The organism is Paenibacillus sp. J22R67 (assembly GCF_059692175.1).
In genome coordinates, this window is sequence record NZ_JCAUAX010000023.1 from 1 (window position 1) to 43410 (window position 43410).

At 48.9% G+C, this 43410-nt stretch carries 35 protein-coding genes, 1 pseudogene and 2 riboswitches; of the genes and pseudogenes, 9 read left to right on the plus strand and 27 right to left on the minus strand.

Going from position 1 to position 43410, the window contains the following annotated elements; translation table 11 throughout:
- Positions 1–295: 295 nt before the first annotated feature.
- The 4 genes from atzF to AC58VC_RS36865 are packed head-to-tail and all read right to left on the minus strand — an operon-like array spanning position 296 to position 7180.
- Entirely contained in the window at positions 296–2128 is a 1833-nt protein-coding gene (gene atzF / locus AC58VC_RS36850) for an allophanate hydrolase (RefSeq protein ID WP_497376435.1), read from the minus strand.
- Between the two features lie 16 nt (positions 2129–2144).
- Positions 2145–5765 carry an urea carboxylase gene (gene uca, locus AC58VC_RS36855; RefSeq protein WP_497376436.1) on the minus strand — a complete coding sequence of 1207 codons (3621 nt, stop codon included), beginning with the start codon at positions 5763–5765 and terminating at the stop codon, positions 2145–2147.
- A gap of 23 nt (positions 5766–5788) precedes the next feature.
- Positions 5789–6439, minus strand: a complete 651-nt coding sequence (locus tag AC58VC_RS36860; protein ID WP_497376437.1) for an urea amidolyase associated protein UAAP2 — start codon at positions 6437–6439, stop codon at positions 5789–5791.
- A gap of 24 nt (positions 6440–6463) precedes the next feature.
- Positions 6464–7180: an urea amidolyase associated protein UAAP1 gene (locus AC58VC_RS36865; protein ID WP_497376438.1), complete on the minus strand. Its 717-nt coding sequence runs from the start codon at positions 7178–7180 to the stop codon at positions 6464–6466.
- Between the two features lie 72 nt (positions 7181–7252).
- Positions 7253–7354, minus strand: a riboswitch (guanidine-I (ykkC/yxkD leader).
- Between the two features lie 191 nt (positions 7355–7545).
- A riboswitch (guanidine-I (ykkC/yxkD leader) is annotated at positions 7546–7648 on the plus strand.
- An 88-nt stretch (positions 7649–7736) separates the two neighbouring features.
- On the opposite strand from AC58VC_RS36865, the gene AC58VC_RS36870 reads away from it, so the two are divergent.
- On the plus strand, positions 7737–9095 hold the full coding sequence (locus AC58VC_RS36870) for an APC family permease (RefSeq protein WP_497376439.1): 1359 nt from the start codon (positions 7737–7739) through the stop codon (positions 9093–9095).
- A 53-nt stretch (positions 9096–9148) separates the two neighbouring features.
- Here AC58VC_RS36870 and AC58VC_RS36875 read toward each other — a convergent pair whose 3' ends face one another.
- The 3 genes from AC58VC_RS36875 to nadX all read right to left on the minus strand — a co-directional run bounded on the left by AC58VC_RS36875 (position 9149) and on the right by nadX (position 12874).
- On the minus strand, positions 9149–10135 hold the full coding sequence (locus AC58VC_RS36875; RefSeq protein WP_497376440.1) for a Gfo/Idh/MocA family protein: 987 nt from the start codon (positions 10133–10135) through the stop codon (positions 9149–9151).
- Between the two features lie 500 nt (positions 10136–10635).
- Positions 10636–12042 (minus strand): NAD-dependent malic enzyme, encoded by a 1407-nt coding sequence (locus tag AC58VC_RS36880; RefSeq protein ID WP_497376441.1) that lies wholly within the window; start codon positions 12040–12042, stop codon positions 10636–10638.
- A gap of 25 nt (positions 12043–12067) precedes the next feature.
- Positions 12068–12874 carry an aspartate dehydrogenase gene (gene nadX, locus AC58VC_RS36885; RefSeq protein ID WP_497376442.1) on the minus strand — a complete coding sequence of 269 codons (807 nt, stop codon included), beginning with the start codon at positions 12872–12874 and terminating at the stop codon, positions 12068–12070.
- A 136-nt stretch (positions 12875–13010) separates the two neighbouring features.
- Between nadX and AC58VC_RS36890 the strand changes: the two genes are divergently transcribed.
- The gene (locus AC58VC_RS36890; RefSeq protein WP_497376443.1) at positions 13011–13346 is read left to right on the plus strand and encodes a 2Fe-2S iron-sulfur cluster-binding protein; all 336 of its coding nucleotides are present in this window, start codon (positions 13011–13013) and stop codon (positions 13344–13346) included.
- 538 nt (positions 13347–13884) lie between these two features.
- Here AC58VC_RS36890 and AC58VC_RS36895 read toward each other — a convergent pair.
- The 11 genes from AC58VC_RS36895 to AC58VC_RS36945 all read right to left on the minus strand — a co-directional run bounded on the left by AC58VC_RS36895 (position 13885) and on the right by AC58VC_RS36945 (position 22092).
- Complete coding sequence (locus AC58VC_RS36895) at positions 13885–14184, minus strand: hypothetical protein (RefSeq protein WP_127456893.1); 300 nt, start codon at positions 14182–14184, stop codon at positions 13885–13887.
- 30 nt (positions 14185–14214) lie between these two features.
- Positions 14215–14685 (minus strand): RidA family protein, encoded by a 471-nt coding sequence (locus AC58VC_RS36900; protein ID WP_497376444.1) that lies wholly within the window; start codon positions 14683–14685, stop codon positions 14215–14217.
- A 37-nt stretch (positions 14686–14722) separates the two neighbouring features.
- Positions 14723–15007, minus strand: coding sequence for a 2Fe-2S iron-sulfur cluster-binding protein (locus AC58VC_RS36905; RefSeq protein ID WP_497376445.1), 285 nt, complete (start codon positions 15005–15007; stop codon positions 14723–14725).
- Positions 15008–15052: 45 nt separating this feature from the next.
- Positions 15053–15730, minus strand: a complete 678-nt coding sequence (locus AC58VC_RS36910; RefSeq protein ID WP_497376446.1) for a GntR family transcriptional regulator — start codon at positions 15728–15730, stop codon at positions 15053–15055.
- A gap of 88 nt (positions 15731–15818) precedes the next feature.
- Positions 15819–16349, minus strand: coding sequence for a chromate transporter (locus AC58VC_RS36915; protein WP_497376447.1), 531 nt, complete (start codon positions 16347–16349; stop codon positions 15819–15821).
- A complete protein-coding gene (locus AC58VC_RS36920; protein ID WP_497376448.1) occupies positions 16346–16939 on the minus strand; it encodes a chromate transporter in 594 nt (197 codons plus the stop codon). The genes AC58VC_RS36915 and AC58VC_RS36920 overlap by 4 nt, the downstream gene beginning before the upstream one ends.
- Positions 16940–16990: 51 nt before the next feature.
- On the minus strand, positions 16991–17464 hold the full coding sequence (locus AC58VC_RS36925; protein WP_497376449.1) for a GlcG/HbpS family heme-binding protein: 474 nt from the start codon (positions 17462–17464) through the stop codon (positions 16991–16993).
- A 28-nt stretch (positions 17465–17492) separates the two neighbouring features.
- A complete protein-coding gene (locus tag AC58VC_RS36930) occupies positions 17493–18962 on the minus strand; it encodes an aldehyde dehydrogenase family protein (RefSeq protein WP_497376450.1) in 1470 nt (489 codons plus the stop codon).
- A 139-nt stretch (positions 18963–19101) separates the two neighbouring features.
- Positions 19102–19812: an iron-containing redox enzyme family protein gene (locus tag AC58VC_RS36935; RefSeq protein ID WP_127456901.1), complete on the minus strand. Its 711-nt coding sequence runs from the start codon at positions 19810–19812 to the stop codon at positions 19102–19104.
- A 125-nt stretch (positions 19813–19937) separates the two neighbouring features.
- On the minus strand, positions 19938–21341 hold the full coding sequence (locus AC58VC_RS36940) for a hypothetical protein (RefSeq protein WP_497376451.1): 1404 nt from the start codon (positions 21339–21341) through the stop codon (positions 19938–19940).
- A 4-nt stretch (positions 21342–21345) separates the two neighbouring features.
- Positions 21346–22092 carry a creatininase family protein gene (locus AC58VC_RS36945; RefSeq protein WP_497376452.1) on the minus strand — a complete coding sequence of 249 codons (747 nt, stop codon included), beginning with the start codon at positions 22090–22092 and terminating at the stop codon, positions 21346–21348.
- Positions 22093–22183: 91 nt separating this feature from the next.
- On the opposite strand from AC58VC_RS36945, the gene yyaC reads away from it, so the two are divergent.
- Complete coding sequence (yyaC, locus tag AC58VC_RS36950; protein WP_497376453.1) at positions 22184–22855, plus strand: spore protease YyaC; 672 nt, start codon at positions 22184–22186, stop codon at positions 22853–22855.
- Positions 22856–22877: 22 nt separating this feature from the next.
- Here the strand turns inward: yyaC and AC58VC_RS36955 are convergent, their stop codons facing one another.
- Positions 22878–24341 (minus strand): hypothetical protein, encoded by a 1464-nt coding sequence (locus tag AC58VC_RS36955; protein ID WP_497376454.1) that lies wholly within the window; start codon positions 24339–24341, stop codon positions 22878–22880.
- 555 nt (positions 24342–24896) lie between these two features.
- Here AC58VC_RS36955 and AC58VC_RS36960 point away from each other — a divergent pair.
- From AC58VC_RS36960 to AC58VC_RS36980, 5 genes and pseudogenes are all read left to right on the plus strand, one after another.
- Positions 24897–25874 carry an aldo/keto reductase gene (locus tag AC58VC_RS36960; protein ID WP_497376455.1) on the plus strand — a complete coding sequence of 326 codons (978 nt, stop codon included), beginning with the start codon at positions 24897–24899 and terminating at the stop codon, positions 25872–25874.
- 454 nt (positions 25875–26328) lie between these two features.
- Positions 26329–26709, plus strand: coding sequence for a hypothetical protein (locus AC58VC_RS36965; protein WP_497376456.1), 381 nt, complete (start codon positions 26329–26331; stop codon positions 26707–26709).
- Between the two features lie 30 nt (positions 26710–26739).
- Positions 26740–27162 (plus strand): SRPBCC family protein, encoded by a 423-nt coding sequence (locus AC58VC_RS36970; protein ID WP_497376457.1) that lies wholly within the window; start codon positions 26740–26742, stop codon positions 27160–27162.
- A gap of 1 nt (position 27163) precedes the next feature.
- Positions 27164–27544, plus strand: coding sequence for an ArsR/SmtB family transcription factor (locus AC58VC_RS36975; protein WP_497376467.1), 381 nt, complete (start codon positions 27164–27166; stop codon positions 27542–27544).
- 238 nt (positions 27545–27782) lie between these two features.
- Positions 27783–28352 (plus strand): annotated as a pseudogene (locus tag AC58VC_RS36980) (DODA-type extradiol aromatic ring-opening family dioxygenase); the annotation flags it as partial.
- A 165-nt stretch (positions 28353–28517) separates the two neighbouring features.
- Here AC58VC_RS36980 and AC58VC_RS36985 read toward each other — a convergent pair.
- From AC58VC_RS36985 to AC58VC_RS37020, 8 genes are all read right to left on the minus strand, one after another.
- On the minus strand, positions 28518–29429 hold the full coding sequence (locus AC58VC_RS36985) for a GyrI-like domain-containing protein (protein ID WP_497376458.1): 912 nt from the start codon (positions 29427–29429) through the stop codon (positions 28518–28520).
- Between the two features lie 140 nt (positions 29430–29569).
- On the minus strand, positions 29570–30280 hold the full coding sequence (locus AC58VC_RS36990) for a metallophosphoesterase family protein (RefSeq protein ID WP_497376459.1): 711 nt from the start codon (positions 30278–30280) through the stop codon (positions 29570–29572).
- A 673-nt stretch (positions 30281–30953) separates the two neighbouring features.
- On the minus strand, positions 30954–36107 hold the full coding sequence (locus AC58VC_RS36995) for a right-handed parallel beta-helix repeat-containing protein (protein ID WP_497376460.1): 5154 nt from the start codon (positions 36105–36107) through the stop codon (positions 30954–30956).
- 114 nt (positions 36108–36221) lie between these two features.
- Entirely contained in the window at positions 36222–37325 is a 1104-nt protein-coding gene (locus AC58VC_RS37000; RefSeq protein ID WP_497376461.1) for a glycoside hydrolase family 88/105 protein, read from the minus strand.
- 31 nt (positions 37326–37356) lie between these two features.
- The gene (locus AC58VC_RS37005; protein WP_497376462.1) at positions 37357–38433 is read right to left on the minus strand and encodes a hypothetical protein; all 1077 of its coding nucleotides are present in this window, start codon (positions 38431–38433) and stop codon (positions 37357–37359) included.
- 22 nt (positions 38434–38455) lie between these two features.
- Positions 38456–39331, minus strand: a complete 876-nt coding sequence (locus AC58VC_RS37010; protein WP_497376463.1) for a carbohydrate ABC transporter permease — start codon at positions 39329–39331, stop codon at positions 38456–38458.
- 21 nt (positions 39332–39352) lie between these two features.
- Positions 39353–40303, minus strand: coding sequence for an ABC transporter permease (locus tag AC58VC_RS37015; protein ID WP_497376464.1), 951 nt, complete (start codon positions 40301–40303; stop codon positions 39353–39355).
- A 108-nt stretch (positions 40304–40411) separates the two neighbouring features.
- Positions 40412–41947: an extracellular solute-binding protein gene (locus AC58VC_RS37020; RefSeq protein ID WP_497376465.1), complete on the minus strand. Its 1536-nt coding sequence runs from the start codon at positions 41945–41947 to the stop codon at positions 40412–40414.
- 655 nt (positions 41948–42602) lie between these two features.
- Between AC58VC_RS37020 and AC58VC_RS37025 the strand changes: the two genes are divergently transcribed.
- Entirely contained in the window at positions 42603–42758 is a 156-nt protein-coding gene (locus AC58VC_RS37025; protein WP_497376466.1) for a hypothetical protein, read from the plus strand.
- Positions 42759–43410: the final 652 nt, after the last annotated feature.

Sequence of the window (43410 nt, forward strand, 5' to 3'; positions counted from 1 at the left end):
TTTTCATCGCTAACGTATGCTGAATGAGCCTAAAGACTGCTGTAACGTTGTAAAACACGCTTATCTAGCGCGGAATTCACCCGCACGCGCCGGTCCCGCCGCTGTAACGATTTTTTTCATCGCTAACGTATGCTGAATGAGCCTAAAGACTGCTGTAACGTTGTAAAACACGCTTATCTAGCGCGGAATTCACCCGCACGCGCCGGTCCCGCCGCTGTAACGATGTTTTTCATCGCTAACGTATGCTGAATGAGCCTAAAGACTGCTGTAACGTTGTAAAACACGCTTATCGTCCTTACAGCGGCACCACTTGGCGCCAGCCGCCAAGCGCCGTCACATCTTCCGCGCCTGCGGCCGCGTAAGCCTCACAAACAAAGCCCGGGACCTCCGTGCCATCCCGGAGCTCAACCTTACCGATCCCCAGCGGAGCCGGGATCGCCGCCGCAAAGCCGCCGAATGCCTCCAGCGGCATCTCCCAAACCTCCAGGGCGATCGCTGCGCCGCCCTGCTCCTGCTTCACGAGCCCCGGCTTCGCCGGCGTGGTCGGCAGCTTCACGAGGCTGTACTTCGCTGCGGTCTCATCCTCACGGATGAACCGCGCTCCACAGCCTAGCATCTGCTTCTCCAGCGGGTAGCCACGCATGTGTAAGCCGCAGACCGCGACGAGCGTCGTCGCTTGCGCTGCCACTGCACTTGCTCCGCTATCTGCGGACACCGATGCGCCTTCGCTCGCGCTAGCAGCCTCGCTTGCCGCGCTCGCCCCCGCCAGGATCAGCTCGGCTGCGCCGCAGATCAAGCTCTCCTCTTCGGCAATTCCGAAGAGGGTAATGCCAAAAGGCGTACGCGGAGCCGCATCGCCCGCCGGCACGGCAACCGCACACCAATCCAGCAAATTGCAATGATTGGTGTAGCGGCCCATCTCCCGATTCGTCTGAATCGGGTCAGCGAGCACCTGCTCGCGGGTCCATGTGCCCCCGCAGGTTGGCATGACAAGAACCGCGCCTTGCAGCAGCTTGCGGGCTTCCAACTTGAAGCGCTGCAGCTTATGCATCGCTTGGAACACCGATGCAGCGTCGTACTCCGCCGCAGAGCCGGAGCGGAGGATTTTTTCTGTCACGGGGTAAGCAATCCCCGGATTGGCTTCAATAAAACCACCTAAAGCAGCCCAGCGCTCAGCCACCCACGGCCCTTCATATAGAATTGCCGCGGCTTGGGAGAACATTGCAACATCTACGTAGGCGATAGGCAGATTCAGCTCTTTTAATTGCTCCACGGCTCTTTCCCATGCCGCTTCATATTCAGTGGCATAAGGCCCGTAGAACCCAAGCGGACCGTCCGGCAGCAACAACGTCTGCGGAAGCTGGGAAGCACCTCGACTCACGTTGCGCGACCACGGGTCTTCCGCGTGAAGACCACGCGCGGCGCTGTCTACAGCGAGCACGTCATCCAAACTGTGCGCAAAGACGGTTACACAGTCTAAACTCGCACAGGCGGGTACTACCCCTTTGGTTGGCCAGGCGCCGAGACTCGGCTTATAGCCAACCAGCCTGTTCAGCGCAGCCGGCACACGGCCTGAGCCCGCAGTGTCTGTGCCAAGCGAGAAAGCCGCTTGGCCGCGAGCCACGGCGACGGCGGAGCCTGAGCTCGAGCCGCCGCTGATTAGTTCCGGACGCAGCGCGTTGTGCGCGTCACCGTAAGGGCTTCTCGCGCCGACGAGTCCTGTCGCGAACTGATCCAAATTCGTTTTGCCGACCGGAATCGCTCCTGCGGCAATCAATCTTTCCACGACGCCTGCGTGCTCCGAAGGCGTATAGGCATACTCCTCGCAGCCTGCTGTCGTCGGAACCCCTACCAGATCAATGTTATCCTTGATCGCAAAGGGAACCCCCCACAGCGGCGCATCCGCCGGATTCAAAGCAGTCAACGCGTCCAAATAGGGCTGAATGAGCGCCATTGAAGGCGGCGTAATCCATAGATTCATATCCGCGTCGTCCGCTGCGCGCTGCACAATAGCCGCGATGACCTCTTGCGGCGTTAATTCTTTATTACCGTATTTATCCTGCAACCAAGAAATCGTAAGTTCTAGAGGAAGCTCCCTATCAACGCCATTCTCCCTAATCTTTGTCATCTACAAACACCTCTCCTTAAGCAGATTGGGCAATTCCAAGAATGAGCTGCCCTGCATGAACTTGATCCCCTGGCTTCACTTGAATCATTGAAACATAACCGTCGCAAGGAGCGTGCTGCGGAAATTCCATTTTCATACTTTCGAGAATCGCTAATTGATCACCTTTCTTCACTTGCTCACCTGGTGAAACAAGCACTTTCCACACGCTTCCTGGCATAATTCCGCGCACAGCGACTGTACCTGCCGGCAGTTCATCCTCGGGTTGTTCACTTGCAATTTCTTGTTCCGATACGTACTCTGCTAAACCTTTCGCCTTCCAGCTCTCCCGCTCTTCATTGAACGCGATTTGCTGCTGGTTGCGGAACGTTGCTGCGCTTTCTTCTATAGAACCTAGGAATTGCAGGTATTCGCCTAAATCAAAGGTTGTCTCCTGAATATCCGCTTCATAACGGCCTCGCGGGAAGTCTTCACGGAGCTGAAGCAATTCCTCAGCACTCACTTCATAAAACTGAATTTGGTCAAAAAATCTCAGCAACCACGGCTTACCCGCCTTGAAGCTTTCCGTTGAACGCAGTCGGTTCCACATCTGAATCGTCCGCCCGACGAATTGATAGCCTCCTGGACCTTCCATCCCATACACACACATGTAGGCTCCGCCAATGCCTACGGCATTTTCCGGTGTCCACGTGCGTGCCGGATTATATTTCGTCGTCACTAAGCGGTGACGCGGGTCAACCGGTGTAGCGACAGGGGCACCCAAATACACGTCACCTAAGCCAAGCACCAAGTAATTGGCATCAAAAACAATCTTTTTCACATCATCAATCGAATCTAATCCATTAATACGCTGGATGAATTCTAGGTTGCTCGGGCACCATGGAGCATCGGGCCGAACGCCTTGTTGATAGCGCTGAATGGCCAGTTGAGTCGCCGGATCATCCCATGAAAGCGGCAATCGCACAATGCGCGACGGTACACGGAATTCTTCAAGTGGAGGCAGAGCTGCGTCGATTTCTACAACTTTTGCACACGCCTCACGCACGGTGATTCGGGTCGGGTCAATATGGATTTGCAAGGAACGAATGCCGGGCGTTAGATCCAGTACTGGTATCGAGCCGCTCTCCACAATCGCTTGCATCAAAGCCTGCACCTGGAAGCGCAGCAGCAAATCCAGTTCAAGCTCGCCATACTCCACGAGCAGGTTCTGATCACCGCAGCAGCGGATTGTGATCGGGAATCTTCGACCGTCTACTTCATGAAATAGACGCGGGTATTCTGGCGTGATCTCCTTATTAACAGCAGGCAATGCCGTACGAGTAAGCCGCTCAAAATCTCCCTCGCCAATTGCATGCAAATTGCTCTCTTGCAGCTCACGCAAACCCTCCGCTTCCGGAAGTGTCAGCAGGTGGAACCGGATCGAATCACCAGGATGCAGCTGACCCAGCTTCCAGAACTCCGCCGAAGCCGTTGTTACCGGGCAAACGAACCCGCCGAGACTCGGACCATCCGGACCAAGCAAGATCGGCATATCCCCTGTTAAATCCAAAGTCCCTATCGCATAGGCGTTATCGTGAATATTGGAAGGATGAAGCCCCGCTTCGCCTCCATCTTCACGCGTCCATAGCGGAGCTGGCCCTTTCAAACGAACACCAGTTCTCGACGAGTTAAAATGTACTTCCCAGCTCGTTTCCGTCAATTGCTCCAAGTACTCCGCTCGCAGGAATTCTCCTGTACAATGCGGGCCAGGAATGACGCCAATCGTCCATTCCCGTGTCATTTGCGGACGGTGCTGCACAGCAAGCTCTGCCGCTTCTTGCACAGGGCTGCCGCCTGCGTTCACACCAAGCACATCACCTGTACGCAGCGCGCGACCACCGTGTCCGCCGAAGCCTCCCAGCGTGAAGGTCGAGGAGCTGCCGAGAATTTTCGGCATATCGAAACCGCCACTGACCAATAGATAAGCCCGCATCCCTTCTTTGGCCTCGCCGAAGCTTAGCACTTGCCCGCGAGCCGCAAATACCGGTTTATAGAGCACGACGGTTTCCCCATCCAGTTCCGCCTGCATATCTGCGCCGGTGAGGCAGAACCACAAATCACTGCGAAACTTGTAGGAACCTCCACGCAGCGTCATTTCAAGTCCGGGAGCGTCATCCGCATTACCGAGCAGCTTATTGCCAATTCGGAACGAGAATGGGTCCATCGGCCCGCAAGGCGGCACGCCCACATCCCAGTGGCTGATCCGCCCAGGGAAGTCCTGCACCGTAGTTTGGATGCCGCCATCTACGACTTCCAGCGCCCGTTCAACGGGCTCGAAGGTATTTAGCAACTGCGTGAAGACGTTGCCATCTACGCAATCTCCCTCTCGCAGAAGAGCCTGCAAATACTGCAGGTTCGTAGTAATTCCGTACATACGTGTCTCAGACAGCGCCTCAATCAGTTTCTGGATGGCGTCCATACGGTCTGTGCCGTGGACGATGATTTTCGCCAGCATCGGATCGTATAAGGTGGTAACCGTTAAGCCGTCCCTCACCCATGTTTCATTCCGTGCACCAGCCGAAAATACAGCTCGATCCAACTGCCCCGCGCTCGGACGGAACTGCTGCAGGCAATCCTCCGCGTAAATCCGCGCTTGCATGCTGTGACCGATCGGCTTACGAATGAGCGCTTGGATGTCCGTCAACTCGTTTGCCGCTTCACGCACCATCCACTCGACAAGATCAACCCCCAGCACTTCCTCCGTAACGCCATGTTCTACCTGAAGTCTCGTGTTCACTTCCAGGAAGTAAAACTCGCACGTTTCCGGATCATACAAGTATTCCACCGTACCTGCGCTGCGATAGCCGACTTCAGCTGCCAAACGCTTAGCCGAAGCGAACATCGCCTCACGCACATCGTCCGATAGATTCGGAGCCGGACTCTCCTCAATGACCTTCTGGTTGCGACGTTGGATGGAACAGTCGCGCTCGCCGAGCGTAACGACCTCCCCGAAGTTGTTGCCGAAAATTTGCACCTCGACATGGCGTGCTCTGGCGATATATTTTTCAAGAAACATGCCGCCGTTTTTGAAATTCGTCTCCGCCAAATGGCGCACACCGTCATAAGCGGCCAATAAGGCCGCCTCGTCCGCACAGACGCGCATACCAATGCCGCCGCCTCCTGCTGTGCTTTTGAGAATAACCGGATAACCAATCCGCGCCGCTTCTGTAAGCGCAGTTTCAAGCTCAGTGATAAGCGGAGTTCCCGGCAGCATAGGCACACCAGCTCTTTCCGCTATTTCGCGTGCCGAGTGTTTGAGTCCGAACATTTCCATTTGCTCCGGGGTAGGTCCGATGAACACAATACCCTGATCGCGACAAGCACGGGCGAAATCAGCATTTTCACTCAGAAAGCCATAGCCGGGATGTATCGCCTCAGCACCGGTTTCCAGCGCTGTTTTCAGAATCAATTCCGTATTCAAATAGCTTTCCTTCGCCGGCCCCTCGCCGATCAGAACAGCTTCATCCGCGCCATCCACATGCAGGCTATCTTGATCTGCTCCTGTATAAACTGCAACCGATGCCACCCCGAGTTTGCGCAGTGTGCGCTCAATGCGTACAGCGATGGCACCACGATTAGCGATAAGTACTTTCGTAAACATCGTATCCACACCCCTTTGAATTTCTATTTATCCCAAATTAGCACCTGAATCGGCGTTGGATTGTATGCATTACAAGGATTGTTAAGCTGCGGGCAGTTACTGATTAGCACCATGGAGCTGCCCAGCGATTGAACTTCCACGTAACAGCCCGGTCCGGAGACACCATCATCGAACTTCAAACCACCATCTTCTGTAACCGGTACATTCATAAAAAAGTTGATATTCGGCGCCAAATCCCGCTTCGTATACCCCCCATCGTGCTGTGCAAGCTGCAGCATGAAAGTGTCTCGGCAGTTGTGCATCGACAGCTTGTCGTGCGAGTATCGGACTGTATTGCTTTGCGCCGAACAGGAACCACCAACGGTATCATGCCGCCCGCAAGTATCCGCTACGATTCGGAGCAGCTCCTTGCCGGACTCAGCACGCAATACCGAGCCTGTGCTCAAATAAATATTGCCTTGACCAGCAATCGTCGCCACAGCGCTGTAGTGATCCTCTGGATTCTCAGCATCGTAAAACAAGGTATCCGCCGCTTGATTCCCCTCCAGATCGACAATGCGCAGCACTTGACCTGGCTTCAGCACGCGCATCCAACCGTCCCCCGCTTGAATGACTTCGCTATATATGGCCTCCTCGGCTTTGCGAGGGCTTTCCACACGATTAAATACCGCCATATCCGTTCCTCCTCCGTGTTTTTATTAACTAAGCAGTGCCTGGTATTCCCATGTATTTTCAAAAGCCCGGCGATTCTCCGAACGATAATTAACGCAAAAGTCATCCATGCCTACAGGGTCAGCCTGCAGCACCTCGATGTTAACAGGCACCGATGGATAAGTGGTTCTAGGATCAAGAGGATTAGGTGTATTGGAAAGAACGAGCAGTGTATCTAACTCTGTCCGAAGCGTCACTGTTGCACCTGCGGGGCAATGCGTTAAACTGAAGTGCATATCGCCCTGCTCATCGCAAAACACTTTCGAGAATAAGTTTAGGACAGGCATCATATCCCGCATGCTGAGCCCGTTACGCACAAGCTCCACAGCAAAGTTCTCCTGCCCGCTTCGCAGCCACTCATTACGCAGCTCCTGATAATGGGTGGCGCCATATTTGGCGTCCGTCGCTGAACGGCTTGTGTACCCGCTCAGAGGATCATGCCAGCCTATGCTGTCTTCCACGATGCTTGCGAGCACTCTACCATTGTCACTCATCAGCACATGTCCACGCGTCAGATGAGCGGTGTACTGCGCCTTCAGCGTATCCGGCATATTGTAGCGCTCCGTCAAGTCCCTCGCGTGGAACAATTGGATGGATACATTCGCCCCCGCCTCCAGAGCTGTAAATCGGATCAATTTCCCTTTACCAATTACGCCAGACCACTTGCCACCCGGGCCTATTGTCTTGTTCCACACGTTTGCCATCGTATCCATCTCCTCCTGAAATCTTGTTAAACAAAAAGGGAGACATCACAAGACGTAGATCGTCTTGGTGATATCTCCCAGGTTTTTATCCTTCCGTGTCGCTCCTCATACTAGAAGCGGTTTACTCTCGGACCAGCCCGGTGGTGTGCCGGCGGAACCCTAGTAAACAATCGTATTCATTTGTGTTATTAAACATAACATAGACCGATGGATGTGTCAATAACTTCTAGTGATTTTACCTTTTTCATGTAAAATACTTCTCATGCGCTTTACAATGTGTTATATTAACTTACACAAAAGACATATAGTTAACATTGAAGAAGCGTTCCGGTTACTTTTCAACTTATAAGTAATGATTCATGACATACAAAGTTTTCTAGGGTTCCGCGATGGCTTGAACTTCGGTCTGGTCCAAGAGAAAACGCACAGCTCACCCTGTGTTCACGGAGGGACAAAAGCCCGGGAGGATATCTGTTCATTAGATATCTCCTTGGCTTTTTTGCATACCAGCCCCAGACGGTCGACCACAGCACCAACGATAAGGGAGTGTATCATCATGACAAAAGAAGTCCAACTACGGAAATCCTTAAGCTTGTATCAAGTCGTCTACATGGGTCTTGCTTGGATGACGCCTATGATTTATTTCTCCATCTATGGGATAGCTTACGAGAATGCTCATGGCATGCTGACACAGGCGTATCTGCTTGCCTTCATCGCGATCTTCTTCACAGCTTACAGCTATGGCGTCATGTCCAAATCGTTCCCCACATCAGGCTCTGCCTACACCTATACGAAAAAAAGCATCCATCCCTACCTGGGTTTCCTCGTTGGTTGGGCACTTCTGCTGGACTATTTCTTCTCCCCAATCATCGCTTGTCTCACCTTCGGCATCTATCTGCATGCACAATTTCCGTCCATCCCGGCTTATGTCTGGATCATCGGGCTGAATATCATCCTTGGTATCGTCAATATGATCGGCATTAAATTTTCCGCGAATATCAGCAAATTGTTCGTTTGGATCCAAATCTTATTTATTGGCGTGTTCTGTTTCTTCCTTTTCCGCAATTTGACGGGAGACGTTCATCCGATGGGATTATTCCTTCAAACAGACGTGCCATTTTCCACGATCCTAGCCGGCGCTTCGATTATTTGTTTCTCCTTCCTGGGCTTTGACACCGTCACAACCATGTCGGAAGAAACCGTAAATTCCGAGAAAACGATCCCTCGGGCCATCATGATTATCATCCTTACAGCGAGCGTTCTTTACTTAGTGCCATCTGTTTTGACTCAGCTGATTTATCCACACCTAACCTTCGTAAATGTAGATTCGGCTGGCTTCGAGATCGTCAAGCTTGTTGGTGGGGCCGCACTCAGCTCCGTGTTCATCACCGTGCTCATACTCGCTATTTTTACACAAGGCCTATCGTCTGTAACGAGCGTCTCCCGCCTTCTCTATGTCATGGGGCGCGATTCCATCTTGCCTAAACGGGTATTTGCCTACCTTCATCCGAAGTTCAATACACCGGTAATCAACATCTTGATCGTGAGCTGCGTCTCCCTGCTGGCCCTCATGATCTCCTTAGACAATGCGGTCAAATTCGTAAATTTCGGGGCACTAACGGCCTTCTTCTTCGTAAATATCTCTGTCATCGCGCAAAAATACATCAAAGAAAACCAACGCTCCGTGAAGCAAACCTTCTTGTATCTGGTGCTTCCCTTAATAGGAGCAGGATTCATTGGTTATCTGCTGTCGCTGCTTGACCGAGACGCCTTATGGATGGGCGGTGTCTGGCTCGTTATCGGGATTGTGTATCATCTGATTCGGAAAAAAGTTAGCTCCGAGGCGGCTGGACCCGTACTCGCCCCCATGGCTATACCAAGTAAACCTATGCGTACTTCTGGTTCTATCAAATAACAAAAAAACCGAGCGAACTCAGGACCGTTTCCTGATTATCGCTCGGTTTATTTTTATTTGCGGTCTGCTGGGAATACAAGTCCCATTTGTTTCCTAGCTTCGTCCATAATGGCCATCGCGATGCTGGAATTGGCATGTGAGTTCGTCTCGGACTCTGACGCTCCGCTTTGGATCAGACGGATGAACTCTTCCGCTTCATAACGCATCGTTCTAGCACTCTGCTCGCGCGTAAGATTCTCTACAGAACCGTCCCTGTAACGGATTTCTACTTTCTCCGGCTGGTTAATTTTATCAATAACCATTGTTGCGTGCTCGCCCTGGATTTCTGTCGGCAAATAGGAGCTTGCGATTTTGGAATGCATAATCACCGCATCCATCTCTTTGTAGCTCAGCAGAAGACTGCCTTCACCATCGACACCGGATTCCAGCAGCATGCCGCTTGCCTGCACACGATCTGGGGTTCCGAACAGCACCGCCAACGGATAAATACAGTACACACCAAGATCCATCAGGGACCCATTGGAGAAAATGGGATTGAACGCATTCAGCACTGTTCCCTGCTTATAGGCATCATACCGCGAGGAATATTGGCAGTAGCCTGCAAAATAACGGCGAATAGGTCCAAGCTTGTGCAGATTCTCTTGGATCGCTTTGAAATTCGGCATAAGCGTAGACTTGAGCGCCTCCATGAACACAACCTTGTTGCTGCGCGCAGCTTCAATCATCGCGGACAACTCAGCCGTATTGGATGCTGCTGGCTTCTCGCAAAGGACGTGCTTCCCTTGATTCATGCAGTGAACTGCGTACTGGGCGTGAAGCGAATTCGGGCTCGCGATATAGACGGCGTCGAACGCGTCGCTTTGCACAAAAGCGTCCAAGTCTGTAAAGCGGTGAGCAACCTCGAATTTATTGGCGAATTCCGCCGCCTTCTCTTCCGTGCGTGAGTACACGGCTGTTAACGCAAATTCTCCCGTCTCGCGGGCTGCGTGAATGAACTCTTCCGTGATCCAATTTGTTCCTATTACTGCAAAACGTATCATAGTGGCTCCTTTGTTAGTTGGTTTTGGCGTTCGGTTGGCTAGGCTGCTGCTCAGAGGGAACTAGAGTCCTCTATGTACTCGGAAAGTGGCCTTTTGGCGAGTCGAGGGGATCTGTGGTCCTCTATTTCGACGTTTTTGGCGAAATTGGGGGATCAGACGTGTAAATAAGACCCTATAGTTCCGTCTGGCGGGTTATTTTGGCGACTATTGCTGAAATTGCGGACTATAGTTCCACATCCAAACACGAATGTTGATGAGATGACAGGTTCCACCAATTTGTTCTTTTTACTATACCTGATTTGGGATAGTTGATAAAGGTATGCGCAGGATTGCATGCAAAAAAAGCACCCTTTGTTGGGTGCTTTTTGCTTGAGGTGCTTGGGGTGCTTGTGGTGCTTGACGCGCCACAGGTGCTTGGTTTGTTAATGGTGCTTTTGGTGCTCAAGATGCCCCGAATATCTAAGCCCCCAAGACTCTTTGCGCTATTTCATGGTTGCCACTCATCTGAAATCAGGCGGAATACGACGTGACACGCCCGTCAAAATAGCCGCTTCAACCACGGCATTCCTCACTTTGGAAACAACTTGCTCATTAAAAATACTCGGAATAATGTATTGGTCATTCAACTCATTCTCAGAAACGACAGAAGCAATAGCACGTGCTGCCGCCAGCTTCATCGGCTCATTGATCTGACGTGCACGGCAGTCAAGCGCCCCTCGGAAAATACCCGGAAAAACAAGCACGTTATTGATCTGATTCGGATAATCGCTTCGACCCGTGGCAAATACTCGCACATGGGGAAGCGCCTCTTTCGGATCGATCTCCGGCACTGGGTTCGCCATGGCAAAAACGATGCTGTTCGGAGCCATCTTTTGCACATCGCTTCCGCTCAGTAATCCGCCCCTCGATACCCCGATGAACACGTCCGCACCGCTAATGATGTCGCGCAAGCTGCCAGGATTAGCTTCGACTTGCGGCTGCTCGGCAAGCCATGCCCACATCGGGTGATGCGCATATTCGCCTCCGCGAATGATAGCACCTTCCCGATCAACAGGGACGAGCCGCTTCACTCCGGCGGCGAGCAGCATTTTACAGATTGAGACGCCTGCTGCCCCAATGCCATTGACGACGATACGAACCTGATCCATCCGCTTGCCAACAACTTTGAGTGCGTTCAGGAGACCGGCGATGACAACAATAGCTGTCCCATGCTGGTCGTCGTGGAAGATAGGAATATCCAGCTCTTCATTAAGCCTTGTCTCAATTTCGAAACAGCGTGGGGAGCTAATATCCTCCAAATTGATACCGCCAAAAATAGGACTAATCGCTTTAATGGTGCGAATAATCTCTTCCGTATCCTTCGTATCCAAGCAGATCGGAAAAGCGTCTACCCCTGCTAATTGTTTAAAAAGCATCGCTTTGCCTTCCATAACAGGTGCGGCTGCGTGAGGGCCTATGTCGCCTAGGCCTAAAACGGCTGTACCGTCGGTAACGACAGCTACGGTATTTCTTTTAATCGTTAATGAGTACGCTTTCTGAGGATCTTCATGAATGGCTGTGCACACGCGGGCCACTCCCGGCGTATACACGATGGACAAATCATCCCGGTTTTTGATCGGAAGGGTCGGTTGTACGGAAATTTTGCCCCCAAGATGCGCAAGAAACGTTCGGTCGGATACATTAACAAGACGAATGCCATCAAGCGATTTAATCGCTTCAACAATGGCGGTCTCAGCTGTATCAGCCACTTGTACTGTGACATCGCGAACGGTTACCTCTTGCCCAGGGCGAATGATATCTATCGAAGTAATATCTCCCCCTGCTTTACTAATGGCTGAAGCAACATCACCGAAACTCACTTGATTGAGACTTAATTCCAGACGCAGAATGATACTGTTATAGGCCATTTTCAGATCCCCATTTCTATATGTTTTATATGCCGATGACAAAAGGTGATGTTAGATCTCGAAGCGTTTTAATGACACTCATCGCCACAATATATCCGGTCTTGGGATTTCCGGCGGACGGGGTATTTCTAATTTGCAAATGAATTTGCCCAAACTTCCCCTTCGCTTCGATTTCATGTGTATTGTGACTGATATGTGGATCCACGAACACTTTCACTTTGGTCCGGTCAAATCCTACACCGGCTAAGCTTAGTGCAGCAGAAACATTGACACTCTCCGGAAATAAGCGAGCGGAATCACGAGCTACACCATCGAATGCGCAATAGGGTTCAGTTAATTCAGCTAAATTCACCTGCTGCTCGATAACTGTGCCAATCCAAGCCTTAGGTGGTTTTCTTGTCACTAATGTTACTTCGTCCATCGGGCCTACACTTCCTGCTGCGATCCGATCCAAACCTCCAATTGCGGCTGAAGGAACCATAACTTTACGGCCTGTTTGCCGTGCTTTCTCCCTAATTGTGAGGAGCAGCGACTCGTCTGCCAACGCACCAACGCTGACCAAGATCAGGTCCACTCTGTTGTCTAAGGCTTTTTCACCATAAAACTTTACCGCCTCGTGTCCAGCGCTCTCCACCACAACATCCAGCCCCTGACGAAAAAACACCTCTTCATTTGATGTCATTACATATCCATGGGAGCTCGTATCCGGATACTTCGTCTCATCACGAACTAGTATCGCTTTTAATTGAACTTGCCCAGCATTTCCTTGCAAAATAGCTTGCGCTACATCTTGGCCAATGGTTCCATATCCGATAATGCCAACGTTTAACATAAGTAGTGGATCCTCCTATGATGGTTTCAAATGATCTCATCTTGTCACTCTATCATATCAAAAATATTGTATTTGGTATACCATAAACCAATTAATTATGATATACTAACTCTACTAAGACATGGAGGGATGCCAAGTGCCATCAGTGACTTATCAAACATCTGGAAAAACGATAGAAGTCGAACAAGACGCCAATCTCTTAAGAACATCGATCCGATACGAAGGGTCTGTACCTTACAAATGCGGCGGTGGCCTTTGCGGAACTTGCCGTGTACAAATCGTGGACGGACATGAACACCTGAGCAAAATTATGAAAAAGGAAGTCGACAGACTCGGCCAGGATAAGCTCGATCAAGGCTTCCGTCTTGCCTGTCAGACCTTCGTCACTGGTGATGTGACCATCTCCTGGGGCGAAGAAGATCTCAACCGCCTTGGCAAAATCGCCCAACGCAGAATTAACGCAGCTCAATAAAACGAATGAAGTCGGCAGTCCTTGGGGGCTGCTTTTTTGCATGCATGTTACTCGCTTGTTACTCGCTTGTTACTCGCTTGATACTCGCTTGTTACTCTGGCTTGTTTGGCTAACGGACTGAGATAACGCTATTCGCTACTTTCGGGGTATAAAAAAACATCTAACGGACTCAAGAGCCGCTAATGGCTACGAAATTGCCCAAAACAGCGGTAAGATCAATAGATAACGATGCCTCAGTCCGTTAGCTCCTCGAAATTAGCTGAATTGGCAGAATAACGACTTCTCTGTCCGTTACAAAACAATGGCTACTCTGGGGCTGGTGCGTAAGGCTTCTGTTGGTGGGTTTCGAGGTACTTTAACTAGTTGGCTACTATTGGTGGGGTTTATGCTACTTAACTGGCGAGCTACTATTGGTCGGATTCATGGTACTTTAACTGGAACCTACCTTAGAGGGCCAAGCCCCAATCCCTCCCTCACAAAAAAAGCGCAAGCTCCAAGAGCCTACGCTTTTTCATGCACTTTGTCCATGCACTTTTCCCTATGCTGTTTTAACAATTTTGCTATCCTTGTCGATGTCCAATTCATAGATCTCTTTTTCAATCTGAGCGGTGGAATCGAACTTCGGAAATACTTTGAGCGGAATGCTGTTATCTGCGAATTTCTCGGAAACCCCTTGAATAATGATTCTCGCATCGTCACCAACAATTTTGCATACTTCAAATAATGTTTTTTTCTTGCCGAAGAAGTAATACTCGTATGCGGCCACTAACTCTAAATTCGGGTTATTTGTCACCGTACGGTAACGATCTGTTGTGGATACTAGAATATATTCGCTCATATGAAGTCCTCCGCTCAATTTTTTTCGAGTTTACTTATAAGCCACTATCAATTCTACTTCTACCGCAGCCCCTCCGGGCAACGCAGCAACACCTATAGCGGAACGGGCATGTAAGCCCTTGTCCCCAAAAGCTTCAACCAACAAATCTGAAGCGCCATTCAAAACATAAGGCAATTCGTGAAACCCAGCTTCCGCATTGATGAAGCCTTCCATTTTGATAATGCTGGTAACCCGATTCAGGTCTCCCAATATAGCCTTTAATGTACTTAATTGATTAATTACGCATTGCCTGGCCGCTTGATATCCTTCTTCTTTCGAAAGCTCTTGTCCTACCTTGCCCTTGTATTGAAGCACTCCACCCACCTTCGGAGTTACACCGCTCAAATAAATCAAAGGTGGCACCATGGTGTAGGGCAGATAATTGCCACTTGGTTTAGGCGGAGCGTCCAGCAGAATGTTCAGTTCTTCGAGTTTGGCTTCAACTTGTCCATAGATTTGCACAATAAGTCATCCCCCATATGTGCTGCTGCTCGCTGGCCTATTCCTGACAAAGCTCAATATCTTCCGAAATATATAACTGGCATGCTAAGCGGAAACCTTCATTAATTTTATCCCCTAGCATCTTATTTTCTTTCCAATTGGGTTCTTGGAGCTTCTCGCCACCGGTAACAACTTTCACCATACATTTCGTGCATTTCCCCATACCACAGCCATACTTCAGATGAGGGAATTTCTTAACCCCCGCTAAAACTACCAAGTTACTATTCTCATTCACCTCTTGCTGATAAACTTGGCCATTTTGGTGCAATGTCACATTCGGCATTTCACAACCTCCATACAGCAGCATGAGCGTAGGCAAATACGGCAATTATTCTCTTTCCAAAGCTTCCATGTAAGCCTTCTTAGAGTTTTCAACGTGAATTTTCGTTAAGTTTTCTGCAAACTCCGCTTCACCGTTTAGTACGGCTTTGACGATTTCCCTGTGCTCCTCCATCGCTTTGCGTTGGCGGCCGGGAAGCTCGTAGCCTACATGAACGAAGGCGCGAATATAGTCGGATAAACCATCCAACATTTGCGTTAATCTAGGACTCTTCGCAGCCCGGAATATAATTTCGTTCGCTTCAAAATGATATTTCCAGTCCGATTGCTCAAACGTCGGTTTCGCTAAAGCAGTATCAATCTCTACAACGATTTGATTCAGTTCATCCTGCTGCGGCTGTTCCAATTTCTTCACAGCGAGCTTAACAGCTAAACTCTCCAGTGAAGAGAGAATCGTGAATATTTCGATGATTTCTTCCGGTGAAAGTCTTGAGACCACCACTCCCTTACGAGGAAGTGTCTTGACGAAACCCTGTGATTCAAGCCGGAATAAGGCTTCCCGGATGGGGGTGCGGCTAACATTTAATTGATCGGCTAGCTCTCTCTCGATAATCCGGTCACCAGATTTATATACACCTTGAACAATAGCTTGTTTAATATATTGAAACACTTTATCCCGAATAGGGCTTAATTCCTCGTCTTTCCAAACAACTGGATTGTCCGGCATATGGTATACCTCCGCGTATGCGTTTTCTTACAGTGTAATCGATACACCATAACCAATCAACTTTTTAAATCGGAGGTCTACCACTGAATCAGCCCAGTACAAAAGCCCCATACACTAAACCCAATCCTACAACAGCTGCAGGATGTACTTTCCATTTTTCCAAAGCAATGAAACTAGCCGCTGCCAGAAATGCTGTCTGCCAAATTCCCGCCGATTGATACGCGCTATTAAAAAATTGCAGCGCCAACGTACCGAGAAGAACAGCGACGATCGGTCGCACGATCAGCGTCATCGCCATGACTTGCGGGGCTCCTTTGAAAAAGTTGATAAACTTGAACAACAGAACCATCGCAAGCGCCGTGGGAAGGATGGTAGCGATTAGCGCAATGATTGCGCCAAGAATGCCGCCAACCTGGTAACCGATATATCCGGCAAGCTTGGTGGCGATCGGACTTGGAAGCGCATTGCCGAGAGCCAGCACATTGCCAAACTCTTCCACACTCATCCATCCGTAGTGGTCAACCACCTCGGCTTGAAGCAGCGGGATAATTGGCGGTCCGCCGCCATAGCCTAATATGTTTGGAACAAAAAAGGCCCAAAATATCTCTAGAAGCTTCATGCTGAAAAACCCCTGTCTGAATCACGTTGCTGCTGATTGCGCTTCTTTTTGTTAGCCAAGTAAGTAGACTCCGTGAACGCGTAAGCAAGCGCGATGCCAATCAGTAAGCCTGGATTTAAGTTAAGAAGAACTAACGCAATGATCGAGATGAGTGTCCATGCCAGCGTTTTGCTCTTCACCCAGCTTTGCCAAGCTTTTTTGAAGAAATCATAGGCCATAACCGCCATCATCACACCTATAACAGGCTGGATTCCGTGCGTCATACCGCCTACAATACCTGAATCCTTCAACTTATAAATGAGACCAAGAAGCAAAATCATACCTACAAGCACGGGGATGACCATAGCTGTTATCGCAATGAATGCTCCTAAGTAGCCCTTCACCTTGTAACCGATGTATCCCGCCATCTTCGTGGCGATCGGGCCGGGCAACGCATTCCCCATCGCAAGTACATCTGTAAATTCATCGTCTGTCATCCACTGGTACTTCTGGACAGCTTCCGCATGAACCAAAGGAATCATGGTTGGCCCTCCGCCGTACCCCAAGAGACCAATTCGAAAAAAACCGAGGAACAGATTCCAATACACCATCTTCCTCTTCCCTCTCCCAATGCAGCTAGTTTCATCAGGAACGAACCGCGTTTATTTTTTAATATCCGCTTGGGTCATTACTTCATACTCACTGCCCAAATGCTGCTGCAGAGCCTTTAATGCCGCGGTGCCAACCGCTGTATCCTGCTCCCCATTTCCACCGCTAATGCCCACGCCACCGATGACTTCGCCATTCACGACAATCGGAAATCCGCCAACAAATATCGCAAATTTACCTGGCATCATCACGTGAATACCAAACGCTTCACCTGTTGTTGTCGCAGGTCCTCCCGGTTGGTTGAACAGATGCGTGGAACGCTTGTGGCCGCTTGCTGTAAAGGCTTTGGACGTTGCGATCTCAGGCCCTGTAATCCGCCCGCCGTTCATGCGCTCCAGTGCAATGATATACCCGCCGTCATCGACGATACAGATGGATTCCAAAGCTTTAACATCCTCCGCCGCTATCTTAGCTGCTTCTATCATTACTTTTGCTTCTTCCAGCTCAAGCTTTAAGACCGATTTCATGTCAGATCCTCCGTTATGAATCTATCGTTTAGATGCCGTGGTATACCGTTTTGATTTGCGTATAAAACTCAAGTGCCGCACGTCCTGATTCGCGGTACGTTGCTGTACTAGACATTTTCACGCCGCCGAATGGCGCATTGTAGGCATTTCCCGTCGTCGGACGGTTAATTTTCACCATACCCGTCTCGATATTCTGGATAAAATGTTGAATCCGACCAGACTCGGATGTGCAAATCGCTGCGGATAGTCCGAACTCCACATCATTTGCGATGTCCATCGCCTCTTGGAAGCTAGTAACACGGATCACGGAGATGACCGGTCCAAAAATCTCTTCCTGCGCAATGCGCATGTCGGGTGCAACACCTACGAATACAGATGGTGTTACGTAGTAACCATTCGCATACTCGCCATCTGTCAGCTGCTCACCGCCTACAACCAGCTCGGCGCCCTCCGCTTTTCCGATTGCGACGTAATCGATTACGTTACGAAGTTGACTTTCATTCGCCAACGGACCAACCTCAACGCCTTTGCTTAGCCCATTGCCGACTTTGAGCAGCTTGGTTTTCTCCACAAGCTTCTGAACAAATTCGTCATGTACGGCGTCCATGATGATCACTCGGCTCGTGCCTGTGCAAGCTTGACCCGTTAATTCGAATCCGCCCTTCACTGCGAGCTCCACCGCATGATCGATATTCGCGTCCTCCATAACGATCAGCGGATTCTTACCGCCTAGCTCCAGCTGCACGCGCGTAGACAATCGCACCTGATGGTTAATCTTCTCTCCTGCACCCGTTGAACCCGTGAAGGTAACCGCTTTGACGGCTGGATGTGTGACTAGCGGCACCCCTGTTTTGGAAGCGGAGCCTGTCACGAAGTTGATTACACCTGCTGGGAGACCAGCTTGATGAAGCGCCTCGACTAACCGATAAGCAATTAACGGCGTGTTCGATGCCGGTTTGAATACCACGGTGTTGCCAGTAACTAACGCGGGAGCGATCTTACGTACCGGAATAGATATCGGGAAATTCCAAGGAGTAATAACGGAAATAACACCTAACGGTTCTTTGCGTGTATATACAAAGGTCGTTGCATCATCCGAGGGCAGCGTTTCGCCAGAAACGTTCAATCCTTCGGAAGCGTAATACCTGAGCGTTTGGGCGGAGCGCTTCACTTCCATCCGGCTGCTCGCCATCGTTTTTCCTTCCTCGCGGGTCAGTTCTTCCGCATATTGCTCCAAGCCAGCTTCCAGCAAGTCCGCTGCTTTGTACAAGATTTCTGCTCTTTTGGTAGGGGGAACATGACGCCAAGTTTTGAAAGCTTGCTCTGCTGCCTCCATGGCTTGGATGACATCCTCTTCCGTCGAAGCTTGAAATCTTCCTACGCTATCTTTCACATTAGCGGGGTTCACGGTAGTGAAGGTTTCGCCGCCTACGGCATCTACCCATTCCCCGTTAATTAGGTTTTTGAATGTCTGTACGGCCGTTTCTGTTGCTGCCATGTCAATCCCCTTTCTCTTTAAATACCAATTTCGGCTCAAAAGCAGGGTCTGCAATGCTAGTTAGACCAATTCCCGAGAATACAACTTCCCGGGAACGGTTTAACTTCTATTATCTATGAACATTTATAAAAGATAAGGACTATTCCAGGCAAAACTCACGAGAGATAGCTGCGATGTACATTCTACGCATTTTCGTAGCTTCTTCTACAATTTTGATACAGCGTTGTTGATCTTCAGGTGTTCTAGCATACTCCAGTACGATTTGGTAGCCACGCTCGCCGTGGATCTCATCGGATACGATATGTAAATCGAAGAATTCCACTTCTTCATCTGTGAAACCGTAGTGATTGCGAAGTGTTGGCGTTTGTCTGCGGTAAATGGCAGGCACTTGAGATTCAAGTCCAACAACTAGCGCTGCTGTTGCGAATAAGAAATTTTCTTTGAAAGCCATCCGGTAACACCAGGATTGCAGGCCAATTGTTTCAGGGAGCAGATGCTGCATAGATTCCACACGTTCGCGAGTAGTTCCGCAAGCCTCACCGAAACGGATTAACAAATCTGTGTGACGATCGCCGCCAAGTTCCTCTTCCCACATGTTTTGCAGGATGAAGTCTCTTGCATCCTCATGCGGGCAGTTGGCATAGATGTAAGCCAAGTACTCTGCGAATGGACCTACATACGCATAATGCTGTTCTACCCATCTGGCGAAGTGCTCTTTCTTCAATTCACCATTTGCCCACATTGTTGTAAAAGGAGCTTTTGAAACGGCATTGCCTTCAATGGCTTGCTCAAGTGCATAGCGGAATTCCTCTTTGTTCATTAAACGGGATTCAGTTGCTGCTGTTGTCATATAAAACTCTCCTCTCAAAATGTAAAGTGTCGTAGTAGATAAGCTCGTCGATTGTTCTGGCATTTGGTATATGGTATACCAAAATGATTTCATGGACTTATTATTACTTAGATTGGGCTAACCTGTCAACCCACTTTTTTTAAGATTAACAGAAGGATCATCGACATCAACAAATACGCAATTGTAAATGGTGCATTCCAATTTGAAACTTTATAGGAGCTCTTCCCTATCAAATTAGACATCATCCCTGCGGTTGCGTTATAAGGGCCCATTAAGAATGCCGTGGCTGCTCCTGTAAGCATGGCAATCGCCATCAGCTGCACGGAAATACCAAGTGCCTGCGGATTTAACGACTCTGCTGCAAGAGCCAATCCAACTGCAGGATGCAGCCCGATAAAGGCAAGCGCTAACGGAATTAGCGGAATCATGAGCAAAAAGAGATCGGACCCAATGGTATGTTGAATAGCCATTATCCCCTCGTTGATGGCATGGTTGCTGCCTGTAGATTTAATGGCTGATATCATGAAACCGGCGCTTAAGAAGACGAAAAATTGATCCTTCATTTTCAGCACATGAGAGGACAGTAGGGTTCGGCTGCTAGTTATAAACGCCATGCCTTTCCCCAGCATTAAGGACCATACGAAAGCAAAGGGAATAACGATTAGTGATACTAACAGTAAAAAGCCCATATGTGTAAACCGTTCTAATACAAAGACTAGAACATTAAGTACGACAATCGCGATAAGGATTTGCCACGGATGACTCCCTTTGACCTCATTAGATCCATTCGGCTGATGAACGACAGCACTTTCCCTAGCAGCAGAAATTTCCTCAAGCGCAGTCAAACTGATCTTTTTAAGCCGGCGGTTAGCGACCCATGTGCCCATCAACCAATCCAAAGCTAGACCCAATAAGCTGAACGGTATGACGATAGGTAAAATAGCGCTCCAGCTTACACCTGTCATTTCCACAATAATCCCCACAATCGGAGCTACCGGTGTCCACAGAATTGGCATGCTGTAGCCATGTGTGATCGCCCGGCTAATAAATCTATCTTTTTGCTGAATCGGATAATATTGCAGGGAAGGCTGAATGCTGTGGTACATCATCGGCAGTGTAGCCAGGTTCATAAAGGAGCTCAAAATATAAGACAATAAGGAAGTAATACAATACAGCATACCGGAGTGCTGCACTTTGCTATATAGAATCGCCTGTACTCTCACCGCGTAGTGCCCGAGCTCGATCGGCAGGGCAATCATCGGAATCAATACAAACAAGCTTAATACGTTCAACATGCTGCCGAAACCAAGAATGTAATCCGTCCATGAGGCTCCGCTCATCGCTAGAAGAATGGCACCTGTGCTTAAGAAGACTGTGCCTAACAGCTGGACAAATGGCTTGATCGAGCGGAATGCAACGACAATAATGACAAGACTAAGCCCGGACTGGAGCCAAGTAAGCCACTCGCTTGGATAAATTTCTGAGACCAGATAGGCGGCGATCGCTGCAATAAACAGTACTTGCTTCATAAGTTTATATCATGTCTCTAACGGCTTGAGTCAACCGCTCAAGGGCCGTCTCAACAATCTCCTCTCCGATGTCCCGGCTGGCCTTGGTAGCATCTCCAATACAGCCGTTGCGTGTCATTTCTTCATAGTAATAGAAACCTTGAATAGGACTGCCTGGGCGAAGCTTTTTCCATCGTCCTTCTTGAATGTCGCCTTTCTCCAGCTTGTCCTCACGAACCAGGTGAGGTGCCAAATACATCGCTTCGGACACTTCGCGATCGCAGCTGTGACCGTACAGTTTAGACGTAATACGCCTGTCCATCACATCTTTGGCTGAAGCCGTCGTTTTGGCATAAAACAGGGACACCCCTAGTTCCGCTGTCAACGTATCCGCTGCAACGCCTAATGTCGCTTGATTCCCGCCATGCGAGTTGATGACCAGGAACTTCTCGATTCCTTGGCTTTTCAACGATTTAATCATATCGCGCAAAATGGCAATAACAGTCGTCGGTTCTAAGGAAATTGTACCTGGAAAATGAAGATGGTGCGGCGAGACCCCCATATTAATCGTTGGCGTTAATAGTGCCTCTGGATATAACCTGGCCGTAAGCCTTTTCCCCATTTCTTCAGCAAGCACAGCATCGCAGCTTTCTACCATATGCGGGCCATGCTGTTCATGCGCACCTAATGGAATAATGGCAATTTTGACCGTTTTGAGTGCTACTTCTACCTCTGGCCATGTCATTTGTGTTAAAATATAGGCATTCGACATCGGGTTCACTCTCCTTTTTCAAACTTGTGTATATTGTATACCGAGATTATATTAGGATATAGTACTATTTATGATTTTCTTTCATTTCAAGATGTCTACTCATATAGAGCAGCTACTCGGCGTATATTACTTACGGAAGAGAGGTGATTTTTACCCCATGATGCGCCATATTCATTACCTTGATAAGAAATCTGTTGCCTACTTGTCTGAAGCTTTAACGAATCATTATTTATCGAAACCGGAATTCACTGAAATTGTCATTATTTGCGTCGGCACCAATCGTTACACGTGGGATTCTCTAGGCCCGATGGTTGGGAGTCGATTGTCCGAGCGGTTCGAAGGCAACCGGAATGTTCATCTTTATGGAACGCTGGAAAAACCCGTGCACGCACTCAATTTACAGAAGACGATTGCCCACATTACCAAAACACACAGTCAAGCATATACCATTGCCGTCGACGCTGCTCTTGGCCAGTTCTATAAGATCGGAACACTCCAGATAGTGGAGGAACCGCTTCAGCCCGGTGTCAGCTTAAATAAAGAGCTTCCCCCTATCGGACATATTCATATCAAAGGGATTATCAACAACCACAGTCTGCTCAACCACAAAGTTATGGAGCATACAAGTCTTACTTTTATTGATGAAATGTCCGCGGTGATCTCCCGTCTCTTGGTGAAATCATGTCAAGACATCATTCCACAGCTGTTGCCTGTGCCTCAATTAGGGAATGAAGCGCCTAACCATCTATCGTCTGCGACGTAGATGGCTTGGCGCTTTTTTTAGGCTACCATATTATCACAGCTAAAATCGTTGAAACGCTTAAGCCAATAATGACGGGCAGGAAGTTTTTCCGTGCCAACTCAATAGCTGAGACACCGGCGAATCCGGCGACCGCCACGAGAGATGACCACGCAATGAGCGTTCCTCCGCCTGACCATACGGATCCCATTTGGCCAATAGCTGCCAACGTGGAAGGATCCATACCTACTGCTGGCGCCAAAGCACCGGATAAGGAGCCTGTTAGTGGAAGTCCTGAGAACCCGGATCCTTCTAAGCCTGCGATAATCCCCATAATCAACAAGCCAAACGAGGTCAGGATGCCGCTTGATGGGATCAAATGCTGCACAGACATAACCAAATCGAAAAGAATGGCTGGAGCTTTATCTCCTTCACCTAAAGAAAGAATACTTTTTGAGAAATCTGCATTGCCGAGGAAGAAGAATCCTGCGATCGGAATAACCGGCCCCATGGCCTTGAAAGCGAAAACGAAGCCTTCTGTCAGATGATCGCTGATCTTATCCAAGGCTTGTACTTTGGAGAACAAGGTACAAGACAGAATGAGTAGGATAACCGCCACACCGCCGATAAACGCGGCGCCGTCTCCCCCTTCAAATCCGCTCATACCTTCATGCCCTAACTTGCTCGCTATCATAACCGCCATAACAGCAAGCATTGAAAGCGGAACAAGCACGGCGAACACTTTGGACCATCGAATAACGGCCGGACTAAGTGTCTCCACAGCTGCGGCTGCTTCAGGAAACTCAGATGCTGTCTGTACAGCACGGATAGCTTGTACCTGATTTGAGGTTTCGGCAGGTGTACTTTCCGGCTTGCGAATCGCCTTTCTGTTCATCAGATAAGCTCCGGTAAGCGCTACGCCCCCTGTGATCAGAGATAGGATCATCGCCTTATCAGCTACAGCAGCCGTACCAATACCTGCACCCTTTGCGCTAAGCATCGGCGCCACTTGCATGACATAGTCAGAGGACAATGCCATGCCTTGTCCAGCAATCGCGATCGCCATACCGGCTCCCATTGCTGGTAAACCTGCGCGAATCGCAGCCGGAATCAGAAGCGCTCCGATTAACGGAACGGCTGGTGTCGGCCAGAAGAAAAGTGAAATAACATAAGTAACAACTGCTAGAACAATATAGGCGATGTGACCATTGACCATTAGCTTCTGAATAGGTTTGATCATGCGCTTGTCTGCGCCGATATCCCTCAGGGAAGCTAGCAAAGCAACCATAAACGTAATAATCAAGAAAATCGTAAATAATTCCTTGGCCGCAGTCAGATTAGCATTGTAGACTGCTTTGAACCCGCTGATCACATCCCCCTTATAAATCCATCCGATTAAGAAGGTACCAATTAAGGTGGGAATGACGACTCCTCGTTTAAACAACATGACGACGATAACGCTTAATGTCACTAAAGCATACACAACATGTGATGAAGTAATCATCCGCATCCCCCATTTTCATCATTTTTTGACCTTCGAAGAAAATTATACCTCATTTTCTTCCATGTGAATAGTTATTTGGTGCATTGTATACAAAAAAATACTAAAACAGGTCTAAAAATAATGAACATTGCGGATGTTATGTAATAAAACATGACGCATGTTGTTTCCGGTGCTCCTGCGTAACCTACAATTTGCAATTTTGAGTCCTAAAAATTTAATTAACTACATGAAGAATCTCATCTTAGGCTGTTATCACCTCAATTTTTAAGTTTTACAGGCAACATTAAATTGTGTAAGCGATTTCAGTGTAATTTTAACAGATTTTTTCGGGGAGGGAAAGAATAAAAATGTATTTGGTATACAATTCCAATTAATAATAGAGTTCGCCTGGTTAGTTAGTAACTTTATCTATAGAAGGTTACGTATAACTCATCAACTGTAAATAACTTCACTACTTTCACTGACGTAAAAACTTCTATAAAATAGAAACTATCATCACGACGTACAAGTCTTCAATAATTAGTACTTACTAATATCAAGAGGAATGTGGGAGGATGAATCATGAAGTATTCGTATTTAGGGAAATCCGGCTTAAAGGTCAGTCAATTATGTCTAGGAACAATGAACTTTGGACCGGAAACTGAGGAAAAAGAAGCTTTTAAAATTATGGATGCCGCACTAGATGCGGGAATCAATTTTTTCGATACAGCTAATGTGTATGGAGGCGTAGAAAGAAGAGGCTGGACGGAAGAAATTATTGGCCGTTGGTTCAAACAAGGCGGAGGCCGCAGAGAGAAAGTCATTCTTGCGACAAAAGCCTTCGGCGATATGAACGATCCCCACGATGGGCCTAATTCAGAGCGCGGATTATCTGCTTACAAAATCAGACGTCATCTGGATGCTTCCCTCAAAAGACTGCAGACCGACCACATTGAGCTTTACCAAATGCATCATATCGACCGCAACGTGTCGTGGGATGAGCTGTGGGGTGTATTCGAATCCGCGGTTAACCAAGGCACTGTCGACTATATAGGCTCTAGCAACTTTGCAGGTTGGCACATTGCCTGTGCCCAGGCTGAAGCCAAAGCCCGCCACTTCCTAGGCTTAGTCTCTGAGCAGCATCTCTACAATTTGCTTGCCAGATTGCCTGAGCTGGAAGTCCTCCCCGCTGCTGAGAAGCTCGGTCTTGGCGTCATTCCGTGGAGTCCACTTTCCGGAGGCTTGCTCGGTCGTAATGCCTTGGCAGGCACAGGTGCCCGCAGTACGCGTTCGTCCGAACGGGTTGAGAAACATCGGAGCCAATTGGAGCAATTCTCAGCACTCTGCAAAGAAATCGATGAAAAAGAAGACGTTGTTGCCTTGGCTTGGGTACTATCGCATTCGGCAGTTACTTCGCCGATTATTGGACCAAGAACAATCGAGCAGCTTCAGGATTCCTTACGCGTACCTGAGGTTACACTTAGCGAAGAGACTTTGAAAAAGTTGGATGAAATCTTCCCTGGCCCTGGCAAAGCGGCTCCGGAAGCTTACGCTTGGTAATATCACTAGTAACGGCTGCTGTCTCATAAGTTAGAAAAAGAAGCTCTCCCTTGGTCATTTTAATTGATGACTTTTGGGGGAGCTTCTTTTTCTACGGAGTAATGGTTCGCACAACTCCGCCGCGCTCTATTGACTGGCTGAGCCTGTGCGCTCAAGATCCAGATAACCGCGTAGATTTACTACAACCGTTCACGCGGCAAGAACTTACCACGTGTTACTTAACGGGAAAAGCTCCCGTTAATCTGCAGAGGCCGTCCCATAGGCTCAAATAGGAGGCTCACCCTCCGTCATTGATGATTTTGGGGTACTTCCTTATTAATCCCTCTTGACATGAAACCAAAAGGTTTCGTATAATCTGACATGTAACCATTTGGTTTCATATCTCTCATGAGCGAATGTACTTTTGGACAACCTACAAGAAAGCAATGCATGCATGGAAAGGAAGGCGCAGTCGATGCAAGAAGAACTATTAAAAAAGCTGCGCTATAGGCAAGGACGAGCTCTCGTATTACATGCGCCCGAAGGCTATAAGCTAGGTATCGAAGAGCCTGAGGAACCGAATGGCACCTACGATTTCGTTCAGCTTTTTGTTAATGATGCATCCGAGGTTGAAGAATGGACGCCTAAAGCGATCTCTCATCTTAAAGACGATGCTCTGTTCTGGATCACCTATCCGAAGCAAAGCTCGAAGGTCAAGACGAACATTAACCGTGATAGCCTATTTACCTTGGTTTCAGGCATCACCGAGTACCGTGCGGTTAGCAATGTGGCCGTGGACGATAAATGGTCCGCACTCCGCTTCCGTCATCTCGATAAAGTGAAGAGCAAATCCTAACAACACACCATTCATTGGAGGAATTTCAAAATGAGCAGTCAAGCAAACACACTACCAGACATCGTACAAACAGTCGTTTTTAACGCGCCGATTCAAAAAGTATGGGACGCCGTTGCGACTTCCGAAGGCATCGCGGCTTGGTTCATGCCGAATAATTTCAAGCCGGAAGCCGGTTATGAATTTCACTTGGAAGCCGGACCTTTCGGCAATTCTCCTTGCAAAGTGACGGACGTTACACCGCCTAACCGTCTCTCCTTTGCATGGGGCAGGGATTGGTCACTTACATTTGAATTGAAAGATGTAGATGGCAAAACAGAATTCACCCTCATTCACTCTGGTTGGGATGTGGACAAGGTCACGGAATTTGGCCAACCTCATTCCGTTGTTCGCGAGACGATGGCGAACGGCTGGGCAGGTATTGCGAAGAGACTTACTGCTTACGTCGAGGCTTAAGATGTCAGCCTCCTCGCAGAAACATGATGTATTTCAAGCGATAGCCGATCCGACGCGCCGTCAGGTGCTGAAGCTGCTTCGTGAGCAGGAGCTCCCTGTGACCGTGATTTCCGGTCATTTTCCGATGAGCCGCACCGCGGTGTCCAAGCATCTACGCATCCTAGCTGATGCTGGCCTGGTGAAAGAGCGAAAAGTCGGCCGCGAAACCCGCTACAGGTTAGAGGCGGAACCTCTGATGGAGCTCAAGCGCTGGCTTTCCTACTATGAGCGTTATTGGGAAAACAAATTAAACGCACTCAAAAGGTTTGTGGAGTCTGACGACGAGGATAGCGACAACCCGTTTGCCACCCTGGAATTGGTCGATCCGACGAAGCACGATTAGGAGGAAGGAAAACCTGGCCACTATGGCCAGGTTTTCTTTTGGTCTAGGCGTGGTCAGCAAGCCTTGCATACTTTCTATGTTGTACGAAGTACAACATTCCGGCGGTAATTTGCCCTGATCATTGCGCTATATTGTACTAAATGCAACATTTTAGCTGAAATCCGCAGTTTCCGAGCCATTTGGGATGAAATGATTGTACTTTGTACAATGATAGTATGTGGTACAAGGAAAACTGTACAAAGCCATCGTTATTTTTACGGCTCACTGGGAAACAGAAGTCCTTACCATCTCATCCACCGACGATGTCTACGAAACCATCTATGATTTCGGCGGCTTCCCAAAGGAGCTATTCCAGATTAAGTACCCGGCCAAAGGCAGCAAAGCAATTGCTGGCCAGCTGGCCGAACGCTTCCAAGCCAAAGGAATCCAGGTGAACTTGGATGCCCAGCGCGGACTTGATCACGGCTCATGGGTGCCTCTGCTGCGCATGTTCCCTACACCCATCTGCCCGGTGATACAAGTGTCCGTGAACCCCTACCTGCCGCCAGCAGAGCAGTATCGTATTGGGGAAGCGCTACGCGGCCTCGATCAGGAGGATATCCTGATTATCGGCAGCGGCGCCACCGTGCACAATCTGCGTGCGCTCAACTGGGAAGCCACTGAGCCGGACGCTTGGGCGGTCGCTTTTGACGATTGGCTCGTGCAGAACATGGAAGCACAGAACCTGAACGCGTTGTTCAACTACGCTGCCGAAGCCCCGAATGCGCGCATGGCTGTGCCACGTCCAGAGCACTTCATTCCGCTCTATTAACAAGAGTAGACAAAAAGAGACCCACAGCAACGGGCTGCGGGTCTTAAGTATATATATATATTAAAAGGGGGTCGAATTTCATTATAGGTCGCGAACCTTAATCCCAGATGAAAACAAGATTGCATTTCGATTACAAATGATGGTTATTTTGTTTACAAGCTGTTATTTTTCTTTTACCGGAATGTAGATGTCGATCTGAATCTGATCATGCTTGTCGGAATGACAGCGCTCATCATACCACTCAAACTCCACACCACCTGCATGCTCCAAGCCCGAATGTGGGAACCATTCCTCAAAGATAGACTTCCACGTGCTCTGAATCGATGCCACGAATTGATCTGGCGCGACTTTGGGCGTGGTAAATACAGCATATCTGGCCTCAGGGAACTCCCGGCACACCAAGTCAGCAGGCACACCCTCGAAGCTTGTAGCTTCCATCCCGATCAGATACGTTAACTCCCCAGTCTCCATATTAAAATCCGTACAAAGTCCAAGCTCAACCGGTGAATCCGTGTAAACGCGATTACCTATGCGGCTCCCCTTATTTTCTTGCAGATACGTGTTCCAAAAAACAGGAATGTCACGGTGATTCTGCCCATCCTTACAGGTTGTCTTCAGTTCGTACCCAATTAGCTTAAAAGCCGGCTTCGTTCTCAATTGATAGTCCATGCGTATGCCTCCTAGATAGGGATTTGGATTGATTTTCCTTTGCAGCACATTCGCTTTGGCATATAACGGTGTCACTATACCTTGCTTCCGATACGCGAGCGGGGTTCGCTCAAACACCTTTTTAAATGCTCGAGTGAAATTCTCATGGGACTTAAACCCATGGTCGAGGGCAATATCGATCAGCCTTTGATCCGTATGCGCGATTCGGTAGGCGGCTCTCGCCAATCTTCTTTTCCGAACATACTCCATCACCGCTTCTCCCACCATGCTCTGAAAAACCCTATGAAAATGGAATTCAGAGAAACAGGCTACACGAGCAAGCCCCTCCACGGATAAAGGCTCCGCAAGGTGGTCTTCAATATAATCCAATGTCGCCTGAATTTGCGTATCGTAATCGGTGCCCATCGCTTAATGCCCCCTCCAGCTGCTATCCACAGTGTACGTGATTGAACGCCTCGCTTCTTGATCTTTCTTGCTAAAAGGGGCTCCGAAGACGAATCCGGTCATTGAATGCGGCGATCCTATACAGAGATCAACAACTGCGACTATTTCCAGCTGCTTCTTGAGACGACGGAATAGGTCGTGTACTGGTTGTTTCCCTTGATTTCCAAACAATTGAGTTGAAAGCCGTATGGGCAGCCGCCATCAATCCCGATTTTGTCGCGGTCAAACCACACATCCGCTTTGCCATGAATATCTTTGGCTGGCGTGTGGCCGAAAACGACCTTCTTTTTCACAACTGTAGGCTGCTGAACAAAGGGGGCACGAATCCATAAGAAGTCTCGTTCCGGCTGCGTTTTCCAGTCAACGAATGCGGGATTCAGCCCGGCATGCACGTAAATATGCCCCTCATCCTCGTAATAAAGCGGAAGGTTGTTTAGAAAGGTTATGTGATCCAGGCATTTGCCTAGAATTCGCTCCTTGGATTGCTTAATATCCAGATTGTCCTGACCGCAGAAGCTTTGGAACGTTTGGATACCGCCATGTTCGAAAAACTTCATCTCCGTCAATGGATCCACTTCGCTTAGCACTTCTACGAACCTCTGATCATGATTGCCTTTGAGCGCAATCGCTCCCGCTTCACGCACTAAATGCATGACATACTCTACCGTTCCCCGACTGTCTGGACCGCGGTCCACATAGTCTCCGAGCAGGACAAGATGGTCTTCCTCAGCATTGAAATTGACTTTAACTAGCAATTGCTTGAATTCCTCCAAACAACCATGTATATCGCTTACGACTAACGTTCTTTTCATCTACTGTACCCCCTGATGTCATGCTTCATTCCCTATGAATCTTTCTAGTATTCTATTTTATCATAGTGATTCCCTGTCTGAGGCGGTGAAGATATCAAAAAGAGAACATGGGTAACCGCCCGAGCTCTACGTTTCATTGGATGAAATCTAACGAAACTACCCTTTTGGGGCGTATTTTTCGCTATTCGTTGGATGAAATCCAATAGCATACGCTAAAATCGGGTTATTTGGCGCCGAATTCATCCGTCTCATTGGAATTCGTCCAATGAAATGGACAAGCCTGCTCTCCAAATGGCCTTTCTATTGGATTTCATCCAATGAAAGAGGCAGTTGCAGGCTCCGTAGTCCTGGCGGTTGGCTCAAAGACCATCAAGATGCTACGAACAGCCTTTCTATATTGCACTTTGTACAACCTGACAGCTGTGATTGGGTATCAACCCATTCTATGTTGTACTTTGTGCAACGTTTTGAGCTGAAATAGGCTGATTCAGGCCATTTGGGTTAAAATCATTGCACTTTGTACAGGATAGCGCGCAATTGCATGACTAAAGCCGCATTCTCATTGTACAAAGTACAACGACGACTAGCGGCAGCGGCAATTAAGGCGCCGCGGAAACAACAGCCATGCAACGCATGCCTGATCGGTAAAAAAGACGCCCTCGCGGGCGCCACTTTAATTCATAAATTGCAGTTTCTGCAGCAATCTTTTCAGCATAACCGCCGCTTCCCCGCGAGTCGCAGAAGCGCCTGGAGCAAACGTCGTATCCGTTACGCCGTTCACAATGCCTGCGCTAACCGCCTCGGCAACAGCTCCCCTCGCCCATTCATGGATGGCAGAGCTGTCGCTAAACTGAGCTAGCCCAGCTAGCTCCATAGCCTCAGGCTGCTGCCCGGCAAACTTCATGGCACGTGCGATCATGACAGCCATCTGCTCCCTCGTGATTCGCTCATCAGGTCCGAATGAGTCATCTTCATAGCCCTCAATCAAGCCAGCCTTGGCTGATGCGCCAACCGCCCCTGCGAACCAGCTGTTCGCCGGTACATCCGAGAAGGCGCTCGCATCCGCTTCATTCAATCCGAGCGCGCGAACGAGCAGTGCTGCAAATTCAGCGCGCGTAATGGACGCATTCGGCGCGAAGGTATGAGCAGCCACGCCTTTTACCACGAATTTGGAAGCCAGCAGATCCACATCGGCTTTGGCCCAATGATCAGCCAAATCCTCAAAGAACTGATCAGAGGAGACGACAGCGTACAAGCTGTTCCCCGTGCGTTTCATAGTAACTTCGGTTTGACCATTAACGACGTTAAAGATCGCCGGAACGAAGGTCCATTCCCCAGTCACTGGATTCAGCCAAACGGCCGACACTTGATTTGCATCAACTACTGACGACAAGGTCAGCACGCGGGTGACATAGGTGGCGCCAAAATCAGTGACAGCCAGCTTCTTACCGTTGCCCTCAGCAACGATGTTGAACTCTACAGGTGCGGCTAGCGGCGTGACGCTCGCTTCTTGCATTTTGGCTGTTACTAGATCAGCAGCGGCGCCAGTTACCTGCTCAATGGAAATGTTGATTTTTACATTCGCAACATCAGTCCCTAAGCTCGCAGCTAAACCTGCTGCATCTAACGCCTTGAGAGGCAGATTGTAGGTCAAGCCGCCTGCTCTAATCGAGAACTCTGCGTTCGGCCAAGCCGCCGCTCCTGTGCTTATCGCGTTTGCCGGCACTTCCACAGCGGCAACTTGATCCACACCTTTTACCTCAACGATAATGGTTTTCTCATTAGATTTCTTGAGAAGGTCGATCGCCTTATTTAACTGATCAGCTACAATTGAGATTGTAGTCACTTTTTTCCCATCTACCGTAACCACAGTAGGCACTCCTATTATTTCTACGCCACCCGTTACCCCTTTCACCGTGTTGCCAGAAACTGTGTTGCCAGGAAGTGAACCTCCCCCTGAATCCGACCGAGATGGTTGGCTAGGACTAACCAGCTTCAGGAAGTTGCCCCAGATGATATTGCCTTCTGCATCCCTTTGGTACGGAATCACAGGAACCAAACTCGCAAAGTTGGCATCCGTCAGCTGCGCACCGGATTTGTTCATACTTTTGGAGCCATTAAACAGATAGTTGGTGTCAGAGTTCAAGGCTGCCGGATAATTATCTTTGGCGGTGTAAGCCTTTTGATAGGAAATAAAGCCATCGATGTGAAAATCAGTCTGAATGCCCGTATACGTTGTAAAATTCAGATTGCCTTTGGTATTGTCAAAAGCAATATTCCCGCTTTCCGCCCGTACCCCCGGATTACTGTTGCTCGCAAAACCGTAGGCGCCATTGCCAAATGCCATGCTACTACGGATGATATGCGGCACGTGGATGCCTTCCCCGCCGAGTTTAAAACCATTTTTATCTCCTGCACCTATCGTCCCATTCGTTAACGTGCCATTGTTGTAAGCAATGCTATTCTCAATCACTACTGCACCGATTGCCCCTGTCCCTGATTTCGTGTACAAATCCCAACCATCATCAATGTTGTTATGGGAAATATCGCCTCGGAAGACGTTGCCCACACCCGCTGTCAATTTCGCAGCAAAACCGTCGGCATTGTTATTCGAAGGGTCCACGTTATCAAAGGATTCACAATTCAGAATGAGGTTGTAGGATGGCCAAAGTGCTTTATCCGCCTCAGACTCGTCGGTACGACTAATTTGCAAACCTGTATCGCCATTCTCATAAAAACGGCTTAGCTCCACAATGTTATGGTTTCCGCCTACCGTGAAGCCCTTCGTGTTGCCCGCAGACCTTGTGAAATCAATGCCCTTCACATGCCAGTAATTGGCGCTAAGCACGACACCTTCCGTCTTTTTATCAAAATCAATAATCGGTTTCGCACCTGGCGCCGCTATCAAATACTTCGGGGCATCGGCCTTGCCGTCATTGCCCTTCTTGATCTCCAGCTTGGCGCTACGTACATATCTGCCGCCTTGCATGATGATTGCCTGGCCTGCTTTCACGTAATCAACCGCCGTATCGAGATCTAACGGGTTGTTGATCGTGCCGTCTCCGCCTGCAGTCCCCGCTGGTGATACATAAATGTCGCCGTTATCCGCATAGGTTCTCATATCGACGGTGAAGTTTCTCGCGATTTTATCGTAGCTCGTCAAATACTGTGTATCATCAGGCACGAACGCTGCGCTGAAGTTGGTGTACGTGTTCTCCGTTACCGTCGTGTTGAGCACAAGCGGTTGCCCTGCCTGGACTTGAGCATTTTGCGCGAGGAAGCTTGATCCTTGCTTAATCGTCACTACACCACTGACATTGGATTTTAGCCCAAAAGAATACGCTGTCGTTGAAGTTCTCGTCAGCCCCGTCAAGTTCATCTCCGGCTCCACGGCTACTCGGGCAGGTTCCTTTCTTGGCGCATCCGTTTGCGCATCCGTCACCTTCAGATCGATACCGCTAACTTCGATCGTTGCAAGACGCGCTGCATAGAAGCCAACATACATCTTGTCGCCATCCTGAACAGTCATGATATCCGGTGCGAAAATCTCTTCGGCGTCATCTGTATTCAACCGCCCCGTGAATCCGCTATTCGTTTTCGTTAGCGTTAACTTATAATTGACCGCTGGATATGTATTAGTAAGCGCTGGTTTAACCGCACTTAGCATCTTATTCTGGATGCCTTGGCTGCCAGTGCCGCCCGGTGCTGTTACGCCTGTTCTGACGAATAACTGCGTCCCGTTCTGCTTCGTCGTGCCGCCGCTATATCCGCCTACGGCAGCTATATTGGAAGCAAATACGGCGGAGTCTCCAGCCGCTCCGATCGCATCTCGCGCCATGATGCCAAAGGACTCTTGGCCGTCATGCGGATCTTTGGCATATGCAATAACTTTGATATCTGCGGATAGTTCAAAGTTATCTTTGACCGCATCTAGCTCTGTGTAGTAAAAGCTAATCCCGTCGTGGTCGCCCGTCACTTTACCGCCGCCCTCTAAGGCGACAAGTGTAGCGACTTTCCCAGGCTCAACGACCGTCACCGTATTGTTCGTATTTGAGGTGGATTGGCCAAAGCGGATTGTTTTCCACTCATGCTCTCTAGGCTCAACCACGGATACATGCAGGACCGTAGATGGGATTGCTGCATTTTTAGGCGTAATCGTAATAGGGTACAGGCCCGCTTGGGTGCTGTTGAAAGCTGAGGTATCCAGCGTATAATCGCCGGCATTAAGCAGTTCCTTGTCTCCGTTATCATAAACCGCCTTCACCTGTATACCAGCTGGATCAAAAGACTCGCCAATCGCATAAGTTGTTTTCGGATATTCGGTTACTTGGCTTCCTACCATCGCTTTTTGTTTTACCGTAATAGGGAAACTGACCGTTGTACCGGGTACATTTTTATAAGTAACTATAATCTCTTTCGTCCCTGCCGTTGTCATATCCGGATCAGTAAGCGTGTAGTCGGTCTTCAGTAGTCTAACAGATGAGCTATCGCTATAGTTCGCCTCTACAACCAAACCGGCAGGATCGAAATTTTTGCCAACGAAAAATACTGTCTTCTGCGGCAGTTGCTTAATGACCAAGTTTGTCAATTGGGCGTTAATCACCTGAACATCGAACGTTGTATAAGTGTTTGATGTCACTGTGGACCTGACCGTAACGGTATGGGTTCCCGGTGTCTTGAGTGTATAGGTGGCATTCGATACAGTAGCGGCCGCTGGCGGAAGGGAGAGTGTGTATTGCGAATTAGCCATTTCTGACCAAACGTCGCCTCCGTTGAATTGCCCCAGTACCGTCAGGCCTTGCGAATCGAAAAATTCCTCTGGGTAGTAATCGGTTTTGGCAGGCTTGTAGCGGATGTCCATCGCGGTGACGACTAAATCCTTCATAGTTAAGGGAATGGTCGCTGTCTGACCGTTAAAATGGATTGTAATGGGATTCGATCCTACCATACTATTATCAAACCCTGTTACAAGATAATCACCTAATGAAAGATCCTCTTCATGGTGATCAGGGTACACAGCTGTGACCTTTAAACCCGAAAGATCGAGGTTGTCTTTGATAAAATAGTCCTTTTTCATAGAAGTCGTATTCAGTTTCAATTGACTTGGAACTCGCTCATCCACTTTAATGTCAAAATTGCTGAAGTTAATCTCTGCATCCCTTGCTACATATAGCCCAGCGTAGATCTGATCATTGCCAGCAAAAAGATTATTCAACGTCAGTATTTGTGTTACGCCATTAACGGTTAACTCGAAGGCGTCACCTGATTTTTTGATTTTAAAATGATATACCTCTTTAGCCGCAGGAGCCCTAACACCGTTAAACAGTGATTTCTTGTTCATATTAGCAGCATCAAGCGTAGTTCCGATAACCCCTTGTTTATAAATAGCTTGCACAACATTTGGCGTATTATCTTTATCGCCCATACCTCCAATTGCTACATAGTTCGAGGATTGCTTGGTTGTACCTTGTGCAAAACTGCCGCGAAGCATCAGTCCGAACGACTTCTGATTCGGTGTGGATGGCGGATTTTTACTATTAAAATTTACCACTGTAGCTGTTGCACTAATCTCGAGGTTGGCATCTTTCCCTAATTTTTTAAAATAAAAAGACATCCCTTCTTCTGTGCTAGCTATTTTGCCATCTTTCGCAAACATAGTAACAGAACCATCTGTATTTATGGTCGGTATTGGCGTATTTGTACTGCTGGTGCCTCCGCCGAAGGCACTAAATTCCCATGGAATAGGATCCGCAGCAAGCGCCACCGGAAGCATCGAAAACATCAAAACCACAGACATCAAAGCTGAAATTAAACGCCTCTTGTTCAAGTCACATTTCCCCTTTTATCTAATCGTCAAAATGTATGCGTTTACATGCGGAAAGAAAAAAACAGACGAGTAACAGGTGATGCTCTGTTTTTACGTCTGCTTCTCTTAGATGCCTTATACGGTCTGCTTAACGAGAGACTCTACCTCAACACAAGCCATGACAAAAGCCCCTACGCCATGCAGGTCATTCTCACTGGTTGGACGAGTTACGTAGTTTTCGTAATCCCCAGCTGACGTTCCGATGCAGATTAGAGGCAAAATTACCCGCTCCTGCTCATCGAATTTCAGCGTGCGGATCAAGCCTTCATACCCCTTCACCGCTGCCGCCGCACATTCCCCGCCGACAACCCCGTGCTTAACCGCCTTGGCAATCGTGTAGACGAATAGGCTTGTACAGGAGGATTCCAACCAGTTGTCCGGCTGGCCGCCTTTATCAACGACTTGATACCACAGTCCGCTCTCTGCATCCTGGTAACGAATCAAGGCATGAACGAACTCACGCAGGGAGTCGACCAAATCCTCACGCCTCGGATCATCCGCAGGAAGCTCATCCAGAAACTGCGCAACGGCCAGTCCGTACCAGCCAAGCGAACGCCCCCAGAATTCCGGTGAACATCCGGTTTCGGCGTTTGCCCAAGGCATTTTGCGGCTTTCGTCCCAAGCATGGTAGAGCAGCCCTGTTGCGTCGTCTTTCATGTGTTTGCGCATCAGTCCTTCTTGATGCAGCACGGTATCGCGCAAGGTGAGCTCGCCGTAAGCATTCGCATATTTCAGCGAGAAAACACCCGCCATATACAAACCGTCGAGCCACATATTATAGGCATATTTGTCTTTATGCCAGTACCCGCCTTCTGACGTTAGATTGATCGTGTTTAGCAGGTTTCTCAGTTTGTCGGCAGCGATCCGATATTTACTGCGTCCAGTCTTCTCCTCCAAACGGAACAACAAAAGCCCAGCCTGCACCGCATCCAGCTCATCGCGAGCAAAGATCAGATTGCCATTATCGTCAATCAAGCCATCCACATAAGCCTGAATGTAAGCATCGTAGCGATCGTCCTTTTCAGCTTCCCAAAGCATTTCCATCCCGCATAAAAACACACCTTGATGATAGTGCCAACGCCCTGCAGGCGGCAGCTCCATCGGTGTATATTGGCTCATAATGGAATCGCAGGCAGCTCGCGCCCATTCCATCGGTGATTTTGCATAACGATCAGTCATAGTAAGTGCCCCTCTCTATTCCTATATAAATTTATGGATTGCCAGCCAATTGATGGCAGATAGAGCGAATCAGTAGCGCTTGCGTCCCCGCATTCATGTCGCCTTCGACCTTGCCACCACCAATGTGGACGGCCTTCGGCATGCCCGGGTAGTACTCGCCCCGCTTGACCTGAGCGACGTTAGGAGCTGTCGGAGAATGGGCAAGCTCACGGGAGAAACCACCGTCAGCGCGCAGCAGCTTCCGCATATTCGCGAGTGTAATCTGAATGATTTCGCGCAGCTCCTCTTCTGGGATCGGCAGCTTCATATACGAGAGCAAGTGAATCGGATTGCGGATATAACACATATCCGCCGCTTCCTCCTGCCTTAGTGCCGTTAAGATGCTCTGGTAAATACGATTTTCGCGTGGCAGTGGAACTCCGAACTGATCATAAAAAATGTGCAGCTTGAACGTCCCCGATATCCGCACATAGTAGGAGCCTTCGCCCCATAGCCCGGACTGCGGATCCTGCCTCTCTGCAAAGAAGTCAAAAGCTGCCTTCGCATAGACAGCCTTGCGCTCCTGCGGCTCTACCTGCCGCACATACACGCTGGAGGTAGACAGCCGGTCGCAGCCGCGCCAGCTGTTCACGAGCGGCACCGACCGCAGCCACGCCAGATAGCTTTGCGGCGAATCCATATAATCCGGTGCTTGCTTCGCCTCATAAGGCAGCGGGTACAGAGGCTGCCCGCCGAGCTTCCTTAGCGCGTTACGGCTGTAAGAGATGGCTCGCGCCACCATCACTTCATCTTCGCGCATAAGCGGATTCGCATCGTAGAAATAACCCGATACTGCGTCCTGCCTCCTCTGAAAGAAGCGTGTAAGTCCCCGCTTCATCTCCTCCGGCAGGCTGCTTAGTAAGCCGAAGCGCTCAATAATATTGAGCGCTTGCGCCGTTGATTCAATGTCTGGTCCACCACCACGACCGAGCAGCTGCTTAGAACTATTTGCGTAATAGAAACCGCCGCTTTCCGCGTCGTACTGCCCCCACAGCCAGTCATGAAACCCAGCAAACAAACCGTCCATGTCCGCAAGCAGCCCGCGGATTTCTTCGATATGATCAGGCATCTGCATGTTGGCGTCCTTTCTTTTACCCTTTGATAGAACCGATCATCGCGCCTTTAGCAAAGTGCTTTTGCAAGAACGGATAAACAACCAGGATTGGCAATGTCGCTACAACGATAACCGCCATCTTGATCGACTGAGCCGGAGGAGGCGTCACGCTGTCGAGATCCACGCTGTGATCCATTCCGCTTGCGAGAACGACAATTTGTCTCAGTAGTACTTGAATCGGCCACATAGCGCTCTCGTTCAGATAAAGAATCGCGCTCAGGTAGGTATTCCAGTACGTCACGGCATAGAAGAGGGAAATCGTTGCAATCGCCGGCATCGACAAAGGCAAGACAATACGGAACAAAATGCCGAAGTCGCTGCAACCATCGATTTTCGCTGACTCTTCCAGCCCTTCCGGGATGTTTTGGAAAAAGTTTTTCAAGATAATCAAGTTAAACGCTGAAACTGCCGACGGCAAAATTAAGGCCATATACGAGTCGATCATCCCTAACTCTTTTACAACCAGGAACGTTGGCACTAAACCGCCGTGGAACAACATCGTGAAGACAACCATGAACATGATCACTTTGCGGCCATCCACATCTCTGCGGGACAAGCCATACGCCATAAGGGCTGTGATGAACATGGAGATTATCGTTCCGAGCAATGTCGTCCAAATGGAAACACCCATCGCTTTAAAAATCGTATTCGTCGAAAAAATAAACCGGTACGCCTCAATACTCCAGTCCGTCGGAATAATGACGAACTTCTTCGCCGCCATCTCCGCGCTGGTCGTAAAGGATCCCGCCACGACATGCACAAAAGGAATTACTGTAATCAAGCCAATAATCGTTAATATCAAATAGTTAATGATGCTAAACATTCGCCCAGCTAATGTTCGATCTTCTACCATGGTGCAGCCCTCCTGCCTTTCTTAGTACACGCCTTCTTCGCCCATTTTCTTCGCAATGCGGTTGACAATCATGACCAGAACAAGTCCGATGAACGATTTGAACAATCCGATCGCTGCGCTGTAGCTGAATTGGCCTTGTTTTAAACCAGCTGTATATACATAAGTATCAATGATCTCCGCAACATTTCGGTTCATAGAGTTAAGCAGCAAGTACACATGTTCAAAACCGAGTTCGAGAACCGCACCAATTTTCAAAATTAGCAAAACAATAATAACACTGCGCAAAGCTGGAAGCGTTATATGCCACATTTGGCGCAAACGTCCTGCACCGTCCATACGTGCTGCCTCGTATAATCCTGGATCAATAGAGGCAATTGCCGCCAGATAAATGATCGTCCCCCAGCCGGCTTCCCGCCAGATGACTTGAAGAATGTACATCGGTCTAAACCATTCCGGAGCCAACAGGAAATTGATTTTCTCAAAGCCAACATATTCAATAATGTCATTAATAATCCCGCCATCCATCGTCAACATAACGAAAGAGATCGAAACAATGATGACCCAAGACATAAAGTGAGGCAAATAGACGATCGTTTGGAACGTTTTCTTGAAAAACTCCCCTCTCACCTCATTCAGCATCAAAGCCATAATAATCGGGATCGGGAAGTAAAACAGGATGTTCATCACAAATAAAATTAACGTATTACTCAAAATATTTAAGAAATCAGGCTCTGTAAACAACCGTTGAAAATGCTCAAAACCTACCCATTCGCTCCCGCTAACCCCTTTGAACGGCTTATAGTTCTGGAACGAAATGATCAAGCCGTACATTGGTATATATTTAAACACGAGAAAATACAAAATGCCCGGCAGCAGCATGATATAAATCCATTTGTTCCTCCATAGCCGCCTACCTAGTTCACTGCTCTGTTTCCTTTGCACCACACTTTGCACAGCATGTACGTCCTGCATTATTCTCTTCCTTTCCCGATGTTTCATAAAAACGAGAAGACTGCTCCTGATGACCAGCAGCCTCCCCGCTTAGAAACCAGTATGATTTCCTTCATTCCTGTCCACGGCTTATTTTTTGTATAGTGCGTTATATTCTTCGATGATTTTGTTGCCTCCGCGGTTTTTCCAGTCCTCGATGGCTTTATCGAATCCGGCTTTATCAATGCTGCCGTAGATGTATTTGTTCGTCGCGTCCTTGATAACATCTTGGAGTTGAACGCCTTTTTCCAAGTTTGTTTTGGAGTCAAGCGCTGCTACTGGGTCTTGCACAGCGAACTTCAGATTCGCGATTTTCAGCTCATCCGCTTTGCCTTGTGCAGGAATAGATGGAATACCGAGCAGTCTTCCTGACGTATCTTCATCGCCGATTGCTGCGTCAGTGAACGGCTTTACTTCGCGTGTCCATTTCTCTTCATCCAGCTTTTTCGCTTTGCCGTCAACTACACTGTAGTTGGCATCTTTGATACCCCAGTTTGCCAAGTTCGCTACTTCAGGTGTCATCATTTTGTCGAAGAAGGCCAATACTTTTCTTAGCTCCGCTTCGTTTTTGATCGCGGATTTAGGGAATAGCACAACGTTCGCGTAGCCTGGAAGCGCCCATGCTGCGAATTTGCCGTCAGGTCCAGCTACCATGCTGTGTACGTCAACAACAGCTGTTGGCACGTTTTTGACCAGATCCTTGTTCAGGGTCGAAACGTCCGTCATAGCTCCGATGTACATACCTGCTGTGCCATTCGTGAACAGCTTTTGTTGATCGGTTTTACTTGTTGCTGCGAAGTCTTTATTGATCAGGCCTTCATCGCGCAGCTTCTTGAAGTAATCCATCGACTTCACATATTCAGGGAACATGAACTCCGGCTGCAGCTTACCGTCTTTCACGCCCCAGTTGTTCGGAACACCCAACCACGTCGCTGCTGTTTTGAAGGCGCCATAGATGAGGTCATTACGGTCTGTAAGGCCGATGGTGTCTTTCTTGCCGTTGCCGTCAGGGTCTTTCTCTGTAAATGCCTTCGCCATCGCGTACAGCTCATCCATATTTGCCGGCGGCTTCAAGCCCAGCTTATCGGCCCAGTCTTTCCGGTAAATCAAGCCTTGGCGAGCGATATCTACGCCACGGTACAGCGTGTACAGCTTACCGTCTACTTTTGTATTGTCATTCGTTGTGGATTTCAGCTTGCTCAGGTTCGGGAAGTCTTTGAGCAGCGGGCCGATTTCCCAGAATTGACCGTCGCGAATTGCGGATTTCATTTGAATGAAAGTCGCTTGGTTTTTCAAGTACGTCACTTGCGGCAGTGCACCGGTTGCGAAGGTTGTGTTCAGCTTCTCCTCATACGTATCAGCTGGGAAGAATTGATAGGTCAGCTTTGTATTCGTTAATTTTTCGAGTTCTTTAATGATCGTATCTGGTGGCGTTTGCGCTGTGTTCAGTGGCGCCATAATCGTGATCGACGCTGGCGTTGTGTCAGCCGTTGCTTTGGGTGCTGTTGTACCGGCTGCTGCCGTCGTAGCTGCTGGAGTTGCCTTGCCTCCGTCTGAGCAAGCTGCAAGTGCAAAGCTGGATACGAGCAGAATGCCGAGCGGAATCGAGACTAAATTTCTCTTCATATTTGTTAGACCTCCGTGAATTGTTTGTTTGCTACAAGTTCCACGTTACAGGGTCTTACGCAGGTACCGAAATAATCATTTGCTCATTTCGACCTAGTTCATCTAGGATGTGAGATGATGATTATTGGCGAGGGAGATGATTATTGGCTGGTTATGGGGGCATCCCCCCACCCATATCACTCGCGAGCTCCCGCATTTAGCTGCCTCCAGATCCTCATCTCCAGAGCCTCCATATCCCCACCCCTTTGCATAGATGGATGTAGGTGCGGGAAGGGGTTGAGGTGAATGCGTAGGTGCGACGAGTGGATGTTGGGGGCGGGAGAGTGATGCCGTGGCGGTTGTGAGGTAGCTGGATGGAGAGAATCTGGTTGATACAACGGATCGAGCTGGATGTGATTGGGTACGTGGCGGCAATATGTGGGAGCTAGGGTAACTTGGGTTGAAGCGAATGCGTAGGTGGGACGAGTAGATGTTGAGGGCGGGAGAGTGATGCTAGGGCGGGAGAGTGATGCTAGGGCGGTTGTGAGGTAGCTGGATGGAGAGAATCTGGTTGGGCTGTGGGTATATAGGATGAAAGTGGATGTGTGTGCGGATGTGATTGAACGCCGGGGCTGGGGACAAACGAGATTTGCTATGGGAGAAGAGGCTACGTTTGTTGCGCAGAACAGATCATGCAAAAAGTGCAGCAAATTCGGCCGAAATCATTGATTTCGCTTCGAATCATGCAAAAAGTACAGCTAAATTGGCGATTTCTGGCTACTTCTGGTACAAGGCAATGAATGACATGTACTTTTTACATCTTCATCTCTAGAAACGGGCAAGACGAAATAATTTGCTGCACTTTTTACAGTTTGTTGGGCTGGATGAGATGCCTTTGAGCGTGAGTGGGGCTCTCACGCCAGTGTTAAGCTTGTTTGGCGACGCTAACTTCCACCGGAGGCACTTTTCCCACACTTTAACGGTGAGAAACAACGTTACAGCAGGGCTTTGAGCGTGAGCGGGGCTCTCACGCCGCTTTAAGCTTGTTTGGCGACGCTAACTTCTACCGGAGGCACTTTTCCCACACTTTAACGGTGAGAAACAACGTTACAGCAGGGCTTTGAGCGTGAGCGGGGCTCTCACGCCGCTTTAAGCTTGTTTGGCGACGCTAACTTTTACCGGTAGCTTATTCCCCATACTTTAGAGTCGAAAACAACGTTACAGCTAGTACCTTACGATTGTGAGACGACCTTTTCGGCTCGCTCGCGGGAGGTTTGGCGGGATTACGCCAACTTTCCAGCACGAGACTGCCTTTTCGGCTCGCTCTACCACAATCGCGGGGGCTTTGCGATTGTGAGACGGCCTTTTCGGCTCTCTCGCGGGAGGTTTGGCGGGATTACGCCAACTTTCCAGCACGAGACTGCCTTTTCGGCTCGCTCTACCACAATCGCGGAGCCTTGCGATTGTGAGACGGCCTTTTCGGC

What these genes read in the sequence shown, in the direction of transcription:
- AC58VC_RS36895 (WP_127456893.1), bottom strand. Translation starts at nt 14,184, where the DNA reads ATGAGCGAATATATTCTAGTATCCACAACAGATCGTTACCGTACGGTG.
- AC58VC_RS36960 (WP_497376455.1), top strand. Translation starts at nt 24,897, where the DNA reads ATGAAGTATTCGTATTTAGGGAAATCCGGCTTAAAGGTCAGTCAATTA.
- AC58VC_RS36965 (WP_497376456.1), top strand. Translation starts at nt 26,329, where the DNA reads ATGCAAGAAGAACTATTAAAAAAGCTGCGCTATAGGCAAGGACGAGCT.
- AC58VC_RS36865 (WP_497376438.1), bottom strand. Translation starts at nt 7,180, where the DNA reads ATGGCAAACGTGTGGAACAAGACAATAGGCCCGGGTGGCAAGTGGTCT.
- AC58VC_RS36930 (WP_497376450.1), bottom strand. Translation starts at nt 18,962, where the DNA reads ATGGCAGCAACAGAAACGGCCGTACAGACATTCAAAAACCTAATTAAC.
- uca (WP_497376436.1), bottom strand. Translation starts at nt 5,765, where the DNA reads ATGTTTACGAAAGTACTTATCGCTAATCGTGGTGCCATCGCTGTACGC.
- AC58VC_RS37015 (WP_497376464.1), bottom strand. Translation starts at nt 40,303, where the DNA reads ATGCAGGACGTACATGCTGTGCAAAGTGTGGTGCAAAGGAAACAGAGC.
- AC58VC_RS36935 (WP_127456901.1), bottom strand. Translation starts at nt 19,812, where the DNA reads ATGACAACAGCAGCAACTGAATCCCGTTTAATGAACAAAGAGGAATTC.
- AC58VC_RS36970 (WP_497376457.1), top strand. Translation starts at nt 26,740, where the DNA reads ATGAGCAGTCAAGCAAACACACTACCAGACATCGTACAAACAGTCGTT.
- AC58VC_RS36925 (WP_497376449.1), bottom strand. Translation starts at nt 17,464, where the DNA reads ATGAAATCGGTCTTAAAGCTTGAGCTGGAAGAAGCAAAAGTAATGATA.
- AC58VC_RS36990 (WP_497376459.1), bottom strand. Translation starts at nt 30,280, where the DNA reads ATGAAAAGAACGTTAGTCGTAAGCGATATACATGGTTGTTTGGAGGAA.
- AC58VC_RS37005 (WP_497376462.1), bottom strand. Translation starts at nt 38,433, where the DNA reads ATGCCTGATCATATCGAAGAAATCCGCGGGCTGCTTGCGGACATGGAC.
- AC58VC_RS36915 (WP_497376447.1), bottom strand. Translation starts at nt 16,349, where the DNA reads ATGAAGCTTCTAGAGATATTTTGGGCCTTTTTTGTTCCAAACATATTA.
- AC58VC_RS36940 (WP_497376451.1), bottom strand. Translation starts at nt 21,341, where the DNA reads ATGAAGCAAGTACTGTTTATTGCAGCGATCGCCGCCTATCTGGTCTCA.
- AC58VC_RS37000 (WP_497376461.1), bottom strand. Translation starts at nt 37,325, where the DNA reads ATGACTGATCGTTATGCAAAATCACCGATGGAATGGGCGCGAGCTGCC.
- AC58VC_RS36910 (WP_497376446.1), bottom strand. Translation starts at nt 15,730, where the DNA reads ATGCCGGACAATCCAGTTGTTTGGAAAGACGAGGAATTAAGCCCTATT.
- AC58VC_RS36880 (WP_497376441.1), bottom strand. Translation starts at nt 12,042, where the DNA reads ATGGCCTATAACAGTATCATTCTGCGTCTGGAATTAAGTCTCAATCAA.
- AC58VC_RS36870 (WP_497376439.1), top strand. Translation starts at nt 7,737, where the DNA reads ATGACAAAAGAAGTCCAACTACGGAAATCCTTAAGCTTGTATCAAGTC.
- AC58VC_RS36975 (WP_497376467.1), top strand. Translation starts at nt 27,164, where the DNA reads ATGTCAGCCTCCTCGCAGAAACATGATGTATTTCAAGCGATAGCCGAT.
- AC58VC_RS36985 (WP_497376458.1), bottom strand. Translation starts at nt 29,429, where the DNA reads ATGGGCACCGATTACGATACGCAAATTCAGGCGACATTGGATTATATT.
- AC58VC_RS36920 (WP_497376448.1), bottom strand. Translation starts at nt 16,939, where the DNA reads ATGGTGTATTGGAATCTGTTCCTCGGTTTTTTTCGAATTGGTCTCTTG.
- AC58VC_RS36860 (WP_497376437.1), bottom strand. Translation starts at nt 6,439, where the DNA reads ATGGCGGTATTTAATCGTGTGGAAAGCCCTCGCAAAGCCGAGGAGGCC.
- AC58VC_RS36955 (WP_497376454.1), bottom strand. Translation starts at nt 24,341, where the DNA reads ATGCGGATGATTACTTCATCACATGTTGTGTATGCTTTAGTGACATTA.
- nadX (WP_497376442.1), bottom strand. Translation starts at nt 12,874, where the DNA reads ATGTTAAACGTTGGCATTATCGGATATGGAACCATTGGCCAAGATGTA.
- AC58VC_RS37020 (WP_497376465.1), bottom strand. Translation starts at nt 41,947, where the DNA reads ATGAAGAGAAATTTAGTCTCGATTCCGCTCGGCATTCTGCTCGTATCC.
- AC58VC_RS36875 (WP_497376440.1), bottom strand. Translation starts at nt 10,135, where the DNA reads ATGATACGTTTTGCAGTAATAGGAACAAATTGGATCACGGAAGAGTTC.
- AC58VC_RS36945 (WP_497376452.1), bottom strand. Translation starts at nt 22,092, where the DNA reads ATGTCGAATGCCTATATTTTAACACAAATGACATGGCCAGAGGTAGAA.
- AC58VC_RS36905 (WP_497376445.1), bottom strand. Translation starts at nt 15,007, where the DNA reads ATGCCGAATGTGACATTGCACCAAAATGGCCAAGTTTATCAGCAAGAG.
- AC58VC_RS37010 (WP_497376463.1), bottom strand. Translation starts at nt 39,331, where the DNA reads ATGGTAGAAGATCGAACATTAGCTGGGCGAATGTTTAGCATCATTAAC.
- atzF (WP_497376435.1), bottom strand. Translation starts at nt 2,128, where the DNA reads ATGACAAAGATTAGGGAGAATGGCGTTGATAGGGAGCTTCCTCTAGAA.
- yyaC (WP_497376453.1), top strand. Translation starts at nt 22,184, where the DNA reads ATGTCTACTCATATAGAGCAGCTACTCGGCGTATATTACTTACGGAAG.